At 74.8% G+C, this 48,259-nt stretch carries 43 protein-coding genes and 1 pseudogene; 21 read left to right on the forward strand and 23 right to left on the reverse strand.

Going from position 1 to position 48,259, the window contains the following annotated elements; all coding sequences use genetic code 11:
- Positions 1-1,135, reverse strand: a 1,135-nt coding sequence (locus EDJALFJO_RS02770) for a DUF4349 domain-containing protein (protein WP_088281990.1), incomplete at its 3' end; no start/stop codon positions are given.
- A 291-nt stretch (positions 1,136-1,426) separates the two neighbouring features.
- Between EDJALFJO_RS02770 and hemG the strand changes: the two genes are divergently transcribed.
- Positions 1,427-2,890 carry a protoporphyrinogen oxidase gene (gene hemG, locus EDJALFJO_RS02775; protein ID WP_088282059.1) on the forward strand — a complete coding sequence of 488 codons (1,464 nt, stop codon included), beginning with the start codon at positions 1,427-1,429 and terminating at the stop codon, positions 2,888-2,890.
- Positions 2,891-2,904: 14 nt separating this feature from the next.
- Complete coding sequence (gene hemQ / locus EDJALFJO_RS02780; RefSeq protein ID WP_088281992.1) at positions 2,905-3,609, forward strand: hydrogen peroxide-dependent heme synthase; 705 nt, start codon at positions 2,905-2,907, stop codon at positions 3,607-3,609.
- Positions 3,610-3,640: 31 nt separating this feature from the next.
- Here hemQ and EDJALFJO_RS02785 read toward each other — a convergent pair whose 3' ends face one another.
- Together EDJALFJO_RS02785 and msrB are read right to left on the reverse strand one after the other, a co-directional pair.
- A complete protein-coding gene (locus tag EDJALFJO_RS02785; protein ID WP_088281994.1) occupies positions 3,641-4,240 on the reverse strand; it encodes a GNAT family N-acetyltransferase in 600 nt (199 codons plus the stop codon).
- Complete coding sequence (gene msrB, locus EDJALFJO_RS02790; protein ID WP_233149649.1) at positions 4,237-4,659, reverse strand: peptide-methionine (R)-S-oxide reductase MsrB; 423 nt, start codon at positions 4,657-4,659, stop codon at positions 4,237-4,239. The genes EDJALFJO_RS02785 and msrB overlap by 4 nt, the downstream gene beginning before the upstream one ends.
- Positions 4,660-4,920: 261 nt before the next feature.
- Here msrB and EDJALFJO_RS02795 point away from each other — a divergent pair, with 261 nt between their 5' ends.
- Positions 4,921-5,418, forward strand: a complete 498-nt coding sequence (locus tag EDJALFJO_RS02795) for a hypothetical protein (RefSeq protein ID WP_143448252.1) — start codon at positions 4,921-4,923, stop codon at positions 5,416-5,418.
- A gap of 62 nt (positions 5,419-5,480) precedes the next feature.
- Here EDJALFJO_RS02795 and EDJALFJO_RS02800 read toward each other — a convergent pair whose 3' ends face one another.
- On the reverse strand, positions 5,481-5,972 hold the full coding sequence (locus EDJALFJO_RS02800) for a hypothetical protein (RefSeq protein ID WP_088282063.1): 492 nt from the start codon (positions 5,970-5,972) through the stop codon (positions 5,481-5,483).
- Positions 5,973-6,145: 173 nt separating this feature from the next.
- On the opposite strand from EDJALFJO_RS02800, the gene EDJALFJO_RS02805 reads away from it, so the two are divergent.
- Positions 6,146-7,333: a S9 family peptidase gene (locus tag EDJALFJO_RS02805; protein WP_143448253.1), complete on the forward strand. Its 1,188-nt coding sequence runs from the start codon at positions 6,146-6,148 to the stop codon at positions 7,331-7,333.
- 69 nt (positions 7,334-7,402) lie between these two features.
- On the opposite strand, the gene EDJALFJO_RS02810 is transcribed toward EDJALFJO_RS02805, so the two are convergent.
- Positions 7,403-8,362, reverse strand: coding sequence for an AraC family transcriptional regulator (locus tag EDJALFJO_RS02810; protein ID WP_198949946.1), 960 nt, complete (start codon positions 8,360-8,362; stop codon positions 7,403-7,405).
- Between the two features lie 162 nt (positions 8,363-8,524).
- Between EDJALFJO_RS02810 and EDJALFJO_RS02815 the strand changes: the two genes are divergently transcribed.
- Positions 8,525-8,980 carry a hypothetical protein gene (locus EDJALFJO_RS02815; RefSeq protein ID WP_088282000.1) on the forward strand — a complete coding sequence of 152 codons (456 nt, stop codon included), beginning with the start codon at positions 8,525-8,527 and terminating at the stop codon, positions 8,978-8,980.
- Positions 8,981-9,055: 75 nt separating this feature from the next.
- Positions 9,056-9,652: a dihydrofolate reductase family protein gene (locus EDJALFJO_RS02820; protein ID WP_088282002.1), complete on the forward strand. Its 597-nt coding sequence runs from the start codon at positions 9,056-9,058 to the stop codon at positions 9,650-9,652.
- A gap of 74 nt (positions 9,653-9,726) precedes the next feature.
- Here EDJALFJO_RS02820 and EDJALFJO_RS02825 read toward each other — a convergent pair whose 3' ends face one another.
- The 3 genes from EDJALFJO_RS02825 to EDJALFJO_RS02835 are packed head-to-tail and all read right to left on the reverse strand — an operon-like array spanning position 9,727 to position 11,929.
- Complete coding sequence (locus tag EDJALFJO_RS02825) at positions 9,727-10,530, reverse strand: dihydrofolate reductase family protein (RefSeq protein ID WP_088282004.1); 804 nt, start codon at positions 10,528-10,530, stop codon at positions 9,727-9,729.
- A 14-nt stretch (positions 10,531-10,544) separates the two neighbouring features.
- Positions 10,545-11,036: a SufE family protein gene (locus tag EDJALFJO_RS02830; RefSeq protein WP_233149650.1), complete on the reverse strand. Its 492-nt coding sequence runs from the start codon at positions 11,034-11,036 to the stop codon at positions 10,545-10,547.
- Entirely contained in the window at positions 11,033-11,929 is an 897-nt protein-coding gene (locus EDJALFJO_RS02835; RefSeq protein ID WP_088282006.1) for a sulfurtransferase, read from the reverse strand. Before EDJALFJO_RS02835 ends, EDJALFJO_RS02830 begins: the two co-directional genes overlap by 4 nt.
- 207 nt (positions 11,930-12,136) lie before the next feature.
- On the opposite strand from EDJALFJO_RS02835, the gene EDJALFJO_RS34805 reads away from it, so the two are divergent.
- Entirely contained in the window at positions 12,137-13,042 is a 906-nt protein-coding gene (locus EDJALFJO_RS34805) for a hypothetical protein (RefSeq protein WP_088282008.1), read from the forward strand.
- A gap of 34 nt (positions 13,043-13,076) precedes the next feature.
- Here EDJALFJO_RS34805 and treZ read toward each other — a convergent pair whose 3' ends face one another.
- Complete coding sequence (gene treZ, locus EDJALFJO_RS02845; RefSeq protein WP_088282010.1) at positions 13,077-14,879, reverse strand: malto-oligosyltrehalose trehalohydrolase; 1,803 nt, start codon at positions 14,877-14,879, stop codon at positions 13,077-13,079.
- A gap of 117 nt (positions 14,880-14,996) precedes the next feature.
- Here treZ and EDJALFJO_RS02850 point away from each other — a divergent pair, with 117 nt between their 5' ends.
- The 8 genes from EDJALFJO_RS02850 to EDJALFJO_RS02890 all read left to right on the forward strand — a co-directional run bounded on the left by EDJALFJO_RS02850 (position 14,997) and on the right by EDJALFJO_RS02890 (position 24,637).
- A complete protein-coding gene (locus tag EDJALFJO_RS02850) occupies positions 14,997-15,977 on the forward strand; it encodes a polyphosphate kinase 2 family protein (protein WP_088282012.1) in 981 nt (326 codons plus the stop codon).
- Between the two features lie 63 nt (positions 15,978-16,040).
- Complete coding sequence (locus EDJALFJO_RS02855) at positions 16,041-17,414, forward strand: SWIM zinc finger family protein (RefSeq protein ID WP_088282014.1); 1,374 nt, start codon at positions 16,041-16,043, stop codon at positions 17,412-17,414.
- Complete coding sequence (locus EDJALFJO_RS02860) at positions 17,411-18,988, forward strand: DUF5691 domain-containing protein (protein WP_143448254.1); 1,578 nt, start codon at positions 17,411-17,413, stop codon at positions 18,986-18,988. Before EDJALFJO_RS02855 ends, EDJALFJO_RS02860 begins: the two co-directional genes overlap by 4 nt.
- Positions 18,985-20,115 (forward strand): AAA family ATPase, encoded by a 1,131-nt coding sequence (locus EDJALFJO_RS02865; RefSeq protein ID WP_088282018.1) that lies wholly within the window; start codon positions 18,985-18,987, stop codon positions 20,113-20,115. The genes EDJALFJO_RS02860 and EDJALFJO_RS02865 overlap by 4 nt, the downstream gene beginning before the upstream one ends.
- The coding region (locus EDJALFJO_RS35325; RefSeq protein WP_233149651.1) for a DUF5682 family protein at positions 20,112-21,657 on the forward strand (1,546 nt) is incomplete at its 3' end. The genes EDJALFJO_RS02865 and EDJALFJO_RS35325, both read left to right, overlap by 4 nt.
- A 90-nt stretch (positions 21,658-21,747) precedes the next feature.
- On the forward strand, positions 21,748-22,542 hold the full coding sequence (locus EDJALFJO_RS02880; RefSeq protein WP_255392529.1) for a DUF5682 family protein: 795 nt from the start codon (positions 21,748-21,750) through the stop codon (positions 22,540-22,542).
- Complete coding sequence (locus EDJALFJO_RS02885) at positions 22,539-23,756, forward strand: VWA domain-containing protein (protein WP_088282026.1); 1,218 nt, start codon at positions 22,539-22,541, stop codon at positions 23,754-23,756. The genes EDJALFJO_RS02880 and EDJALFJO_RS02885 overlap by 4 nt, the downstream gene beginning before the upstream one ends.
- Positions 23,757-23,782: 26 nt before the next feature.
- A complete protein-coding gene (locus EDJALFJO_RS02890) occupies positions 23,783-24,637 on the forward strand; it encodes a DUF3105 domain-containing protein (RefSeq protein ID WP_198949947.1) in 855 nt (284 codons plus the stop codon).
- A gap of 439 nt (positions 24,638-25,076) precedes the next feature.
- On the opposite strand, the gene EDJALFJO_RS02895 is transcribed toward EDJALFJO_RS02890, so the two are convergent.
- The 5 genes and pseudogenes from EDJALFJO_RS02895 to EDJALFJO_RS02915 all read right to left on the reverse strand — a co-directional run bounded on the left by EDJALFJO_RS02895 (position 25,077) and on the right by EDJALFJO_RS02915 (position 32,998).
- Positions 25,077-25,382: a hypothetical protein gene (locus EDJALFJO_RS02895; protein ID WP_143448255.1), complete on the reverse strand. Its 306-nt coding sequence runs from the start codon at positions 25,380-25,382 to the stop codon at positions 25,077-25,079.
- 85 nt (positions 25,383-25,467) lie between these two features.
- On the reverse strand, positions 25,468-25,944 hold the full coding sequence (locus tag EDJALFJO_RS02900; RefSeq protein ID WP_088282030.1) for a hypothetical protein: 477 nt from the start codon (positions 25,942-25,944) through the stop codon (positions 25,468-25,470).
- Between the two features lie 300 nt (positions 25,945-26,244).
- Positions 26,245-28,769 (reverse strand): annotated as a pseudogene (gene treY / locus EDJALFJO_RS02905) (malto-oligosyltrehalose synthase).
- Entirely contained in the window at positions 28,766-31,180 is a 2,415-nt protein-coding gene (glgX, locus tag EDJALFJO_RS02910) for a glycogen debranching protein GlgX (protein ID WP_088282032.1), read from the reverse strand. Before glgX ends, treY begins: the two are co-directional and overlap by 4 nt.
- A 156-nt stretch (positions 31,181-31,336) precedes the next feature.
- Positions 31,337-32,998, reverse strand: coding sequence for an acyl-CoA dehydrogenase family protein (locus tag EDJALFJO_RS02915; protein WP_088282034.1), 1,662 nt, complete (start codon positions 32,996-32,998; stop codon positions 31,337-31,339).
- A 169-nt stretch (positions 32,999-33,167) separates the two neighbouring features.
- On the opposite strand from EDJALFJO_RS02915, the gene EDJALFJO_RS02920 reads away from it, so the two are divergent.
- Positions 33,168-34,115, forward strand: a complete 948-nt coding sequence (locus EDJALFJO_RS02920; RefSeq protein WP_233149652.1) for a YihY/virulence factor BrkB family protein — start codon at positions 33,168-33,170, stop codon at positions 34,113-34,115.
- Positions 34,116-34,188: 73 nt separating this feature from the next.
- Positions 34,189-34,410: a hypothetical protein gene (locus tag EDJALFJO_RS02925; RefSeq protein ID WP_088282036.1), complete on the forward strand. Its 222-nt coding sequence runs from the start codon at positions 34,189-34,191 to the stop codon at positions 34,408-34,410.
- A 39-nt stretch (positions 34,411-34,449) separates the two neighbouring features.
- Here EDJALFJO_RS02925 and EDJALFJO_RS02930 read toward each other — a convergent pair whose 3' ends face one another.
- The 7 genes from EDJALFJO_RS02930 to EDJALFJO_RS02960 all read right to left on the reverse strand — a co-directional run bounded on the left by EDJALFJO_RS02930 (position 34,450) and on the right by EDJALFJO_RS02960 (position 43,461).
- The gene (locus EDJALFJO_RS02930) at positions 34,450-38,124 is read right to left on the reverse strand and encodes an Ig-like domain repeat protein (protein ID WP_088282038.1); all 3,675 of its coding nucleotides are present in this window, start codon (positions 38,122-38,124) and stop codon (positions 34,450-34,452) included.
- 315 nt (positions 38,125-38,439) lie between these two features.
- The gene (locus EDJALFJO_RS02935) at positions 38,440-39,285 is read right to left on the reverse strand and encodes an FAD-binding oxidoreductase (RefSeq protein WP_198949950.1); all 846 of its coding nucleotides are present in this window, start codon (positions 39,283-39,285) and stop codon (positions 38,440-38,442) included.
- The gene (locus tag EDJALFJO_RS02940; protein ID WP_088282040.1) at positions 39,278-39,874 is read right to left on the reverse strand and encodes a sulfite oxidase-like oxidoreductase; all 597 of its coding nucleotides are present in this window, start codon (positions 39,872-39,874) and stop codon (positions 39,278-39,280) included. Before EDJALFJO_RS02940 ends, EDJALFJO_RS02935 begins: the two co-directional genes overlap by 8 nt.
- 143 nt (positions 39,875-40,017) lie before the next feature.
- Positions 40,018-40,590, reverse strand: a complete 573-nt coding sequence (locus EDJALFJO_RS02945) for a GNAT family N-acetyltransferase (protein WP_088282075.1) — start codon at positions 40,588-40,590, stop codon at positions 40,018-40,020.
- 10 nt (positions 40,591-40,600) lie between these two features.
- On the reverse strand, positions 40,601-41,635 hold the full coding sequence (locus tag EDJALFJO_RS02950) for a hypothetical protein (protein WP_088282042.1): 1,035 nt from the start codon (positions 41,633-41,635) through the stop codon (positions 40,601-40,603).
- 57 nt (positions 41,636-41,692) lie between these two features.
- Positions 41,693-42,385: a response regulator transcription factor gene (locus tag EDJALFJO_RS02955; RefSeq protein ID WP_088282044.1), complete on the reverse strand. Its 693-nt coding sequence runs from the start codon at positions 42,383-42,385 to the stop codon at positions 41,693-41,695.
- Positions 42,385-43,461, reverse strand: a complete 1,077-nt coding sequence (locus EDJALFJO_RS02960) for a sensor histidine kinase (RefSeq protein ID WP_088282046.1) — start codon at positions 43,459-43,461, stop codon at positions 42,385-42,387. The genes EDJALFJO_RS02955 and EDJALFJO_RS02960 overlap by 1 nt, the downstream gene beginning before the upstream one ends.
- Before the next feature lie 90 nt (positions 43,462-43,551).
- On the opposite strand from EDJALFJO_RS02960, the gene EDJALFJO_RS02965 reads away from it, so the two are divergent.
- Together EDJALFJO_RS02965 and EDJALFJO_RS02970 are read left to right on the forward strand one after the other, a co-directional pair.
- Positions 43,552-44,241 carry a DUF4240 domain-containing protein gene (locus tag EDJALFJO_RS02965; protein ID WP_088282048.1) on the forward strand — a complete coding sequence of 230 codons (690 nt, stop codon included), beginning with the start codon at positions 43,552-43,554 and terminating at the stop codon, positions 44,239-44,241.
- Between the two features lie 44 nt (positions 44,242-44,285).
- The gene (locus EDJALFJO_RS02970; protein ID WP_143448256.1) at positions 44,286-45,110 is read left to right on the forward strand and encodes a hypothetical protein; all 825 of its coding nucleotides are present in this window, start codon (positions 44,286-44,288) and stop codon (positions 45,108-45,110) included.
- 117 nt (positions 45,111-45,227) lie between these two features.
- Here EDJALFJO_RS02970 and EDJALFJO_RS02975 read toward each other — a convergent pair whose 3' ends face one another.
- A complete protein-coding gene (locus EDJALFJO_RS02975; protein ID WP_088282052.1) occupies positions 45,228-46,295 on the reverse strand; it encodes an NAD(P)-dependent alcohol dehydrogenase in 1,068 nt (355 codons plus the stop codon).
- A 207-nt stretch (positions 46,296-46,502) separates the two neighbouring features.
- Between EDJALFJO_RS02975 and EDJALFJO_RS02980 the strand changes: the two genes are divergently transcribed.
- The gene (locus tag EDJALFJO_RS02980; RefSeq protein WP_088282054.1) at positions 46,503-47,219 is read left to right on the forward strand and encodes a response regulator transcription factor; all 717 of its coding nucleotides are present in this window, start codon (positions 46,503-46,505) and stop codon (positions 47,217-47,219) included.
- A gap of 82 nt (positions 47,220-47,301) precedes the next feature.
- Here EDJALFJO_RS02980 and EDJALFJO_RS02985 read toward each other — a convergent pair whose 3' ends face one another.
- The gene (locus EDJALFJO_RS02985; RefSeq protein ID WP_088282056.1) at positions 47,302-47,511 is read right to left on the reverse strand and encodes a hypothetical protein; all 210 of its coding nucleotides are present in this window, start codon (positions 47,509-47,511) and stop codon (positions 47,302-47,304) included.
- Between the two features lie 193 nt (positions 47,512-47,704).
- Here EDJALFJO_RS02985 and EDJALFJO_RS02990 point away from each other — a divergent pair, with 193 nt between their 5' ends.
- Entirely contained in the window at positions 47,705-48,106 is a 402-nt protein-coding gene (locus EDJALFJO_RS02990; RefSeq protein ID WP_088282058.1) for a VOC family protein, read from the forward strand.
- The last annotated feature ends 153 nt before the right edge of the window (positions 48,107-48,259 follow it).

Here is a 48,259-nt window from a genome sequence, read left to right on the forward strand (position 1 = left end):
TGTTCGACGGGGGCTGGGTGGGGGCGCCGGCCATGACCGGGACCTGGACGGTGGCGGGTGTCTGTGCCGCCTGCTGGGCGGCGGCGTGGGCCTCCGCCTGCTGGGTGGCCCAGCGGGCCGCGGCGGCCTCGCGCTCGGCGGCCTGGCGCTGCGAGCGGCGGCGGAGCAGGACGCTCGCCGGGTAGCCGACGACCGCGAGGACGATGCCGACGGGCAGCACCGCGCCGAGCACCGTGAGGATGACGTTGGTGCTCGCGACGAGCGCCTCCCAGCCGGCGTCGAGCCCGGCGAGGAAGCCGTTCTTCGGCTCCTCGGCCTGCGCCGCGGGGGTGCCCGGCACCTGCAGCGTCACCGTGAGGGTCGACAGGTCCGCGCGGCTCGAGAGCGACTTGAGGCGGGCCTGGAGGGCCTCCAGGTCGGCCTGCCGGCGGGTGAGCTCACCCTCGATGAAGACGATGTCCTGCACCGTGTTCGCCTTCGCGAGGAGCTCGCGGGTCCGGGCCACGGACTGCTTCTGCGTCTCGATCCGGCTCGCGACGTCGGCGATCTCGCCCGTGACGTCCTGGTCGGTCGCGCTGCGGCTGACGACGGTGCCGATGGCGCCGACCTTCGTCAGGGCGGTGTCGAGCTGGGGCTCGGGGACGCGCAGGACGACGACACCCTCGCCGGACTCCACCGACCGGGCGGTCGACCCGTCGGGGGCGGTGACGCCCTGCGAGATGCCGGTCGTCTCGGAGGAGACGTACCCGCCGAGCCCGTCGGCGATCGCCCGGACCTTCACCGCGGCGACGTCGAGGTCCTTCACGGTGAGCGTGACGTCCGCGGTCCTGATCCGGCGCTGGCCGGCGGTCTCCGCCGAGACGAGGTTCGCGCCCGAGGGTGCCTTCGCGCCGTCCGAGGACGCGCCGCCGGCCGCCTGGTCCGCGGGCGCGGCCGCGGGGCTCGCGGCCGCGGCACTGCTGTCCGTCAGACCTCCGGCGTCGCCGCCGCCCGCACCCTCCGCGGAGCTGTCGTAGGCGGCGCCCGACGAGGTGCCGCCCTCGCTCGAGCCGCCGCACGCGGCGAGCGTCAGGAGAGCGGCGGCTGCGATGGCCGCGAGGCGTGGTCCGGTGCGGATGCGTCGTGCGGGGGACATGGCGGCCTCCGGTGCTCGGGAGCCGCGTCGCGGCCCGGTTCGGTCGGGGGACGTCACCGGCGGGGCCGCCGTTGCACGGCCGCAGGTCACGAAGTGATCACCGTGAGGCGCTGCCCGCGGTGATCTCTGTGCGCCAGCGTCCCGGCCTTTGGTCACGGTGGTGTCGCACTCCGGGATCGGTAGCGTCCCGAGCAGGTGTCAGGCTGGTCACGTGAGCGGCCACGGTGCGAGGGGCGGGAACGACACGTGACGGGCGAGCAGGGCAGAAGGGCACGGCCGCGGGTCGTCGTCGTGGGTGCAGGGATCAGCGGGCTCACCGCGGCATGGCACCTCACCGACCCGGCGCGCGCCGGCGACGTCGTGCCCGAGGTACTCGTGCTCGAGGGGTCGCCCGGTGTCGGCGGCATCCTGCGCAGCGGCCCGCTCGGCCCCGTGAGCATCGACGTCGGTGCCGAGTCGGTGCTCGCGCGGCGGCCCGAGGCGCTCGAGCTCATCGCCGAGGCCGGCCTGGCCGACGACACGGTGCACCCGGTGACCACCGCAGCGAACGTCCTCGTCGACGGCGTCCTGCGGCCACTGCCCGGCGGCACCCTCATGGGGGTGCCGGGCGACCCGAACACGTTGCGGGGCTTCCTGTCCGACGCCGACGTCGAGCGCGCGGCGGCCGAGCCCGGCCTGCCGCCGACCGAGGTCGGGGACGACGTCGACGTCGCGTCGTACGTCGCGGCCCGGGTCGGCCGGGCCGTCGTCGACCGGCTCGTCGAGCCGTTGCTCGGCGGGGTCTACGCCGGGCACGCCGACCGGCTCAGCCTGCGCGCGACCGTCCCCCAGCTCTACGCCGCGGCGGCCGCCGGCGGCTCACTGCTCGCCGCCGTCCGGCAGATGCGCGCGGCCCCGCTCGCCGGCGGCGGCCACGGCGCGCACGCCCCGGGCGGGGGAGCGCTCGACCCCTCGGACGTCGGGGCACCGCCCGTGCTGCCGGTGTTCGCCGGGATCCGCGGCGGCGTCGGCCGGTTGCCGCAGCGGCTCGCCACCCGGCTGGCGGGCCGCGGCGTCGAGGTGCGCACCGGGGCGACGGTCCGCGGCCTGAGCCGGACGGCGTCCGGCTGGCGGCTCGTCGTCGGCCCGGCCTCCGCACCCGAGCTCGTCGACGCGGACGCCGTCGTGCTCGCCGTCCCGGCCGCGCCTGCCGCCCGGCTCCTCGCCGACGTCGCACCCGCCGCCGCGGCCCGGCTCGGCGCTGTCGAGACGGCGAGCGTCGGTGTCGTCGGGCTGCTGCTGCCCCGCGACCAGGCCGTCGGGCTGCCCGGGTCGGGCGTCCTCGTGCCGCCCGTCGAGGGCCGGCTCGTCAAGGCGATGACCTTCTCCTCGCGCAAGTGGGCCTGGACCGACGCGCTCGACCGCGACCACGTCGTCGTCCGGCTGTCCGTCGGCCGGCACGGCGAGGAGGCCTCGCTCCAGCACGACGACGACGAGCTGACCCGGCTCGCCGTCGCCGACGCCGCGGGCATCCTCGGCCGGCCGCTCGCCCCGGCCGCGACGACCGTCGTCCGCTGGGGCGGTGCGCTGCCGCAGCCCGCCGTCGGCCACGTCGCCCTCGTCGGCGCCGTCCGTGACGACGTCGAGGCCCTGCCCGGGCTCGCGGTCTGCGGGGCGGCCTTCGAGGGCGTCGGCGTGCCGGCGTGCGTCGCGGCGGCCCGGCGGGCGGCGTCCACGGTGGCGGCAGACCTCGCGGCACGACCCGCACCGGCCTGAGGGAGAATGACGACATGAGCGACGAGCACGGCGCGCAGCGCGTCCCCGCCCGCGAGATCAACGACACGATCCGGTACACGATGTGGTCGGTCTTCGCGGCCGACCCGGTGACCGGCGACCGGCAGGCGCTCGTCGCCGAGGTCGAGCAGGCGCTCGAGGGCCTCGCCGGCAAGGGGCTCGTCGTCCGCGGCTGGTACGACGTCGCGGGCCTGCGGGCGGACGCCGACGTCATGGTCTGGTGGCACGCCCCCGAGGTCGAGACGGTCCAGGAGGCGTACCACGCGCTGCGCCGGACGGCGCTCGGCGCGCACCTGCGCCCGGTGTGGTCGAACGTCGGCCTGCACCGCCCGGCCGAGTTCAACAAGGGGCACGTCCCGGCGTTCATGGCGGGGGAGGAGCCGCGCGGCTACCTGTGCCTCTACCCGTTCGTCCGGTCCTACGAGTGGTACCTGCTCCCCGAGGAGGAGCGCCGGGCGATGCTCGTCGAGCACGGCATGGCGGCGCGCAGCTTCGGTGACGTCCGCGCGAACACGGTCGCGTCGTTCGCGCTCGGGGACTACGAGTGGCTCCTCGCGTTCGAGGCCGACGAGCTGCACCGCATCGTCGACCTCATGCGCGAGCTGCGGGCGGTCGACGCGCGCCGGCACGTGCGCGAGGAGGTGCCGTTCTACACCGGCCCGCGGGTGCCGCTCGGGGAGCTCGTCGCGACCCTGCGCTGACGCGGCCCCGGCGGGCGGCCCGGGCGAGGGCTCAGGCCTCGCGCCAGGGCGCCTCGGGCATGCGCCGCATCCGGGTCAGGGCCTCGACCCGACCGCTCGTGTCGAGCACCGTCGCCGTGGCTGCGAACTGCAGCCGGGTGAAGAGGGCCACCGCCTCCGAGGGCACGTCCGCGACGAGCGGGCGGCCCCCGGAGCGGGCCAGCACCTCGGACAGCAGCGCCCCGCCCAGACCCAGGTGGCGGACGTCGGGGCGCACCGTGAGGCCCTCGACGAGCAGCGCCGTCCCGCCCGCCGGGCCGTCGTCCTCGACCTGCCGGGCCCGCAGCACGGCCACCGGCCCGGTGTCGTCGTCGATCCACACGTGCCGGGTGGCGGGGTCGAGGTCGACCGGCTCCGGGCCGGCCGCTCCGCGCAGCCGCAGCAGCGCCGCGGCGCTGCCCGGCAGCAGGGTCGCCCAGGAGTCCCAGCGGATCGCGGGCGCGATCCCGAGGTCGTCCCCGAGGACGAGCGGCAGCCCGCCCGGGGCCGTCGCCCGGACCCACGGCGCGGCCGAGGCCCGCGACGGCTCCCCGGGCCCGGTGAGACCGGGCTCGGGGTGTCCGGGGACGGCGCCGGGCGCTGGCCCGCTCATGAGTCCGTGGCCTCCCGGCGGATGCTGATCGAGTTGATGCAGAACCGCTGGTCGGTCGGGGTGTCGTAGCCCTCGCCCTCGAAGACGTGCCCGAGGTGCGACCCGCACGCGGCGCAGCGCACCTCGACGCGACGCATGCCGAGCGTCGTGTCCTCGATGTACTCGACCCGGTCGCCCGCCATCGGCGCCCAGAACGACGGCCAGCCGCAGTGGCTGTCGAACTTCTCGGCGCTGCGGAACAGGACGGCGTCGCACGCCCGGCAGGCGTACACGCCCTCGGTGTGGTCGTCCCAGTACTCGCCCGTGAACGCCCGCTCGGTGCCGCCCTTGCGGAGCACCTGGTACTCGGCGGCGGTGAGCCGCTCCCGCCACTGATCGTCGGTGAGGGTCACGGGGTACTGGCGTCCGGTGTCGTGCAATCCGCACCTCCTCCTGGGTGGTCGGTGCGATCCTCTCGCACCCGGCCCGGTCGGGCCCCACATCCGCACCAACCGTCGTGACGCCCCGGGCGTTCCCGGCGCGGTCGTCGTCACCTCGTGTCGACCGTGACGCAGTCCCTGCTGCACCGATCGTCGGTTAGCCGTTACCGTGGGCTCAGCACCGGTGCGCCGTCCGGGTGACGCTCGTCGCGCCCGGTGGCGTGCACGCGACCGGACCCGGCGACTCGATGGGTGGACGAGATGGCGAACACCGAATCCCAGCGGGTGTCCTCCACGGGCGACCGGCTCCCGCCCAAGGGCTCCCGCGAGGACGTCACCGAGAAGGCCGTCGCCGTCTTCGTGCTCGTCCTGGGCGTCGTCCTCGGCCTGGTCGACCAGCGCTCCGGCGCGGACACCGGGCTGCGGGTCCCCGCCCTCATCGCGTCGCTGTTCCTCGTCGCGAGCTCGCTCAACGTCCTGCTGCCCATCGGGGCCAAGGGGCACGTCGAGGACGACGTCGAGGTCGAGGGCCCGGCGGGCGACCCCGGCCGCGCGGTCGTCCGGGGCGCGGCCGCACCGCCGCCGCCCCCGCCGGCCAAGCCCTCGCCGTTCATCTCGATCCTGCTCATGGGGATCGCGGTGTGGCTCGGGCTGGCGACGCTCATGTACCAGGAGGCCGAGCCGCAGCTCACCGGGCTGTCGCTGCTCGCCTCGTTCCTCATCTTCAGCCGCGGGCTCGCGGAGCTCCCCGGCCGCTGAGCCACCCGCCGGCCGCCGGGCCGCCCGTCCCGCCCGTCCGGGGCCGCCCGGCGGGGGAGCGGTCAGCCGACCCAGCTGGAGCCGGCGTAGACGTGCAGCACGGGCACGCCGAGGCGCTCGCGGGCGCGGGACGCCCAGTCCGTGTGGAAGGTGTCCTCGACGGCGTGCAGACGGGTCACGACGACGACCTCGGTCGCGCCGGTCGTCGCGATCTGGGCGGCGAGGGTGTCGACGGGGTCGCCCGCGACGACCTCACCGGTCGCCTCGACACCGACGGCCTTCAGCTCGGCGAGGGTCGCGGCGAGCGCCTGGCCGGCGGCCGCGCGGTCGCCGGCGTCGTCGTCGCGGCCGCGGACGGCGTCGAGCGCCTCGCGCAGCTCGAGCAGGCTGAGGTGGTCGAGCACGTCGACGAGGAGGCTGCGCTCGGTGTCGGCGGGGACGACGACCCGGTAGGCCGGCGAGTCGTCGGCGTGGAACGCCGTGATCCGCGCCGCGTCGCCCGGGGTCAGGGCCTGCTCGGTGAGCAGCACGATCGTCGGGGAAGCGTCGGTCACGTTCGGCACTCCTGTCGTTCGTCCGGGTCGTACTGGGGCCTGCTGCACCCGGCGTCCTGCCGGGGCCGCCTCAGCCTACGCAGTCCGGCGCCGTCCGCCGCGGACGGCGGTCCCGGGTGCGCGGTGACCGTCCCGGGTGCGCGGCCGCGACGGCCGGTCGGCAGAATGCAGCCATGACCGGCACCCCGCAACGACCCGCGGCACTGAACCTCCTCCTGCGGGGTGCGGTCGTCGGGGCCGGCACCGTGCTCGCCGCCGGGGCGGCGGTGTCCGCGACGGCGGCCTACTTCGCCCGGCGGGTCGTCTCGCCGGACGGCGAGCGGCCCGACGACGTCGAGATCCTCGGTGTCGGGGCAGGGACGCTCACCCTGCGCGCGACGGCCGAGACGACGGCGCCCGGCCGGTACGGCGTCTGGCTCGACGGCGGCGGGGGCCACGCCCGCGTCGGCGAGGTCATCGACCACGACACGGCGGCCCGCACCGTGACCCGGCGGCTCGTCGCGGTCGACTCGGGGCGGCTGCGCGAGGGCGCCGCCCGCTGGAACCAGTACTACTACGCCGGCACGCCCGGCTCGGCGCTCGACCTGGCCTACGAGGACGTCGAGGTGTCGACGGCGCTCGGCGCGATGCCCGCGTGGTTCGTGCCGCCGTCGGCGTCGGTCCCGCAGCGCCGCACGTGGGTGCTGCTCGTCCACGGCCGGGGCGCGACCCGCGAGGAGTGCCTGCGGGCCCTGCCGGTCCTGCACCGCCTGGGGTTCCCGGCGCTCGTCGTCTCCTACCGCAACGACCGGGACGCCGCGCCGTCCCCGGGCGGGCGGTACCACCTCGGCGAGGCCGAGTGGCTCGACGTCGAGTCGGCCGTCGTCCACGCGTTCGGCGCGGGCGCGCAGGACGTCGTCCTCGCCGGCTGGTCGATGGGCGGCGCCATCGCGCTGCAGACGATGTCGCGCTCGTGGGTCGCCGACCGGATCCGGGCCGTCGTGCTCGACGCCCCGGTCGTCGACTGGCGGGACGTCCTCGACCACCACGCGAAGGTGAACCGGCTGCCGGCCCGGATCGGCCGGCTCTCCCAGGCCGTCCTCGAGCACACCCATGCGCGCCGCCTCGCCGGGGTCGAGACGCCGCTGTCCCTGGACCGGCTCGACTGGGTGACCCGGGCCGCCGAGCTCCGGGTGCCGGTGCTGCTCATCCACAGCGACGACGACGAGTTCGTCCCGTCCGGGCCGTCGCGGCGGCTCGCCCTGGCCCGGCCGGACGTCGTGACGTTCGTGCCGGTCAGCGGGGCCCGGCACACCAAGGAGTGGAACGTCGACCCGGACGGCTGGGACACCGCCGTCGCACGGTTCCTGCTGTCGCTGTAGGGGTCTCGGTGTTGTGGCCCGCGGGGTCCGTCACGGCGTGCGAGCCGGTCCGGTCGGTCGACGTGCCGGTCAGACCCGCTCCGCGATCCACGTCATCGGGTCGCCCGCCCCGAGATCGCTGACGCCGGCGTCCGAGAGGGCACCGAGCGCGAGCGTCCGGCGATGGCCGCCGAACGTCAGCACATGGGCGAACATCCCGCCGTACGTGAACGTCTGCGGCGGGTCGCACACGGCGTCGACGAACGTGTCGGCGAACCGGCCCTCACGCTCCACGGTCTCCAGCAGCCCGACGAACCGGGAGCCGACGTCGGCGTACCGGACCCGAAGCCGCGACAGCGTCTCGCGGGGCGGCCTGCCCTCCACGTAGTCGAGGGCGGTCTCCGGCGGCGGGTCGTTGTCCGGGCGGCCCCGACCCTCGACCGCGGCGAGCCACATCTCCTGCTGGCCGACGAGGCGGTGCAGCAGGCCGCGGAAGGTCGGGTGCTCGTCGATCCCGTCGACGGAGAGCTCGACGGGCCGGTCGAGCACCTCGTCGTCGAGATGCCGCGCCCGGTCGAGGATCTCGCCGACGAGCCACACGTGGTGACGGACCATGCCTGCGAGGACGTCCATCGCAGTCACCTTTCGTTCGGCGGGCAGCACAACGCCGCCCGGCGGGTGGAAGTGGACCCCGCTGGGCGCGGGCAGCCGCAACGACGGCGGCTGCGCAGACCGGGCCACGGACGGGGTGCAGCCGTAGGCGCGGACGAAGGCCCGGGTGAACGCCTCGTGCGAGCCGTAGCCGGCCTGGACGGCGACCTCGAGGATCGTCACCGGCTCGGTGACGATCCGGTGCGCCGCCCGTTCGAGGAGCAGCCGGCGCCGGAAGGACGCCGGCGGCTCGCCGCCGACCGCCGCGACGAGACGGTCGAAGTGGTAGCGGGACATGTGGGCCCGACGGGCGAGCTCACCGGCCGCGAGGTCCGTCTCGTCGAGGCTCTCGGCGACGAGGCGGAGGAAGCGGGCGAAGTGGTCGTCGGTCGTGCTCACGGCACCAGCCTGCCCCCGCCGCGCAGAGAGCGCTTGACCGCAGTTGCGCAGACGCGGGGCCGGGCCGCCCGAGGGACAGCCCGCCCGGACGCGCCCGTCGCCGATGTATCTGCAGCGGCGGCAGCAGGTTCCTCCCGGCACGACCATCACAAGGGAGCGACCATGTCCGAGCACGAGCACATCAGGCACGGCGGCGGCAGCGGTGAGCTGGTCGTCCACATGCAGGTGAACCGCAGCAACGCGACGGCCGGTGACTCCGGCGCGAACGTCGCGGCGTCGGCGATGATCAGCGTCCTCGTGACGCACGACGGCGTCCCGGTCGACGACCTCGGGGCGAGCGCCGGCAACCAGACGAGCGCGATCGCCCTGCCCGCCGGGTGGACGCTGCGCGACGGCTTCAACGTCCGACCGGGCGGCAGCATCGTCACCGTGACCGAGTTCAGCAACCTCGGCGGCGGGCTCTACGACATCAGGATCGTCCCGTTCGTCGACAACCCCGCGAGCACGTGGCTGACCGGCGAGTACGTCTACGGCGTGCAGCTCGAGGTGACGCGGACGATCGGCGGGCGCTCCTTTGTCCTGCGCGGCAGCGCCCTGGCGAAGCTCGCCGTCCTGTAGCCGGCGGCGCCGCGGTCGATGAGTTCTGCCCCGTGGGAGGGTCACAGGGGTGGTGCGCCGCGGAAGGAGCCGGCAATGGCCAGAGTCGTCATGCACGCCGTCGTCTCGATCGACGGTTTCATCGCCTACCCCGACCACTCGGTCGGGCCGCTGTTCGACTGGTACGGCAACGGAGACACCGAGGCCGTCGTCCGCGCCAGCGGGTGGCGGTTCCAGCTCTCCCGGGTCTCGGCGGAGTACGTCCAGCCGTTCTGGGACGGCGTCGAGGTCACCGTCATCGGGCGCCGCCTGTTCGACCTGACGAACGGCTGGGACGGCAAGCCGGGCGCCGGGCGCCGGCTCGTCGTCGTCACCCACCGGCCGCTGCCGCAGGAGTGGCTCGACGCGCACCCCGACGCGCCCTTCGAGACCGCCGCGTCCGTCACCGAGGCCGTCGCCCGCGCGAAGGACCTGGCCGGCGACGGGCTCGTCAGCGTCACCGCGGGCGACGTCGGCGGGCAGGCGTTCTCCGCAGGCCTCGTCGACGAGGTGGCGATGGACGTCGTCCCCGTCGTCCTCGGCGAGGGCGTCCGGTACTTCGGCGGTCACGTCGGCACGGTGCTGCTCGACGACCCCGACCGGGTCGTGCGCGGCGACCGGGTGCTGCACCTGCACCACACGGTCCGGCGCTGACCTCACCCCGCCGCAGGTTGCCCGGCACGGGCGCGGCGTCGCCCCACTCGCCCGACGCCGAAGACCTGCCGGGTTCAGCCCTGCTTCTGCACGTACCAGCGGCCGAGCAGCGTGCCCTCGCACTCGAGCAGGTGCGCGTTGCGCAGCATCAGGCCGGCCGGCGCGCCGTGGGCGATGCGGGGCGCGTCGCCGCCCTCGAGGCGCGGCGTCAGGGTGAAGCACAGCTCGTCGACCCGGCCCGTCGCGGCGGTCCGGGCGAGCAGCGTCGGGCCGCCCTCGAGGAGGACGCGGCGCATGCCGCGGGCGGCGAGCTGGGCGACGGCGACGGCGGGGTCGACGTCCGCCTCGCCGGCGACGAGCACCCGCTCACCGGCCTTCTCGCGCAACGCCTCGACGTCGGCGGCCGCGCACGTGACGACCCACGCGGCGTCCGGCCCGCGGAACAGGTCCGGGTGGTCCGGGAGCTTCCCGGAGCGGGTGACGAACGCGAGCGCCGTGGCCGGCCACTGGCCGGTGTCGAGCCGCCGGGCGGCGAACTCCGGCTTGGGCCGCAGCGGCCCGTAGCCCTCGGCGCGGGCGGTGCCCGCGCCGACGAGGACGACGTCCGCGAGGCCGCGGAGCACCGAGAAGACGACGCGGTCGACGTCCGAGCTGATCGAGCGGGAGCGCCCGTCGGGGCCGGCCGCCGCGCCGTCGAGCGTGCTCGCCATGTTCGCCCGCACCCAGCCGGTCTCCGGGACCGGGTCCGGGTAGGCGTAGAGGTCTGCGAGCGCCTGGATCGCGTCGGCGCGGGTCCGCGCGGCCTCGCTGCCGCCGCCGGGGTCGGCGAGCCGCCCCACGACGACGGGGCCGGGCAGGAGCAGGCGCAGCTCGCTCACGGGTCGAGCTCCCGTCACGAGGCGGTCTTCTCCCGGACCTGGCGCTTGATGCGCATGAGCATCCCGGTCATCCCGCGCAGCCGCAGCGGGCTCACGGCGCGGGTCAGGCCGAGCCGGTCCGGGACGTCGTCCGGCACCGCGAGGAGCTCGGCCGCCGGCAGCCCGTCGAGGCCCTGGCTGAGGATGCCGGCGAACCCGCGGGTCGTCGGCGCCTCGGCGGGGGCGGAGAAGAAGAGCCGGACAACATCGGCCGGGCCGGCCGGGCCGGCCGATGCCGCGCCGTCCCCGACCTCGACGGTGACGAAGATCGGCGACTGGCACTCCGGGACCGGCTCCATGAGCTCGGGGTGGTCCGCGAGCCGCGCGGGCAGGGCGGGCAGCTCCTGGCTGAACTCCAGGAGGAGCTGGAGCCGCTCGTTCTCGCCCATCTCCTGGAAGTCGGCGACGATCTCGGCGAGCGCGGCGGGCAGGTCGTCGGTGCGGTCACCGCCCGGGCCGGACGTCACGCCCGGACCTCGCCCGGGGCCTCGCCCTGGACGATCGGCACCCGGACGGCGTTGCCCCACTCGGTCCACGAGCCGTCGTAGTTGCGCACGGTCGGGAAGCCCAGCAGGTGGTGCAGCACGAACCAGGTGTGGCTCGACCGCTCGCCGATCCGGCAGTAGGCGATGACGTCGTCGGTGACCTTGAGACCCTTCTCGCCCTGGTAGATCGCCTCGAGCGCCGGGCGCGCCTTGAAGGTGCCGTCCTCGTCGGCGGCACGGGCCCACGGCACCGACTGCGCACCGGGGATGTGGCCGCCGCGCAGCGCGCCCTCCTGCGGGTAGTCGGGCATGTGGAGCTTCTCGCCGGTGTACTCCTGCGGGGAGCGGACGTCCACGAGCGGCTTGCCGAGGTGCGCGAGGACGTCCTCCTTGAAGGCGCGCAGCGGGGCGTCGACGCGCTCGACGACCGGGTAGCCGGTCGCGTCGCGGGAGGGCTTCTCGGTCGTCGTCGGGCGGCCCTCGGCGAACCACTTCGCGCGACCGCCGTCGAGCAGGCGGACGTCCTCGTGGCCGAAGAGGGAGAACACCCAGAGCGCGTACGCGGCCCACCAGTTGTTCTTGTCCCCGTAGATGACGACGGTGTCGTCGCGACCGATGCCCTTGGCCGACATGAGCCGGGCGAACGCCTCGCCGTCGAGGTAGTCGCGGGTCACCCGGTCGTTGAGCTCGGTGTGCCAGTCGACCTTCACCGCGCCGGGGACGTGCCCGGTCTCGTAGAGCAGGACGTCCTCGTCGGACTCGACGACGACGAGACCGGGGGTGCCGAGGTGCTCCGCGAGCCACGCCGTGGTGACGAGCCGCTCGGGGTGGGCGTACTCGGCGAGCTTGACGGCGGGGTCGGTCGGGACGGGCACGGTGATGGCCTTCCTTGCGGGCGGACGAGCGGGCGGTGCGTGCGAACGATCCTGCCACGGCCCCGCGGGGGGCGCCGTCCCGCCGTCCTCGCCTGCTCCGGCCGGGTCGTCGCGGGACCGACCGGGTGACGTGCCGGCCGCCGTGTCACGAACGGCGGTCGCGCGCCGACGGGTCCGGTGCCAGGGACGGGACGACGAGGGGGAGCGATGGCCGGACGGCGCAGCGGCGTCCTCACCGGGGCGCTCGTCGCGGTCACGCTCGTGCTCGCGGGCGGCACACTGCTCGCCGACGACCTGGCCGGCGTGCTCGGCGGGGCGACCGGGCCGGTCGCGTGGACGCAGGAGGCCGCGGCGCCGGCGTCCGCGCAGGCGGGGAAGCCTGCGGCGGTGACCAAGGCCGGCCCGAAGGCGGGTGCGAAGAAGAAGGCCGCTTCGAAGAAGAAGGCGGCCGCGAAGAAGGCGGCCGCGAAGAAGGCCGCCGCCGAGAAGGCCGCCGCCGAGAGGGCGGCCGCCGGCACGGTCTCGGCCGCGGGCTACGGCCCGCACGGCCCGCAGGGTCCGGGCACCTGCTCCTGCGCCGGCGGTCCCGGGACGACGCAGGGCGGGCCGGCGCGGGTGCGCGGCCCGCAGGTCGTCAAGGGCAGCAACCCGCCGTCCGTGCGTCTCGTCGTCCCCGGGATCGGCGGCGTGGACCGCGGCATCGCCGACACCGGTGTGCACAGCGACGGCACCTGGCACACGTACACGTGGCCGCAGCGCTACCACCCCGGCAGCCAGGTCACCCTCGACGCGGTGCCCTCACCGGGGCAGGTGACCCTGTCCTGGTACCACAACGGCGACCCGGCTGCGCTGACGTACCGCGTCGGCTACCAGCCCAACACCTGGATCCGGTCGACGACCCGGCCCGACACGTGGACGACGCCGCCCATCGTCTGGGTCGACGTCCCGCCGGCCGCGGCCCAGGGAGTCATGTCGTGGCGCCTGGCGAGGGCCACCCGCGGCGTCGAGTACACGTTCTGGCTCGAGGTCGACCTGACGACCCCGCCGCCGGAGGACGTCCTCGGCAGCACCCGGATGCTCCTCGCGCAGACCTCGCACGTCCTCGTGCCCTGAGCGACCCGCGGGGTCCGCCGACCGTCGAAGCCGGTCAGCCCTCGTCGTCCGCGCCCCGACGCAGCACCGCGACCCCGTCGGCAGGCAGCCGGACGCCGCCGGCCGCGACGCGCGCGTCACCGTCCCAGTCGAGCACGACCTCGGCATCCGGCCCGACGGGCAGCACCGCGGCCTCCGGGGCGAGGTTCACTGCGACGTCGAAGCCGCCGCGGCGCACGACGAACCAGTCGGCCCCGGTGCGCACCAGCACGGCCGCGAGGTCGTCGTCGCGCAGGTCGGGCTCGCTGCGACGCAGCCGGACGAGGTCGTGGTGCCAGCGCAGCATCCGCGCGCCGAGGTCCTTGTCGGCCTCGGCCCAGTCGAGCCGGGACGCCTCGAACGTCGCCGGGTCCTGCGGGTCGGGGACGGCGCCCGCGGCCCAGCCGTGCGCGCCGAACTCCTGGCGCCGGCCCGCGCTGACGAGCGCGCCCAGCTCGGCGTCGTGGTCGGTGAAGAACTGCCAGGGCGTCGAGGCGGCCCACTCCTCGCCCATGAAGAGCATCGGCGTGAACGGCGACGTGAGGACGACGGCCGCGCCGGCGGCGAGCCGGCCCGGGGACAGGCTCGCGGTGACCCGGTCGCCGAGCGCCCGGTTGCCGACCTGGTCGTGGTTCTGCAGGTACGCGAGGAACCGGTGGCCCCGGTGCCGCGCGGGGTCGACGGGGTGCCCCCAGTCGGTGCCGCGGAAGGCGGAGAAGTCGCCCGCGTGCCGGAAGACCCGGGTCAGCGTCCGGGCCAGGACGGCGACGCCGTCCGCGCCGCCGAAGTCGGCGTAGTACCCCTGCTGCTCACCGGTGAGCAGCGCGTGCAGCGCGTGGTGCAGGTCGTCGCTCCACTGCGCGGTCATCCCGAGCCCGCCCGAGGCGACCGGCTCGACCATCCTCGGGTCGTTGAGGTCGGACTCGGCGACGAGCCCGAGCGGGCGCCCGAGCCGGCGGGCCAGGTCCGCGGTCTCGCCGGAGAGCTGGGCGAGCAGGTGCTGCCGGGAGTCGTCGACGAGGGCGTGGACGGCGTCCAGCCGCAGGCAGTCGACGTGGAAGTCCTCGAACCAGCGCAGCGCGTTGTCGCAGACGAAGCGGCGCACGTGCGTGCGGCCCTCGTCGTCGAGGTTCACCGCGTCGCCCCACGGGGTGTCGTGCTGGTCGGTGAAGTACGGCCCGAACTGCGCCAGGTAGTTCCCGGACGGCCCGAGGTGGTTGTAGACGACGTCGAGGCAGACGGCGAGACCGCGCGCATGACAGGCGTCGACGAACCGCTGGAAGGCCGCCGGCCCGCCGTACGGCTCGTGGACGGCGTACAGCGCGACCCCGTCGTACCCCCAGCCGTGCCGGCCGGGGAAGGCCGCGACGGGCATCAGCTCGACGACGTCGACGCCGAGGTCGACGAGGTGGTCGAGGCGCTCGACAGCGGCGTCGAAGGTGCCCTCGGCGGTGAACGTCCCGAGGTGGAGCTCGTAGAAGAGCGCGCCGGGGGCGCTGCGGCCGGGCCACGCGGCGTCCGACCAGGGGTGCCGAGCGGTGTCGAAGACCCGGCTCGGGCCGTGCACGCCGTGCGGCTGCCAGGCGCTGCGCGGGTCGGGCAGCGCGGGCCCGCCGTCGAGGCTGTACGCGTAGTCGGTGCCGTGCCCGGCCTCCTCGACCTCGACGGCCCAGGACCCGTTGTCCCCGGGCACCATCGGCACCCGGCGCAGCCCGGCGGCGTCCGCCGCGGGCATCGCGTCGCCGGCGTGGCTGCCGGGCGGGACGAGCAGGAGGTCGACGGACTCGGCGCGTGGCGCCCACACGTGGAACAGGTGCACCGCAACACCCTGACATGCCCGCGGCGTCCCGCAGGGCGAACCGGCGGGGGCGGCGCCCCGGCCGGCGGGACCTCCCGCGCTGGTGGACGACAGGTTCGGCTGCCATGATCTGCGGCCATGGCGAGCAAGAAGAGCAGGAAGGCCCGCGAGCGCGAGGACGAGCTCGTGGCGAAGGCCGCGACCGACGAGGCGAAGAAGGCCGCGAAGCTCGCGGCCAAGCTCGAGAAGGCCCAGGAGAAGGCGGCCGAGGCCGTCGCGGCCGCGCCGCAGCGGGTCGCCGACGTCCTCGCCGTCGGTGCGGGCTTCCGCCTCGCGGACGTCGACCCGTCCTCGACACCGGGCTTCGACGGCAAGAAGGCGGACGGCGAGGCGGCGCTCGCGGCGGGCGCCCAGCCGCTGTCCGACCTGCAGGAGCGGCTCTGGGCCGCCTCCCGCGGCGGCGACACCCGCAACGTGCTGCTCGTCGTCCAGGCGATGGACACCGCGGGCAAGGGCGGGATCATGCGGCACGTCGTCGGGGCCGTCGACCCGCAGGGCGTGCGGCACACCGCGTTCAAGGCCCCGACGGCCGAGGAGCGGGCGCACGACTTCCTCTGGCGGATCCGCCGGGCGCTGCCGCAGGCCGGCGAGATCGGCGTCTTCGACCGCTCGCACTACGAGGACGTCCTCGTCGTGCGGGTCCACGACCTCGTGCCGCGCGCGACCTGGTCGCGGCGCTACGCGACGATCAACCGCTTCGAGAAGTCGTTGGCCGACAAGGGCACGACGGTCGTCAAGGTGATGCTCCACATCTCCAAGGACGAGCAGAAGGCCCGGCTGGCCGAGCGCCTCGACCGCCCCGACAAGCACTGGAAGTACAACCCCGGGGACGTCGACGAGCGCGGCCACTGGGACGCCTACCAGGAGGCCTACCAGGTCGCGCTGACGCGCTGCTCGACGCAGGCCGCGCCGTGGTACGTCGTCCCGGCGGACAAGAAGTGGTACGCCCGGTGGGCCGTCCAGCAGCTCCTCACCGACGCGCTCGCCGACCTCGACCCGCAGTGGCCCGTGGCGGACTTCGACGTCGAGGCGGAGAAGAAGCGGCTCGCGGAGAGCTGACCCGGACGAGCCTGCCGGGCGGAACGGGCGCGGCTGTCGGGCTGCGCCGCTAGCCTCCCCGCCGTGGGGGAGAGGTGGAGCGCCGAGCAGGTCGCCGCGCTGGCGCCCGACGCGTCGTCGGCCGCGGCCGGGCGCTCGCTCGCCGCGCCGTCGACGTGGTCGGGGCTCGGCGCGTGCGCCGGCGCCGCGGAGCACCCGGCGGCGGTCTGGGGGCTGTGCCGCGGCAGCGGCAAGAACCCGTACCAGACGGTCGTCGACGTCTCCGGGCCTGCGTACCGGTGCTCGTGCCCGAGCCGGAAGTTTCCGTGCAAGCACGCCCTCGGGCTGCTCCTGCTGTGGTCCGCCGGCAGCGTGCCGGACGCCGCCGGCCCGGCCGACTTCGCCGCCGAGTGGCTGCGCGGGCGCGTCGAGCGTGCCGCGAAGGCCCAGGAACCCGCCGCGCGGGCGGCCGGGCCGGTCGACGCGGAGGCCGCGGCGCGCCGTGCGGAGCGCCGCGAGGACCGGGTCCGCGGCGGTCTCGTCGAGCTCGGCCGCTGGCTCGAGGACCAGGTGCGCGGCGGCCTCGCCGGGGCCGAGCGGGCCGGCTACGCGCCGTTCGAGCAGACGGCCGCGCGGCTCGTCGACGCCCAGGCGCCGGGCCTGGCGGCCTGGGTACGGGCCCTGCCCGGCGTCGTCGCGTCGGGGCCGGGCTGGCCGGCCCGGCTCCTCGAGGAGTACGCGCTCATGCACCTGCTCGTGCGCGCCCACGAGAACCTCGACGCCCTCCCCGGCCCGCTCGCGGCGACCGTCCGCCGCCGGGTCGGGTACCCGGTCTCCCGCGAGAGCGTCCTCGCCGGGCCTGCCGTCCGGGACCGGTGGACCGTGCTCGGGCTGCGGGACGACGTCGACGACCGGCTCGTCTCCCGCCGGGTCTGGCTGCGCGGCAGCCGCACCGGGCAGGATGCGCTCGTCCTGTCGTTCGCGGCGCCCGGGGCAGTCCTCGACGCCTCGCTCGTCCCCGGCACGTCGGTCGAGGCCGACGTCCACCTGTACCCGGACGCCGCCCCGCTGCGCGCCCTCGTCGGGCCCGGCGCCGGTGCCCCCGGGCCCGCCGACCCGGTCGCGGCCGGGTCGCTCGCCGAGGGTCTCGCGGCGGTCGGTGCCGCGCTCGCCGCCGACCCGTGGACGACGTCCTGGCCGCTCGTGCTCGCCGGCGTCGTCGTCGACCGCCGGGCGGACGGCACCTGGTGGCTCGTCGACGGCACCGGTGCCCTGCCGCTCGCCCCGGCCGCGGGGCAGCCGTGGGCCCTGCTCGCGCGGTCCGGGGGGTCACCGCTGCCGCTGCTCGCCGAGTGGACGCCGCGGGGGGTCGTCCCGGTGGCGCCGCTGCCGGCCCTGCTGCCGGCCGCGGCGGCCGGCTCAGGGGCGCTCCCGGACCCGGTCGGGGCGGCCCGGTGAGCGGCCCGGACGACCTCGTCGCGACGGCGCTGCTCGGCACCGAGCGCCGCCCGTCCGCGGCCGACGGCTGGCCCGGGGCGCTCGGTGCGGCCGCTGCCGCGGTCGACGGTGACCCGGCCGCGGTGCTGCTCTTCCGGGCGGCCCTCGCGACCCTGTGGCGGCGGGCCGGGGCGCTGCCCGCGCCGGCCGTGGAGCCGGTACCGGCCCCGGCCGAGCGGCTGCCCGCCGTCCCGGCGGCCGCCGCCCGCCGCCTCGCAGGGCTGCTCGAGGACCGCGAGACCGGGCTGCTCGACGAGTGGCTCGCCACCGCGGCGGCCCGTGGGTGCGTCGTCCCGCCGGCCGTGCTGCCCGACCTGCTCGACCGGGGCTCGCGGCTCGTCGCCGTCCGGCCGGCGCTGCGGGTGGTGGCCGGGGAGCGCGGGCTCTGGCTGGCCCGGCAGCGCCCCGAGTGGGCGTGGCTGCCGCGTCTCGCCGAACAGGCGACCGGTGCGGCGCAGGACGGGACCGGGCCGCCGGACCTGTCGGAGGAGGCCTGGCGGCTCGGGGACCAGGCCGCGCGGCAGCGCTGGGTCGTCGCCGTCCGGGCCACCGACCCGGCCCGCGCCCTCGTCGCGGTCGAGGAGACCTGGCGCACCGAGCCCGGCCCGGCGCGCGCCGGGCTGCTGGCGGCGCTCGCCGAGGGGCTCGGCCCCGCCGACGAGCCCCTGCTCGAACGCGCCCTCGACGACCGCCGCAAGGACGTCCGCGAGACCGCGGCCCGGCTGCTCGCCGCGCTCCCGGGATCGGCGCTCGGGGCGCGGATGGCGCAGCGGGCGCGGGCCGCCGTCCGGCTCGAGCGCGGGCTGCTGCGTACCCGGCTCGTCGTCGAGGTCCCGGACGACCTCGACGCGGCCGCCGTCCGGGACGGCGTCGTCGACCCGCCCGCGAGCAGCCCGACGACGGCCGGGACCGGCCGCCGGGCCGGCTGGCTGCGCCAGATCGTCGCTGCGGCACCGCTGTCGGCGTGGGACGACCTCGGGCCGCCCGACCGGGCCGTGGCGACGACCGTGGCCGACGGGTGGGCTCCGGTGCTGCACGCCGGCTGGGCCGCCGCCGCGGGCCGCGAGGGCTCGCTCGCGTGGGCCGAGGCGCTGCTCGGTGCGGGCGTCGACCTCGGCGACGGCCTCGGCGCCGACCGGGTCGTGGCGCTGCTCACCGGGCTGCCCGAGGGCGACCGCGCCCGGGTCGCCGCGCTCGTCGTCCGGCACGCGCTCGGCCGCCTCGCGGCCCGGGACGTGCCGGCCGACACCCCGGCGGTGCTCGCCGCGGCGCTCGCCGGCTGCCCCCGGCCCTGGCCGCCCGTCCTCGTGGACGCCGTCCTCGAGTGGCTCGGCGCCGCGGCCGCCCGGCTGCCGCTGTGGCCGTACCAGGGCCTCGTCGACCTGCTCGTCCACGCGCTGCCGCCCGGGGCCGCGCCCCGGGTCGGCGGCCTCGCCCGGCCCACGACCGAGGACGGCGCCCGCTGGGCGAACCGCCTGCACCGGGCGGCGACCACCCTGACCACCCGCGCCGAGATGCTCGAGGAGCTCCGATGACGACGACCGACCTCCCCGCCGGGACCACCCGGGAGCAGGCGACCCTGCTGCGCCCGCACGCCGAGCAGCAGTTCGCCGCCGAGCTCGCGGCGCTGGCGGCGCAGGACGTCGCACAGGGCAGCGCGCGACCGCCGTCGTGGGTGCTCTCCCCGGGGGCCGTCGTCACGTACCTGCTCGGCGGCGCGACCGCCGACGGCACCGTCGTCACGCCGAAGTACGTCGGCCCGCGCCGGCTCGTCGAGGTGGCCGTCGCGACGCTCGCCACGGACCGGGCGCTGCTCCTGCTCGGGGTCCCGGGGACGGCGAAGACGTGGGTCTCCGAGCACCTCGCCGCGGCCGTGTCGGGCGACTCGACGCTGCTCGTGCAGGGCACGTCCGGCACCGCGGAGGAGTCGATCCGCTACGGCTGGAACTACGCCCGGCTGCTCGCCGAGGGGCCCTCGCCGGCGGCGATCGTCGCGTCGCCGGTGATGACGGCGATGGCCGAGGGCCGGATCGCGCGCGTCGAGGAGCTGACCCGGATCCCCTCGGACGTGCAGGACGCGCTCATCACGATCCTGTCGGAGAAGACCCTTCCGGTGCCCGAGCTCGGCACCGAGGTGCAGGCCGCGAAGGGCTTCAACGTCATCGCGACCGCGAACAACCGCGACCGCGGCGTCAACGAGCTGTCGTCGGCGCTGCGCCGCCGGTTCAACACCGTCGTCCTGCCGCTGCCGGCGGGGGAGGACGAGGAGGTCGAGATCGTCTCCCGCCGGGTCGAGCAGCTCGGCCGCGCCCTCGAGCTGCCCGAGGTGCCCGCCGCGATGGAGGAGATCCGCCGCGTCGTCACGGTGTTCCGCGAGCTGCGCTCCGGGGTGACCGCCGACGGCCGCACCACGCTCAAGTCCCCGTCGGGCACGCTCTCGACCGCCGAGGCGATCTCCGTCGTCACCCACGGCCTCGCGCTGTCGGCGCACTTCGGGGACGGCGTCCTGCGGGCGCACGACGTCGCCGCGGGGATCCTCGGTGCCGTCGTCCAGGACCCGGTCGCCGACCGCACCGTGTGGACCGAGTACCTCGAGGCGGTCGTGCGGGAACGGGCCGGCTGGGGCGACTTCTACCGGGCCTGCCGCGAGGTGTCCGGATGACGGTGGCCGAGCCGTGGGTCGAGGTGCTCGGCGTGCGGCACCACGGGCCGGGCTCGGCCCGGTCGGTGGCCGCCGCGCTCGAGGCGCTGGCGCCCGACTGCGTGCTCGTCGAGGGTCCCGCGGACGCCGACCCGGTGCTCGCGCTCGCGGCGTCGGCGGACATGACCCCGCCGGTCGCCCTGCTCGGCTACGCCGCCGACGCTCCCGGCACCGCGGCGTTCTGGCCGTTCGCGGTGTTCTCCCCGGAGTGGCAGGCGGTCTCGTACGCCCTGCGCCACGGCGTCCGGGTCCAGCTGTGCGACCTGCCCGCCGCGGTGTCGCTCGCGCAGCGGGAGGCGGACGGCGGCCCCGGGGCGGAGGGCGACGCGGACGGTGACCCGGGCGGTGAGCCGGCCGCGGACCGCGGCGGCGAGGCGCTGCGCGCGCAGGCCCGGACGGACCCGATCGCCCTCCTCGCGCACGCCGCCGGGCACGACGACCCCGAGCGGTGGTGGGACGACGTCGTCGAGTCCCGGGGCGCCCTTGCCGCGCAGGCGCCGGCGGCGGACGCCGAGGGCGACCAGGCGCACCCGGCGCTCGGCGCGTTCGCGGCCGTCGCCGAGGCCATGACCGTGCTGCGGGAGGCGGTCCCGACCCCGGAGGGTCCCGAGCGCGACCGGGAGGAGCAGCGCGAGGCGCACATGCGGCAGGTGCTGCGCGCCGTCCTCAAGGACGGCGCCCGCCGGGTCGTCGTCGTGTGCGGCGCGTGGCACGTGCCGGCGCTCACCGGTGCCCTGCCGACGGCGACCGCCGACGCCCGCCGGCTGCGCGGGCTGCCGAGGCGCAAGGTCGTGCTCACCTGGGTGCCCTGGACCCACTCGCGGCTCGCCTACGCCTCCGGGTACGGCGCGGGCGTCGAGTCGCCGGGCTGGTACCACCACCTCTTCACCGCCCCCGACCGGACGGTGACGCGCTGGATGACCCGGGTCGCCGGCGTCCTGCGCGCGCAGGACCTGCCGGTGTCGAGCGCGCACGTCATCGAGTCGGTCCGGCTCGCCGAGGCGCTCGCGACGCTGCGCGGCCGGCCGCTCGCCGGGCTCGCCGAGGTCACCGAGGCGACCCGGGCCGTGCTCTGCGAGGGGGACGACGTCGCGCTCGCGAGCGTCACGAGCGCCCTCGTCGTCGGGGAGCGGCTCGGCGGCGTCCCGGACGACGCCCCCGTCGTCCCGCTCATGGCCGACCTGCGGGCGCAGGCCCGCCGGCTGCGGCTCAAGCCCGACGCCGCCGAGCGGGTGCTCGACCTGGACCTGCGGACGCAGACCGACCGCGGCCGCTCGGTGCTCCTGCACCGGCTCACGCTCCTCGACCTGCCGTGGGGGGTCGCCGCGGACGGCGGCGTCCGCTCGACCGGCACCTTCCGCGAGACCTGGGCGCTGCGCTGGACGCCGTCGCTCGAGATCGCCGCCGTCGAGGCGTCGATGTGGGGCGCGACGGTCGCGGCCGCCGCGGGCGAGCGCGTCGTCGCCGCTGCCGAGGGCCGCGCCGGCGGTGCCGCCGGCGCACNCGGTCGCGGCCGCCGGCGCACCGGGGGCCGGCCGCCCGCCCGCACTGCCCGCGCTCGCCGGCCTCGTCCGGTCCTGCCTGCTCGCCGACCTGCCCGACGCGACCGACCGGCTGCTCGCCGCGCTCGCCGACCGGGCGGCGCGGGACACCGACGTCGCCCACCTCATGGCGGCGCTGCCCGGCCTCGTCGAGGCGCAGCGGTACGGCGACGTCCGGCAGACCGACACGCAGGCCCTGGGCCGGGTCACCGACACCCTCCTCGTACGGATCTGCGCGGGGCTCCCCGCGGCCGTCTCCGCGCTCGACGACGACGGTGCGGCGGCGCTGCGGACGCACCTGGAGGCGGTGCACGGGGCTGTCGCGCTGCGCGCCGTCCCCGACGACCGGGACCGTTGGCTCGACACCCTGCACGGCCTCGTCGACCGGGCCGACGTCCACGGCCTGCTCGTCGGGCGTACGGTCCGGCTGCTGCGCGACGCGGGCCGGGTCGACCCCGCGGACGCCGCGGCCCGGCTCGGGCGGGCGCTCTCCGTCGGTGCCGACGCCCCGGCGAAGGCGGCGTGGGTCGAGGGGTTCCTCGCGGGCGGCGGCCTCCTGCTCGTCCACGACGCCGACCTGCTCGCGCTGCTGGACCGCTGGGTCCGTGGCCTGGGGGAGCAGGAGTTCGTCGACGTCCTGCCGCTCGTGCGCCGCACCTTCGGGGCGTTCGAGGCGGGGGAGCGGCGGGCCGTGGCGGACCGGGTCCGGGAGCTGCCGACGGGCACTGCGGGCGGAGCCCCGCGCGGCGCCGCGGGGGCCGGCTGGCCGGACGTCGACCCCGACCGGGCGGCGGCCGCCCTCGCGACCGTCGCCGCGATCCTCGGCGTCCGGGAGGCGGTGCGATGACCGCCGACGGTGCGGCCGGGGAGACGCCCGTGCGCGATGTCGACGAGCCCGAGCGGCTGCGGCGCTGGCGGCTGCTGCTCGGCGCCGGCGGTGACGGGCTCGGCGGGCTCTCCGGCCCGGACGCAGGGATGGACGCCGCGCTCGCCGCCCTCTACGACAGCGTGCCCGGCGCCGGCCGGGGTGGCACGGCGAGCGCCGGCGGCCCGCGGTCGGCCGGGCTCGGCGGCTCCGCACCGCGGGTGGCGCGCTGGCTCGGCGACATCCGCTCGTACTTCCCGACGACCGTCGTCCAGGTCATGCAGCGCGACGCCGTCGACCGGCTCGGCCTGACCCGGCTGCTCCTCGAGCCCGAGCTGCTCGCGGCCGTCGAGCCGGACGTCCACCTCGTCGGCACGCTGCTGTCGCTCAACGGGGTCATGCCGGAGACGACGAAGGAAACCGCCCGCCAGGTCGTCCGCACCGTCGTCGAGCAGATCGAGCGCCGGCTCGCGGACCGCACGCGGGCCGCGGTCACGGGTGCGCTCGACCGGTCCTCCCGGACGGCGCGGCCGCGGCACCGCGACATCGACTGGAACCGCACGATCCGCGCCAACCTCGCGCACTACCTGCCCGAGCACCGCACGGTCGTCCCGCAGCGGCTCGTCGGGTACGGGCGGCGGCAGCAGGTCGTGCAGCGCGACGTCGTCCTCGCGATCGACCAGTCCGGCTCGATGGCCGCCAGCGTCGTCTACGCGTCGGTCTTCGGGTGCGTGCTCGCGTCGATGCGGTCGCTGCGGACCTCGCTCGTCGTCTTCGACACCGAGGTCGTCGACCTCACCGAGCATCTGGCCGACCCCGTCGACGTGCTCTTCGGCACCCAGCTCGGCGGCGGCACCGACATCAACCGCGCGATCGCGTACAGCCAGTCGCTCGTGACCCGGCCCGCGGAGACGCTCTTCGTGCTCGTCAGCGACCTGTACGAAGGCGGGGTCCGCGACGAGATGCTCAAACGGGTCGCGGCGATGCAGGCCGACGGCGTCCAGGTCGTCGTGCTCCTGGCCCTGTCCGACGAGGGCGCACCGTCGTACGACGCCGAGAACGCCGCGGCACTCGCCGCGCTCGGCGTTCCGGCGTTCGCCTGCACGCCCGACGCCTTCCCCGACCTGCTCGCCGTGGCTCTCGGCAAGGGGGACGTCGGCCGGTGGGCGGCACGGGAGCAGATCGCCGCCCGGTGAGGCCGTGCCGTCTAGAGTCTGCGCTCGTGACGACTGATCGACGGGCCCGGGGCACCGGGCGACGGTGGGCGCTGCCCGTGGCCGGGCTGCTCGCCCTGACGGTGCTCGCGGGCTGCAGCGGGGCCTCGTCCGGGGCGGCGGGCGGCGGCACCAGCGGGTCGTCGGAGGAGTCCGAGGGCCCGATGACGGCGCCGCCGGCCGGGTCGTCGACCGCGGCCGCGGCGCCCGCGGGCGAGGTCGCGCCGCAGGCCGTCACCGGCGGCCCGCTGCTGCAGCAGGAGCCGAAGAGCGTCAAGGCGCCCGAGCCGATCAAGGGCCTGCTCGCCTGGGACACCTCGGGCTACGACGAGGCGACCACCCCGCCGGGCGCGCTCGAGCACAACCATGTCGCCGAGTCTGTGGACTACGCGGTGGTCCCGCCGGTCGGCGGCCCGCACAACGGGATCTGGCTCAACGCGGGTGTCTACACCGCGCCGGTGCCGAGCGAGCGCGCCGTCCACGACCTCGAGCACGGCGCCGTCTGGATCACCTACCGCCCCGGGCTCGCCGCCGCCGACGTCGCAGCCCTCACCGCGTTCGTCGAGAAGCAGACGCCGATCGAGGAGCAGAGCGCCCCCGGCCAGGCGAACCGGTACGTCGTCGTGAGCCCGTGGGCCGACGAGAAGCTGCCCTCACCGGTCGTCATCAGCGCGTGGGGCTACCAGCTGCGCCTCGACTCCCCGTCGGACCCGCGCCTGCAGACCTTCGTCGACACGTTCCGGCACAGCGAGAAGTACAGCCCCGAGTTCGGCTCGCCGGTCGACGGCGTCCCGATCCTCACCGGCGGCCGCCCGGCGACTGCCGGGTCGGTGCTGCCGAACCCCGAGGGTGCCGTCGGCTGAGGCCGTGGCGGCGGTGCCACCTGGCGCGCGGCGACGTACTCCCCGAGCGCCACGCCCTCGCCCGTCCTCACCCAGAGGATGACCAGGGTGCCGGGACGCTGCCTCCGACGCCGCCCCGGTCCTGGCGTGCCCCTGCGGAGCCGTTGCTCTGCCCTCACCAGTGAGGGTGGTTCGGGAAGGGGCCGCCAGAACGCAACCACAAGTGCCTTCTGGACGCCGCGACAGGCCCAGGAGGGGAGTTGTGGTTGCGTTGTGGCGCTCGACGGACGGGCGGCGCGCCACAGGTTCGTCGTTGCTCGGCGACACCTCGGTCACATGCCGGTGTGTCGAGCAGTAACGGCGAAACTGTGGCGCGTGTCGCTCCCACCCTCATCGGTGAGGGCAGAGCAAGAGGCGGGACGCCGCCCTCAGCTGTGCGGGCAGCGCACACCGTCGCCGCTCATGCCCGGAAGTACTCCAGCGGAACTTTTCGAAGGAAGGTGCCGTCCTTCAGCCTCAGGTCGAAAGACGTGGTCAACCAGCCCTTTCGGATGCGGGTGATCTGACCCCCGGAGCCGGGCGGATAGACCTTTCCGAAGAATGAGGTTCGGTACGCTTTCGTGAAGATCAGGAATATGCCCAGCTTGTACGCCTCGGCCATCTCGAACCCCGTAGTGCTGAAGTGCACGAACAGGGCGCGTCCCCACGAGAAGCGGAGCCCCGTCGCCCGCATCATTCGCCCGTGATCGTCACCATAAACGATCACCAGGCGGCGGGGTATGACAATAACTTGTCATTCTCAGGAGCATCGGAAGAGATTCTTCAAAGGATTCGCCCCTTGCCGGGAGCCATCAGGGGAGTGCCTCGCCCTGGCCCAGGATCAGAGCATTCAGGTACGTGACGGAAAGGTGTGCGGCGGAATACGGGTTCGCGGTGTCGGCCTCGGCGACGAGGGCGACGGTGATGTCACATCGTGTCGTCAGTCTGCCGCTGAATCGAAGCGCGAGCGAGAACTGGTCATCCGCGTCTTCGCCGAACCGTCGGACCGCTGTCTGGCCGTTCACTCCCAGAATGGTGTAGCCGCGGCCGTTGTCGTTGGTCTGCGCGTACCCGTCGATCGTGAACCGGATCGTGACGCCGTCGGATGCGCCGGCGATCGAGAGGGGCAGGGTGTGCGTCGCTGCTACGGGAGTGTCCGTGCGGCCCGTCTCGGACTGCGCCCGCAGGCCGGGCAGCGAGAGCGTGACGGACTGTCCGGCCGGGTCGATGGAGATGCCGGTGCGGTCGGCGACGTCGGGGGGAACGGCTGTGAACGCGGGTGGGTTCAACGGGTCACACCCCTTCTTCGAGTGATCAACAGGGGCGAGGGTAGACGACCCCGAGCGAAGGAGGTCGTGAACGAGTGGATGGTTGTGTCCTCCTGCACGTCAGGGCGTGCAGGAGGACACAACCATCGACCCGACTATCGCCTCCGCCTCGGGAGCGGCGTCGCTCCTCGCCGCGCGCCTCTTCTCTGGTGCCTTTCCCACGTGTCACAGACCTCTTGGGGTGCCCAAGCCTCCAGAGGACGCCGGGCCGGGAGGCTTCGCGTGCTTTTCACACCAGAGGACGAGTGCGCGCGAGAGCCGTCAGCCCTCGCGCACCAGCAACGCGACGGGCAGCGCCTCGAGCAGGTCGGCGAGCCGGACCGCGCCGCCGTCCACCGCGACGCCCGTGAGCACGTCGCGCCACCGGCCTTCGGGGACGAAGATCGTGTGGTCGCCCCAGCCGCCGTGGCGTTCGAGCGCGACGGGCAGGCGGGTCACGACGGTCACCGCGGACGGCGTCGGGGCGGCGCCGTCGCCGTTCCCGTTGCCGACCCGGGGGCCGCGGGCGAAGGCGAGGGCGTGCCGGTCGTCGTCCCGACCGGGGCGTAGCCGGAGGCCGGGCCGGCGAACCAGTCCGGGTGGTCGCGGCGCAGGCGCAGCGCGCGCGAGGTGACGAGGAGCTTCTCGTCACCGACGTCCTGCGGCTTCTCGCCGGCGTCGAGCCGGGCGAGCCGGTCGCGGCGGTCGTCGAAGTCGACGTCGCGGCGGTTGTCCGGGTCGACGAGCGAGAGGTCGACGGTCTCGCAGCCCTGGTACACGTCGGGGACGCCGGGCATCGTCAGCTGGGCCAGCTTCTGCCCCAACGTGTTGACCCGGGCGACGGGGTCGAGCAGCGCGCCGAAGCGTGCGACGTCCCCGAGCAGCGCCTCGTCGCCGAGCACGGCCGCGGCGTAGCCCTGGACCGCCTCGTCGTAGGCGGGGTCCGGGCGGGTCCACCAGGTGTACCGCTTCGCCTCGCGGGTCGCCTTCTCCAGGTAGGGGCCGAGCCGGTCGAGCGGGATCGGGCCGTCGTCCCACGTGCCGACGAGGGTCTGCCAGAGCAGGTACTGGGTGGCCGGGTCCGGGTGGCCCTCGGACGACCGGAAGCGCAGCGCCTGCTCGGTCCAGCCGCGGACCGCCTCGGCCCACTCCTCGGTGAGCTCCGACAGCCCGGCCAGCCGGGCCCGGACGTCCTCGGAGCGCTTCGTGTCGTGGGTCGACAGCGTCGTCATCGTCGCCGGCCAGTCCCGGGCGAGCCGGGCCGCGTAGGCGTGGAACTCCTCGGGCGGGACGCCGAAGTGGGTCGGGTCGCCGCCGACCTCGTTGAGCGCGACGAGCCGGTGCCAGCGGTAGAACGCGGTGTCCTCCACGCCCTTGGCCATGACCGGACCGCAGGTCTGCTGGAACCGGACGGCGAGCTCGCGGCGGCGTGCGACCTCCCGGCCGTCGAACGCGAGGGTGCCGGTCGGCCGGGCGAGCACGAGGTCCACGACGACGTCGAGCGCCTCGCGGGCCTCCTCCGGCAGCTTCTCCCGGGCCCGCGCGGCGGCCGCCTCGACGACGGCCACCTGCTCGGCGGGAGCCGGCTCGTCCGGGACGACGTACGCCCGGTACCGGTCGAACGCGACGAGCAGCTCGACGAGGGCGGCCTTCAGGTGCCGGCGCGGGTGGTCGCGCAGGGCGACGTCCGCGTGGCACGTCTCGAAGACGAGGTCGGTGAGCCGGTGCACCTCGGCGTAGAGGCTCTGCTCGACGACCTCGCGCTTGGCCTGGTCGACGACGGCCTCGAACGACTCCGTCTCACCGGTGAGCTCGACGAGCAGCCGGTCGAGCGGGGCGGCGCCCGCCGGGTCGACGAAGACCCCGCCGACCCGCATGAGCGCGTCGTAGCCGGTCGTCCCGGCGCACGACCAGTCGGCGGGCAGCGACTCGTCGCCCTCGACGATCTTCTCCACGACGACCCAGGTGCCCCCGGTCGCCTCGGCGAGCCGGTCGAGGTAGCCGCGCGGGTCGGCGAGGCCGTCCGGGTGGTCGATCCGCAGCCCGGTCAGGGCGCCCGAGGCGACGAGGTCGACGAGCACCCGGTGCGTGAGGTCGAAGACCTCGGGGTGCTCGACCCGGACGGCGGCCAGCGTGTCCACGTCGAAGAACCGGCGGTAGTTCAGCTCCTCGTCGGCGACCCGCCACCACGCGAGCCGGTACCACTGCCGGTCGACGAGCTCCTCGAGCGGGAGCGTGTCGGTGCCGGGCCGGACCGGGAACTCCTTGTCGAAGTAGCGCAGCACGGGTTCGCCGCCGCTGCGGTCGAGGGTGATCTCGCCGCGGACGAGCGCGGTGCCGATCCGGTCCCCGAGCACCGGCATGAGGACGGCCCGGTCCGGCACCGACCAGTCGACGTCGAACCAGTCCGCGAAGGGCGACGCCGGGCCGTCCCGCAGCACCGACCAGAGCGCGTGGTTGAGCCGCACCGGCGTCGGCACGGCCATGTGGTTCGGGACGACGTCCGCGACCGCCGACAGCCCCCGCGCCGACAGCGCGGCCGTCATCCGGTCGAGGGCCTCGTGACCACCGGCCTGCGTCGAGAGCAGGTCGTGGTCGACGACGTCGTAGCCGTGCGTCGAACCGGGTGTCGCCTCGAGCACGGGGGACAGGTACACGTGCGTGATCCCGAGCGCGGTGAGGTGGTCCGCGACCGCTGCGACGTCGTCGAAGCCGAACCCCGGGCGCAGCTGGACCCGGTAGGTGCTCGTCGGGCACGTCGCCGGGGCCGTGGTCGCAGCCGTCGGGTCGGCGTCCGAGGCCGTCATGCGTGCTGCCCGGGGACGGGGTCGGCGCTCCCGTCCGACCACGGTTCCCCGGCGAGCTCCGCCGCGAGCTCGTCGGGGAGGGTGTACCGCGGCTGCGCCGGGACGGCGGGCCGCGGCGCGTAGCTGCGGGCCCGGGAGCCGAGCGCGGGCCGCGGCGGCGGCAGGTTCTTGCCCGAGCGGTCGCCGCGGGGCAGCGTCTTCGGGTCCGTGCCCTGCGGGACGGCCCGGGCGCTGCTCGGCGTCTGCGCCGTGGCGGTCGCGGCGGCCGACATCGTCGCGTCGCCCGCGAGGTCCAGCGGGCGCCGCAGGACGACGAGCGAGCGCGACGCGACGACGAGCACGTCGCCGGGCGCGAACGTGTCGCCGCCCTCGATGCCGCTCGTCTCGTCGTCCGCGGTGTCGACGACGACCGACCAGAAGGTGCCGTACTCCTTCGGCGGCATGGTGAACTCGAGGTCCTCGTAGTGCGCGTTGAAGACGATGAGGAACGAGTCGTCGAGGACCTTCTGGCCGCGCTTGTCGGGCTCGACGATGCGCTCGCCGTTGAGGAACACCTGGACGGCGCGGGCGTACCCGTTCTGCCAGTCCTGGGACTGCATCGGCGTGCCGGCCGGGGTCAGCCAGTCGATGTCGCCGACGTCGCTGCGGCCGCCCTGGTCGGGCGCGCCGGCGAAGAACCGTCGGCGGCGGAACACCGGGTGCTGCTTGCGCAGCGCGATGAGGTGCTGGGTGAACGCGAGGAGCTCGTTCTGCCACTCCTCGAGCTTCCAGTCGACCCAGGAGATCTCGTTGTCCTGGCAGTAGCCGTTGTTGTTGCCGCCCTGGCTGCGGCCCAGCTCGTCACCGTGCAGGAGCATCGGGACGCCCTGGCTCAGCATGAGGCTGGCGATGAAGTTGCGCTGCTGCCGGGCGCGCAGCGCGACGACCGTCTCGTCGTCGGTGTCGCCCTCGGCGCCGCAGTTCCACGACCGGTTGTGGCTCTCGCCGTCGTTGTTGCCCTCGCCGTTCGCCTCGTTGTGCTTGTCGTTGTAGGACACGAGGTCGCGCATGGTGAAGCCGTCGTGCGCGGTGACGAAGTTGATGCTCGCGATGGGGTGCCGGCCGTCGTCCTGGTAGAGGTCGCTCGAGCCGGTGATCCGGGACGCGAACTCGCCGAGCGTCGCCGGCTCGCCACGCCAGAAGTCGCGGACGGTGTCGCGGTACTTGCCGTTCCACTCGGTCCACAGCGGCGGGAAGTTGCCCACCTGGTAGCCGCCCTCGCCGATGTCCCAGGGCTCGGCGATGAGCTTGACCTGGGAGATCACCGGGTCCTGCTGGACGATGTCGAAGAACGCGCTGAGCCGGTCGACCTCGTGGAACTGCCGGGCCAGGGTGGCGGCGAGGTCGAAGCGGAAGCCGTCGACGTGCATCTCCTGCACCCAGTAGCGCAGCGAGTCCATGATGAGCTGCAGGACGTGCGGGTGCCGCATGAGCAGGCTGTTCCCGGTGCCCGTCGTGTCGTAGTAGTGCGAGCGGTCCTCGTCGACGAGGCGGTAGTAGGCGCCGTTGTCGATGCCGCGGAAGCACAGCGTCGGGCCCATGTGGTTGCCCTCGGCCGTGTGGTTGTAGACGACGTCGAGGATGACCTCGATGTGCGCCTCGTGCAGGGCCCGGACCATCGCCTTGAACTCCTGCACCTGCTGGCCGCGCTGGCCGGCGGAGGAGTAGGAGTTGTGCGGGGCGAAGAAGCCGATCGTGTTGTAGCCCCAGTAGTTCGCCAGGCCCTTGTCGACGAGCGTCGTGTCCTGCACGAACTGGTGCACGGGCATGAGCTCGACCGCCGTGACGCCGAGGTCGGTGAGGTGCTGGATGACGCTCGGGTGCGCCATCGCCGCGTAGCTGCCGCGGATGTCGTCCGGGATGCCGGGATGGGTCATCGTCAGGCCCTTGACGTGCGCCTCGTAGATGACGCTCTCGTGGTACTCGTGGCGCGGCGGCCGGTCGTTGCCCCAGTCGAAGTAGGGGTTGACGACGACGGACATCATCGTGTGCCCGAGGCTGTCGAGGTCGTTGAACTTCTTCTGGTCGTCGAAGCGGTAGGAGAAGAGCGACTCGTGGCCGTCGATCTGGCCCTCGATCGCCTTCGCGTACGGGTCGAGGAGGATCTTCGAGGGATTGCAGCGGCAGCCGGTCGACGGGTCGTACGGGCCGTGCACCCGGAACCCGTAGCGCTGGCCGGGACCGATCCGGGGGATGTAGCAGTGCCACACGAAGCCGTCGACCTCGGACAGCTCGATGCGCTCCTCGGTGCCGTCGCTGCTCACGAGGCAGAGCTCGACCCTGTCGGCCATCTCCGAGAACATGGCGAAGTTCGTCCCCGCCCCGTCGAAGGTCGCCCCGAGCGGGTACGGAACACCGGGCCAGATCTCCACTGAACTCCCCATCACGAACGCGGGCCGCCCATCACCGGGCGCCTGCCGAATTGTGTCGATGCCGCTGCGGCACTGCCCGTCGAACGGGCCCCCACGCCTGGTCCGGTCCACCCCTCCCCGTGACCAACGCCACGTCGTCCGTCGTGCGCGGTCACCTCACGCGGGCAGCGCCCGGTCGACGATCGTCTGCGTCGAGCGGCGGCCGACCGGCAGCGTGCCGAAGAGCGTCCCGCCGCCGCCCGCGACCCTGGTCGCGAGGAAGGCCGACGAGACCGGCCCCGGTGCGTACCGCACGAGCAGCGCGGCCTGCAGCACCACGGCGAGCCGCTCGACCATCCATCGTGCACCGCCCTCGACCGCCCCGGGGTCGCGACGCGCCTCACGGGCGGCGGCCTGGAGGAACCCGGCCACCTCGTCCATCGCCGCGTCGAGGCGCTGGTCCGCGCCCCGGGCCCGGTCGACCTCCCCGAGCAGGACCTCCATCGACCGCGGCTGGACCGACATCGCCCGCAGCACGTCGAGGGCGTTGATGTTCCCGGTACCTTCCCACATCGAGGACGCCGGCGAGTCCCGGAAGAGCCGGGCGACCCCGTGCTCCTCGACGTAGCCGTTGCCGCCGAGGCACTCCATCGCCTCGGCGAGGAGCACGACGGAGCGCTTGGAGACCCAGTACTTGGCGACCGGGACGGCGACCCGCAGGAAGTCGGTCTCGCCCGCGTCGACTGCGGCGGCCAGGCGCATCGCGAGCAGCGTCGCGGCCTCGCTCTCCAGGGCGAGGTCCGCCAGGACGTTCTGCATGAGCGGCTTGTCGGCGAGCGGCGAGCCGAACGCGTGCCGGTGCCGGGCGTGGTGGACGGCGCGGACGACGCCGGCCCGCATGAGGCCCGCCGAGGAGACGACGCCGTCCAGGCGCGTCGAGGCCGCGATGTCGGTGAGCACCCGCAGCCCGCGACCCTCGTCGCCGAGCCGGACCCCCCACGTGTCGGCGAGCTCGACCTCCGCGGCCGCGGCCGAGCGCTGCCCGACGGTCTCCTTGAGCCGCATGAGCCGCCACGTGTTCCGGGACCCGTCCGCGAGCACCCGCGGCACGAGGAACGTCGTGAGCCCGCCGGGGGCGTGCGCGAGCACGACGCTCACGTCGCTCATCGGCGAGGAGCAGAACCACTTCTGCCCGGTGAGCTGGTACGTCTCGCCGGACTCCAGCGGACCGCCGGGCTCCGGGGCGGCGACCGTCCGCGTCGTCCGCAGGTCGCTGCCGGCCTGCCGCTCGGTGACCGCGAGGCCGGCGAGGCTGCCGAGCTTCTCCGCGGGCGGGCGCAGGCTGGACTCGTAGGCCCGGGACGCGAGCCGGGGGAGCCAGACCTTCTCCAGGTCCGGGTCGGCGCGCAGCCCCGGGACGACCGCGTAGCTCGTCGTCAGGGCGCCGGTGTGGCCGGTCTCGAGCTGGGACCACACGAGGAGCGCCGCCGACCGCGCGGCGTGCGCCGCGGCGTCCGACCCGGCCTCCCACGGCCACGCGGTGAGCCCGGCCCGGACCCCGGCCTGGAGCAGCCGGTGCCACGCGGGGTGGTACTCGACCTCGTCGACCCGGCGCCCGAACGGGTCGTGGGTGCGCAGGTGGGGCGGGTTGGCGTCGACGAACTCGGCCCACCGCAGGGCACGGGGCGAGCCGGCCTGGCGGCCGAGGTCACGCAGCCGGCCGAGGTGCTGCTCGGCCCCGTACCGGCGGACGGCCTCGACGAGCACGGTGTCCTCACCGAACAGATCGCGGTCGACCGGTTGCGGAACGAGGTTGAGGTCGTCGTCCGACTCGGCCACGGAAGCCACCGTACCCACCCAGATGGCCCAGGACGACCATCCTCACGGTGCGTGATTGGCGCGGCGGGCCGCGGGGCGTGTCGCGGGTGGTTACCGTGGTGCCGTGAGCGCGGAGACGCAGGTACGGCGCCGGGGTTCCGTACCCGTCCCGAGCACGGAGAGGATTCAGGTGCGGCAGGCCCTGGCGGTCCTCGGCCGGCTGACCGCCGGGACGTTCCGGATCTGCATGCGCTACCGGGTGACCGGGCTGGCCGCGGAGGCCGGCTTCTTCACCCTGCTGTCGATGCCGCCGCTCGTGCTCGGTCTCGTCGCGAGCATCGGCTTCGTCGGCCAGCGGCTCGGCCAGGACGTGCTCACCGACCTCCAGGACCGGATCCGGCAGCTCGCCGAGACCTTCCTCACGGCCGACGCCGTCTCCACGGTCATCCTGCCGACCTTCGAGGACGTCCTCGACGGCGGCCGCGGGGAGATCGTCTCCATCGGCTTCCTGCTGTCGCTGTGGTCGGGCTCGCGGGCGCTCAACGTCTACATCGACACCTGCTCGATCATGTACGGGCTGGGCGGCCACCGCGGGATCGTCCGCACCCGGGCGCTGTCCTTCTCGATGTACGTCGCCGCGCTGCTCGTCGGGATCGTCATCCTGCCGCTCATCCTGCTCGGCCCGAACCTGCTCCAGACGTTCCTCTCGCAGCGCATCGACGGGCTGCCGTCGCTGGCCTGGATGTCCTCGCTGTACTGGCCGGTCGTCACCGTGCTCACCGTCGTGGCGCTCGCGACGCTCTACCACGTCGCGACCCCGATCCGGACGCCGTGGCGCCGCGACGTCCCAGGGGCGGTCCTCGCCCTCGTCATCTGGGTGCTCGCGAGCTTCGTGCTCCGCGTCGTCATCTCCGCGTCCGTCGGCGGCGCCTCGATCTACGGCCCGCTCGCGACCCCGATCGTCGTCCTCATCTGGATGTACTTCCTCGCGATCGCCGTGCTCATCGGTGCGGCCCTCAACGCGGCGGTCGACGGCCTCTGGCCGCACCCGGCGCGGGTCGCCGCCCGCGAGGAGATCGGGGCCCACGCGGGGGAGACGCCCGTCACACCGTCACCCGAGAAGACGGATTCGCCGTAGCGCACGGCCCCGGGTGGGACGTACCGTCACTGCCATGGGGACACCCTCGCCGCGCGTGGCCGCACGGTTACGCATGATCACCGGTCGCGTCGTCTCCGCCGACGAGGCGGGGGCGGTCGTGCTGGCTGACGGTGGCCGCCTCAGAGCGACCTGGGGCTCCGCGCTGCTCGTCGCCTCCGCATCGTGCCCGGGCGCGCTCGCCCGTCGCGGGGACGCCGTCCGGCTCACGGTCTGGCCGGACGGCCGCACGACCCTGGACGCCGTCCTCATGCGGCCCGTGGACCGCAGCGCCTGACCCTGCGCGTCCCGACGGCCCCGTCGGCGCCACCACCCGTCAGCGCGTGACCGCGGCCGCCGACCCGCGCGCGGACACGTTGCCCGCGGCGTCGACCGCCGCGACCGACCAGACGTGCGTCCCGCCCGGGGTCGTCACCGGGTGGGTCGTCCCGCCGGCCGCTGCCACCCGCTCGCTCTCCACGCTGTCGAGGTACAGGACGTAGCCGACGACCCCGGTGCCCGCCGTCCCGCCGTCGAGGGCCGTGCCCCACGTGATGTCGTCCGCGGACGACACCGAGACGCCGGCCGGCGCCTTGGGCCGCGTCGTGTCGACGACCAGGGCCAGCCGGCCCGCCTCGCTGAGCACCCCGGCCTGGTTGACCGCGGTGACGGTCACCGTCACCGCGCCCTCGGGCACGGACACCTGCGCGCTCGTCGCGTTGCCGGACGTCGTCGCGGCCGGTCGGCCGTTGACGCTGACCCGGTAGGCGACGACGCCCGTCTCGTCGTCGACCGCGGGGTCCCAGGTGACGACCGGCGACCGGGTCGCCACGATCCCGCCGGCGGACGGCGCGACCGGCGCCGGCGCCGACGGCGCGCTCGCGTCGAGCCACGCGGTGAGCGTCGCGGGCGCCGAGGTGTTCCCGGCCGCGTCGACGGCGGTCACGGTGAAGGTGTGCTGGCCCGCCTCCGCCGTCGTGAAGGTCGGCACGGTGACCGTGGCCGGCGTCCCGCCGTCGACGGCGACCCGGTACGACACGGCGCTGCCCCGGTCGGTCGCGGCCTTCCACGTGAGGACACCCGCCGCGGAGGCGGCGAGCCGGGACGGCGTGCCCGGCGCAGCCGTGTCGACGAGGACCGTGCGGGACGACGACGGGCCGGTGAGGCCGGCGGCGTTCACCGCGGCGACCGCGACCACGAGCCGGCCGTCCGCGGTGGCCGTCACCGAGGTACCGGTGGCGTCGGCGCCGAGGGGGCTCAGCTTGCGACCGTTCACGGTGACGACGTACCCGTCGATGCCGCTCTCGGCGTCGGTCGCCGACGACCAGGTGAGGGCGACGGTCCGGGAGCCGGACGGCGAGCCCTCGGTCGGCGAGGTGAGCGTCGGCGCCGTGGGCGCCGTGGTGTCGACCCAGCGGCTGAGCGTGCCGGCCGCCGAGGTGTTGCCGGCGGCATCGACCGCACGGACGGCGAAGGTGTGCAGGCCCGGCGCGAGCGCGAGGGTCAGGCTCGTGCCCGTGGCGGTCACCACGGCGCCGTCGTCGACGACGACCCGGAACGAGACGGGGGTCCCGCCGTCCTTGGTCGAGCCCTTCCAGGTGAGCCGCGTGCCGTCCCGGGGCACCGTGAGGGCGCTCGGCACGGCCGGGGCCACGGTGTCGACGGTGACCTTGACGGACTGCTCAGCAGCCCCGCCGGCCGCGTTGAGGGCGGCGACCTTGAGGGTCGAGAGGCCCTCGGGCAGGGTCAGCGGGTAGCCGAGGGTGTCTGCGTCGACGACGACCGGCTGGGCCGCGCCGGGCACGGTGACGCGGTAGCCGGTGACGCCGCTCTGGGCGTCGGCCGCGGCGCTCCAGGTCAGGGTCGTCGACCGCGAGGTGAGCAGGGCGTTCGCCGCCGGGGCGGTGATCGCCAGGCCGGTCGGGGCGCTCGCGTCGCGGACGAAGGAGGCCGTCGCCGCACCGGAGGTGTTGCCCGCGCGGTCGAGCGCCTTCACCGCGACCGAGTGGGTGCCGTCGGGGACGGTGAACGAGACCGCGGTCGTCGTCACCGTGCTCCAGGAGCCGCCGTCGAGGGCGACCCGGTAGCCGGCGAGGCCGGACGTCGCGTCGGTGGACGCCGTCCACGTCGCCTTCGTCCCGGCGACCACGAGCCCGGACGGAGTCGTCGGCGCCGTGGTGTCGGTCGTGACCGTGACCGCCGCGGAGGTCGCGGTCGTCGCACCCGCGCTGCTCCGGGAGGCGACGGTGAGCGTGTGGCCGCCGTCGGCGAGACCGGTGACGGTGGCGGTCGTCGTGCCGGACGCCACGGTCGCGGCGACGGAGCCGTCGACGAGGACAGCGGCGGCGGTCGCCTTGTCGACGGTCCAGGTCACGGTCGCGGTGCTGCCGGTGAAGGCACCTGTGGCCGGCGTGAGGATCCGGGCCGGGCCGGCCGCGGTCGTGCTCGAGACGGTGAACGTGACGAGGGTGCCGGCCGTCGTGTTGCCGGCGTTGTCGGTCGCGTCGACCCGCACGGTGTGGGAGCCGTCGGCGAGGGACGGGAGCGTCCACGAGGTCGTCGTCGCGCCGACCCGGGTCCGGAGCACACCGTCGACGGACAGGGCGTAGGCCGCGGTGCCGGAGCCGCCGGCGTCCGTGGCGGCGGTCCAGGCGATCGTCGAGCCGACGGGCACGGTCTGCCCGGCGGCCGGTGACGTCGGGGTGACCTTCGCCGGGGCCGTCGCATCGTTCGCCGTCGGGACGACGCTCACCGTCGCGCCGGTCGAGGTGAGGTCGGTGACCTTGACCGACAGCCCGGTGCCCGGGACCGGCCAGACCGCCCAGGTGGGCAGGGAGACGTTCGAGAACGAGGTCGCGGGCTGCATGTCGAGGAGCTGGGAGGCCGGGTAGCCGTACGGCGTGACCCGTTGGCGCACCTGCACCCCGGCCCACGCGGACGCCCGGAAGTCGCGGCCGGCGTTGGGCCGGTACTCGACGTACACGGGGACGCCGGACGGCAGGTCGACCCGGACGGCCCGGTTCGCGGTGAGCTGGGCGGTCGGGGCGACCGTGACCGACGCCGACGAGCCGGCGGCCACCGTGGTGACCGTCGCCAGGCCGAGGTAGTCGGCGAGCGCGACGTTGAGGTTGCCCGGCGTGTTGTTCCAGTACCCGGAGCCCATGACGTCGACGGAGTCGCCGTACTCGGTGTTCGTGCACGTCGCCGACAGCGCGACCCGCACGCCGCCGTCGGTGCACACGGCCGTGTTCGCGTGCCCGATCCCGAAGTTGTGGCCGAGCTCGTGGGCGACGACCTCGACGTACGGGTAGCCGTTGATCCAGGTCCGGGTCCCGAGCACCGAGCCGAGACCGGCCCAGCCGCAGTCGCTGCGCTGCGGGAAGTAGACGACGACGTGCTGGTACAGGTTCGTCGGGGCGGCGACGCCGTGGGCGGCGAGCGCGGCGCTGTAGATCGCCGAGTAGTCGCAGGAGGCCGGGTTCGCGACCTGCTTCCAGTCCTTGGCGGTCGCGGTCATCGAGATCCGCGAGCCCGACTGCTGGGTCCAGAAGTTCGCCGTGAGGTCGGCGAGGTTCTGCAGGGTCGCCTGGGTCTGGGAGTCCTTCGCCGTGAAGTAGACCGGCAGCAGCGTCAGCGTGTGGGTACCGAGAACACTCGTCGCCGCGGCGCGGCGCCGTCCGGTCGGGGCGGCGGCGACGACCGACGCGCGGCCGCGGCGGGGCGTGGACACGGTGACCCGGACGGTGTCGCCGGGGCGGGCGCTCGCGAGCCGGGTGCGGGCGAGGTCGGCGGGGACCTCGAGGAGTCGGCCGCCGACCTCGACGACCGTCTTCGTCTGGGCGCTCGTGTGGGTCGCCGTCGTGGCGGGGGCCCGGCCCGCGGCCGCGGGGACCCGGCTGTCGACCGGGTCGACGACGACGGTCTCGACCCGTCCGGTCGCCTCGGTGACCTCCGGGGCGCCGGCGCTCGTGGCCGCCTCGGCGACCCCGGGAACGGCGAGAAGGGCTGCCACGCAGGCAGAGGTGAGGATGGCGGTCCGTCGCCGACGCAGCACGGGCTCTCCCTGAACGCGACCGCCCCCGCAGCCGTCCGACACTGTCCCGACCAGCGTGCCGGGAGGGGCGCGGGGCCTCGCCCGACCGGTGGTCGCCCGGACGGCGGCCGGCCCCGTGACGGTGCGTGCGCCGGGCGGCCCCGGACGGCCCCGCGCGCGCCGAACGGGTGCGTCCGCCCCGGGGCCGTCAGGCCCCGCCGACCGGCAGCCGGTGAGCGGCGCGGCGTCCCGTCGTCCGACCGGGTGAAACCGTGGCGACGGGGGTCAGGTTCGTCAGGACGGACCGAAGGCCTCCACCCGGACGGCGGACGCCGGGACACCCGCGCCGACGACGAGGCCGGTGGCCCCCTCGGCGAACGCGGCCGAGCCGCAGACGTAGACCGTGAGGGCGTCCGGCGCGGCCGGGACGTACGGGCGCAGGTCGTCGACGGTGAGCCGGCCGGGCGGCCGGGCGGCGCCGTCCGGTGCCGTCCGGGTGTGCACGACGGTGACGTCCGGGGAGCCGGTGAGCTCCGCGGCGTAGAACAGGTCCGCGGGGGAGCGGACCGACACGACGAGGTGCATCGCACCGTCGCCGCCCGGGCGGCCGCGCTGCTGCCAGGCCCGCAGCACCGACGCGAGCGGGACGACCCCGCTGCCGCCGCCGACGAGCAGCACGGGGCGCTCGCCGCGCCAGACGAACCAGCCGCCGAACGGTCCGCGGAGCTCGACCCGGTCGCCGACGTGCAGCGAGTGCAGGTAGGGCGACAGCTCGCCGTCGTCGAGCCGCTCGACCGTGAGGTCGACGGTCGGCGGGGCGGGCGGTAGCGCCGGGGCCGAGGCGACGCTGTACGAACGCTGGGCCCATGACCCGTCGTCGCGCCGGACCCGGACGACGTAGTGCTGCCCAGGGGTGTGCGCCGGGGTGCCGTCGGGCAGACGCAGCCGCAGCGTCCGGGCGTGCGCGGTCTCCTCGGTGCACGCCTCGACGGTCGCGGTGACCCACTCCCGGCGGGCCCCGCCGGGCGGCGGACGGCGCCCCACCGGGCCGAGCGTCGGCAGCGGCGGCAGCCCGCCGAGGGTCGGCAGCGGCGGGAGGTCGGCCTGCCCGGTCTGCCCGGTCGCCGTCGGCTCAGTCACCGTCGTACCGCTGCTCGGTCCACGGGTCGCCGAGCTCGTGGTAGCCGCGGGTCTCCCAGAACCCGGGCTCGTCGTGGTCGAGCAGCCGCAGCCCGCCGACCCACTTGACGCTCTTCCAGAAGTACAGGTGCGGTACGAGGAGGCGGACCGGACCGCCGTGCGGGGTCGTCAGCGGCTTGCCCTCGTGCTCCCAGACGACCCACGCCTTGCCGCCGGTGACGTGCTCGAGCGGCAGGTTCGTCGTGTAGCCGGTGGAGCTCCACGCGACGACGTGCGTGGCGGTCGGCAGCGGACCGGCCTCGGCGAGCAGGGTGTCGAGGCTGACCCCGCCGAACGACGTCCCGAGCTTGGACCACGTCGTCACGCAGTGGATGTCGCCCTCGTAGACCGAGGCGGGGAGCCGGTGGACGTCGTCCCAGGTCCAGGTCCGGGTCGTGGCGACGAGCCCGTCGATCCGGAACGACCACTGCGACGGGTCGATCCGCGGGACGACCTCGGCCGTGAGCACCGGGAAGGTGTCACCGGCGTCGTACTGGCCCGGGGGGAGGCGGGGGTCGCGCTCGCGGGCGGTGCGGGAGAACAGGGACATCGACGGCTCCGGCGGTCTGGTGGCGGACGGTCTCAGGCGTCGGTGCACAGAGGCGGGCCCAGCGTTACACGGGGCGGGGATCCGCGCGCGGTCGACGTGCGCCGTCGTGGCGGCATCGGCCGGGGCCGCCCGGGCCCGCGCGGTCAGCGCAGGTCGAGGCGCATGACGACGCGCGGGAAGCCGCCGGAGACGGCGCTGGTGTCGGCGGCCTTCGTGAACCCGGCGGCCTCGAAGAGCGACCGGGTGCCGACGTACGCCATCGTCAGGTCGACCTTCGCGCCGCGGTTGTCGACGGGGTAGCCCTCGACGGCCGGGGCGCCGTGGTGGCGGGCGAACCCGACCGCACCACGGAGCAGGTCGTGCGCGAGCCCCTGGCCGCGGTGCCCGGGGCGCACCCGGAAGCACCACACCGACCACACCGGCAGGTCGTCGACGTGCGGGATCTTCCTCGAGCGCGCGAAGGGCAGCCCGGCCCGCGGTGCCACCGCGGCCCAGCCGACGACCTCGCCGTCGGCGTACGCGAGGACGCCGGGGGCGACGTCCCGTTCGCACAGGTCCCGGACGTAGGCCGCGCGGGCCGGCCCGACGAGGGAGTTGTTGGTCTTCGCGTCGAGCCGGTGGCTCAGGCAGAAGCACACCGACGACGTCGGGTTCTTCGGTCCGAGGATCGTCGCGACGTCGTCGAACCTGTTGGCGGGGAGCACTTCCACGGGCATGGCCCCGAGCCTAGGGCGGGCGGCCGGCGACGCGGGGGAGCCAGACCAGGTGCGCGCCACCGAGGCGGTCGACGGGTACCGGGCGCAGCTGCCGGTGGGTGCGAGCGGCGATCCAGGCCAGCCCGGCGATGCTGATCGCGGCCGTGAGCAGCAGGTCGATGCGCCCGCCGAGGCCGAGCAGCACGTCGAGCAGCACGAGCGGTGCGAGCAGTCCGACGATGACGGCCAGGGCCCGGTGCTCGGGGGGCTGGAGGCGCAGACGACGGCAGTACAGCAGCGCCGCGGTCGGCGGGAGCACCGCGAGCGACAACCCGAGCGGCCAGGGCACGGCGGAGTGCGGCAGGCTCCAGATCAGGACGAAGTGGCCGGCCGTGGCCACGGCGACGGCGAGCACTGCGGCCGCTGTTCGGTACGACGTCCGGGCCGGCAGCGGCGCGGGCGTGGATGCTGCCGGCGTGGGGACCCGGCCCCGCCTGCGCAGGGCGAGCGCGACAAGGAGCCCCGTCAGCGCGCAGGCGGCGAGGAACTGCGGCAGCGGGACGGGGAAGAAGGCATCGGTCGCCAGCGACAGCGCGAGGACCGCGACGAGTCCCGCGGCGGCCGCGGCGAGACCACGACGGCGGGCCCACGGCGTCGTCCGCCGGTCGGGGAACAGCAGCTCGACGAGGGTGATCGACGCCCAGATGCTCACCACGGAGTGGAACAGGGTCAGGTGGACGGCGTTGTTGACGTTGGTCCCCCAGACCCGGCTGTAGGCGGCCTCCGCGGCCGTCCCGGAGAACTCCGGGGCGAACCAGCTGCGCACGACGAGGGCCTCCTCGAACACGCCGTAGGCGGCGCCGAGCAGCAGCAGACCGGTGACCCCCAGCCCCAGCCGGCGCACCACCTCCCGGACCAGCAGTGCGCCCCCGCCGTACAGCACCACGGCGAAGCCGCCGATCTGCGGCAGCGGGAGGGCGAACAGGGAGGTGGACGTCGAGATCACCTCGCCGACGAACGGTGCCAGCAGGAGCAGGGTCAGGGCGGGGGTGAGGCGCAGTCGCATGCCGTCGACGCTAGGGAGCCGGTGGCGTCCCGTCGTCGTCCCCGGGGATGGTCCGGCTCATCCTGCGGGGTGATCCGGTGCTCGATCCGGTGCCCGATCCGGTGCACGGACGACGCCGTGCTCGTAGGCCAGGACGACTGCCTGGGCGCGGTCGCGCAGGCCGAGCTTGGCGAAGATGTGGCCGACGTGCGTCTTCACCGTGGGCTCCGAGACCACCAGGGCGGCGGCGATCTCGGTGTTCGACAGCCCCCGGGCGACCAGGCGCAGCACCTCGGTCTCGCGCTCGGTGAGGCCGGCCAGGCCGGGCGGTCGTCGTACCGGGGCCAACCGGTCGGCGAACCGCTCCAGCAGGCGGCGGGTGACGGTCGGCGCGAGCAGGGCCTCGCCGGCCGCGACGACCCGGATCCCCTCGGCGATCTGGTGCCGGCCGGCGTCCTTGAGGAGGAACCCGCTCGCACCCGCGCCGAGCGCCGCAGCGACGTGCTCGTCCAGGTCGAACGTGGTGAGCACGAGCACCTTCGGCGGGTGCGGGAGCGCCTGCAGCCGGCGGGTCGCCTCGATCCCGTCGAGCACCGGCATCCGGACGTCCATGACGACGACGTCGGGGCGCAGCTCGCGGGCCTGCTCGACCGCCGCCGCACCGTCCGCGGCATCCCCGACGACGTCGATGCCGGGCTCCGGGTCCAGCATCGTGCGCAGCCCGGTGCGGATCAGCTCCTGGTCGTCGGCCAGCAGCACCCGGATCGTCATCACGGCCTCCCGACAGGCAGGCTCGCGACCACGTGCCAGCCGCCATCGGGGCGGTTCCCCGCGTGCAGCGTGCCGCCGCACAGCCCGGCGCGCTCCTGCATGCCGACGAGCCCCTGCCCGCGCGCGGCCGCCGCGGCGCCGCGGCCGTCGTCCGCGACCTCGACGTGCAGCCGGCCGTCGACCAAGCGCAGCTCGACGCGGGCGCGGGAGGCCCGCGCGTGCCGGCGGACGTTCGTCAGCGACTCCTGGACGATGCGGTAGACCGTGAGGTCCACGGACGGCGCGATCGTCGGCAGCGGGCCCGCGACGACCAGCTCGACGTCCAGGTCGCGTGCACGCTCGGCGGCCACGAGGGCCGGGAGGTCGGACAGGCCGGGCAGCGGGGCCAGGCCCTCCTCGGAGCGGATGTCCACGACGAGGCGGCGCATGTCGGCGAGCGAGGTGCGGCCGGTCTCCCGGATCGCCGCCAGTGCCGTCCGGGCCCGGTCGGGGTCGGTCGAGAGGATCGCGTCCGCGGCGTCGGCCTGGACCACGATGACGCTCAGCGCGTGGGCGACGGAGTCGTGCAGCTCGCGGGCGATCGTCTCCCGCTCGTCCCGTGCCGCGGCCTGCGCCGCGGCCCGGGCCGCGAACACCCTGTCACCGAGCAGGGTGGGCAGGGCGAGCAGCAGCGCCCCGCCGAGGAAGTCCTCGACACCGACCGTCTCACCGGCCACGGTCGGGGCCGCGAGGGCGGCCGTGACGCCGGTCGCGACAGCCGCCAGGGCGACCCGCGGCTCGTGCGAGGCGGTCACGGTGTAGGCGGCGAGGGCCAGCCCGAACCAGGCGGGCCCGCTGCCGAAGCCGAGCGCGCCGTTGGCGGTGATCGCGGTGGCGACGGTCGCCAGGACCGGGAGCGGGAAGCGGGCGCGCAGCGCCAGCGGCAGCGTCGCGAGGGCCAGCAGCAGGTAGCGCACCCCGCCCGGCGCCCGACCGGTGTCCGTCGTGTCGGGCGGGATCAGCGCGAGCAGCGCGAGGCCGACGGCCAGCGCAGGGTCACGGCTGCGCCGCAGCCGTTCGACCATGCGGGCGTCCACGGCGGTGACGGTACTGCGTCGTCGTGGCGACCGGGCGGCGTTCGCGGGCGCTAGCGTCCTGCACCGGTCGTCGTCCGGGCGGGAGGTCTCATGCGGGCCGTGGTGGTGTGCGTCGTCGTCGCGCTCGCGGGGCTGAGCGGCTGCGGCCGCCCGGGAGGTGGTCCGCCCGAGGGGGTGCGGCCGCCGGTCGTCAGCGTGCCCGCACCGGTACCGATCGAGGGTCAGATGGACGAGGACCGGTTCTGGTCGCTCGTCGAGGGGACGACCTGGGACGGGCCGGAGCAGCAGGCGGCCCTGGTGCGGCTGCGGTTGTCCGAGCTGCCGGCCGAGGACCTGCTCGCGTACGAGAAGCGCCGCGTCGACCTGAGCAACGGCATCCTCACGTGGCGCCACCTCGCGGCGGCCGAGGTCGTCATGGGGTTCACGAGCGAGGACGCCTTCACCGACCTCCGGACGTGGGTCATGTTCCAGGGACGCGACGTCTACACGGACTTCCGCTCCGACCCCGACTCGCTCGCGGGGCGCGGCCCGACGGACGACGAGCAGCTCGGGGCGGCCGAGGACCTGGAGTTCCTCGCGCTCGACGTGTACCGGGCCAGGACCGGGACCGACATGCTCGACCTGCCGGACTACCCGCTGTACCTGCACGTGCCGTCGGGGGAGCCGATCGACGAGTCGAACGCCGCCCTTGCCCGGCGCTACCCGAAGCTCGCCGCGCGGTACATGCGCGGCGTCGACCCGGACGGCTCGCCGGCGGACGGACCGCGCGCAGTCTCCTGAGCTGCCGTGGGTTGAGCGGCCCGTGCTCGCGGCGTCATCAACTGGTGCTGCATCGCTCGATGCAGCCGTCAGCACGCTGTGGCGTGCATGCCCCTGCAACCAGGGTTGCGGCGTCCGGCCGAGCTCGGGTCGCCGCCAGCCGTCGGCCGCGCGACGGCGTGCTGCACAATGCCGCAATGATCCACCGGACGGCGTCGGCCGCCGCAGCCTGCCTGCTCGTCGCGCTCAGCGCCTGCAGCGGTGGGGCGGCCCAGGGGCGCACGGGCTTCGACACGGACTTCACGCGGATCGCTCCGACGGGGTACGTCGACATGAGCCTTGACTTCTCGAACCCGACGAAGAGGCCGGTCACCCTCCAGGGACGGCTGGTCGCCCGTGACGCGAGCGACGTGGAGATGCCCGACGTGACCGTCACGACCGCGTTCGGGACCGAGGCCGGGCGGGCCATCGTCATGCCCGGCGGATCCGTCGACTTCGTCCAGCTCCAGGGGGCTCGCGCGGGTGAGGTCCGCGACGTCACGTTCGAGATCACGATGTCCGCGGCCATCGACGTGCCGGTCGCGACCGAACCGGTCGGCGTCACGTCGATCGACGCGCAGGGCCGGGAGCTGGACTACGACATGCTCGCCGAACAGGTCCGGCTGGAGAACCCCAACGTTGCCCCGGTTCACATCCGCGTCGTGCTCATGGTCCTGCGGGCGGCAGAGGCCGGTGTGCCCCAGCAGGCCACCCTGGTGAGGGACGTGACGGCGGTGGAGGTGCCCCCGAACGGTGAGACCACCATCGAACTCGACCCCACGACCAAGAGCGTGCTGCGGGAGCAGGGCGGTACAGGGTTCGTCACCCTGCGCGCGGTCCCTGCGCCCTAGCGGCGCCGTCCACGTGGTCGCCGATCGCGGCCCCTCGTCGGGCCACACGGTGGCAGGGCACCGCCGGCAACCACCGGCGGTGCCCCCACACACCCTTTGACAAGCCAGCCTTACAGATCAGCCGAAGGTGATCAGCGGCTTGATGATCCCGTCCTCCTTGGTCGTCATCATCTCGAACGCGCGGCCGATGTCGTCGAAGGCGAACGTGTGGGTGGTCATCGGCGTCGGGTCGATCCGGCCGCTCTCGAGGAGTCGCAGCAGCCGGGTCATCCGCTCGCTGCCGCCCGGGCACAAGCCGGTGTGGATCGCCTTGTCGTTCATCCCGAGCCCGAACGCGTCGAGGGGGAGCTGCAGCGGGTTCGGGTTCTCGCCGTGGTAGCCGATGTTCGAGACCCGCCCGCCCGCCTTGGTCACCCGCAGGCAGCCCTCGAAGGTGGCCGGGAAGCCGAACGCCTCGATCGCCGCGTCGACCCCCTGGCCGCCGGTCAGCTCCATGATCTGGTCGACCGGGTCGCCGTTGGTGAAGTCCACGATGTCGTCGGCGCCGAAGCGCTTGGCCATCTCCTGGCGCTCGGGCCGGGACTCGACGGCGATGATCCGGCCGGCGCCCATCAGGTTCGCGCCGATCGTCGCGCTCAGCCCCACCGGGCCCTGGGCGAAGATCGCGACCGTCTCGCCGAACTGGAGGTAGGCGTGCTCGACCCCCATGAAGCCGGTGGTCAGCATGTCGCAGCAGTAGGCGGCCTGCTCGTCCGTGATGCCGTCCGGGAGCGGGGTCAGGTTCGCCGCGGCCGCGGGCACGACGAAGTACTCCGCCATGTTGCCGTCCATCTGGGTCGTGTACTTGTACCCGCCGAGCGCCCCACCGCACTGGCTGGTGAAGCCGCGCTGGCAGTAGCTGCAGCGGTAGCACGGTGTGACCGCGCAGACCACGACACGCTGCCCCTCGGTGAAGCCGGTGACCGCCGAGCCGAGCTTGTGGATCACCCCGACCGACTCGTGCCCGAGGGTGCGACCGTCGGGCACCGGCAGGGCCCCCTTGACCGTGTGCACGTCCGAGGTGCAGATCAGTGCGGCGGTGGTGCGCACGATGGCCTCTTCGGGGCCGGGCTCAGGGATCGGCTTGTCGACAACACCGGTCTCGCCGACCTTCTTGATCACGAAAGCGCGCATCGTCTCGGTCATGAGGGTCCTCCCGGGTGCGGCTGTTGTCGGACCCAGCCTGCGCGGTGCCTGTCACAGAGCGGACAACACCTTCTCAACGGACGCTCAACGCGGTCATATCCCTCGCTGCTGCGCAAACCCCGTCGAGACGCCTCATCAGGTAGGTTTTGGCAGCACAGGTCACACCTCTGGCGACGACGCGGTCGCCCTTGGGTGAGGAGGCCGTCGATGGATGCAGTCGCGGGCCGTCGTGTGCTCGTGGTGGACGACGACCATCGGGTGCGGGCGGTGGTGACCTGGCAGCTCGAGGCGGACGGGTTCGTCGTGTTCGTGGCCGGTGACGGGATCACCGCTCTGTCCCGGATCGAGCACGACCGGCCGGACCTGGTCGTGCTGGACCTGTCCCTTCCGGGGATGAGCGGGCTCGACGTCCTGTGCCGGGTGCGCAGCGGGGACCGGACGTCGGCGGGGCTACCCATCATCGTGCTCTCGGGGCGCAGCGGAGAGACCGACCGGATCGTCGGGCTCGACCTGGGCGCCGACGACTACCTGGTGAAGCCGTTCTCGCCGGGGGAGCTCGCAGCGAGGGTCCGCTCCGTCCTGCGGCGCTCGGGCAACGGCGGCGCCCCGGTCAGCCCGACGGCCGGCCTCCGGATCGACGAGACCAGCCGCGAGGCCACGATCGACGGCCACGCGCTCGAGCTCACGGCCAAGGAGTTCGACCTGCTGGCCTTCCTCGCCCGGCACCCGCGGCAGGTCTTCACCCGCACCCAGCTGCTGCGACACGTCTGGGGCAGCAGCAAGGGCTGGCAGGGTGAGGCCACGGTGACCGAGCACGTGCACCGGCTGCGGCAGAAGCTCGGAACCTGCGGCGACGGGCGCTCGATCGTGCAGACGGTCCGCGGCGTCGGGTACCGGATCGGGCCGGCCGACGAACCCAGGTGAGGTCGCCGTCCAGTCAGCCCGGACGACGACATCGCAGCGCAGGCCCGTGCCACGACCCGGAGTCGAGTGGACTCGACGGACCTCAGGGCACCTGGCGAGGTGCCGCTTCGCCCGCCTGCTTCCGCCGGCGAAGAAGAAACATCTCCGACGCGATCGACAGCGCGATCAGCGCGACCGTCGGTCCGACGAACCTCGGTTCGTCGACCCCGTGGACCACCTGCCAACCGACGTACAGGACCGCCGCGATCGAGGCCGCGTCGATGGCCCTGTTGATCACGCGAAGCGCCGGCACCCACAACCTCCTCGACTCGGAACGGCCATCGCCATGTCCGTCCGGCTCGACCCGACGATGCTGGTCCTCGCCACACTCCCCGCCATCATCGCCCTCAGCCAGCAGGAGCCGGAAAGCGGCAGAGCACGGTCCAAGGTCGTGGAACTTCGATGGCTCCCCTTCGGCTCTCGCTCTGACCTGGGAGGGTCGTGCCGTGGCCGGACTCCATGATGTCGTCTTCGACAGTCGTCATCCTGCGTCGTTGGCGCGCTTCTGGGCTGCCGCGCTCGACGGCTTCGAGGTTGCTCCCTACGACGAGGCCGAACTGGCCCGTCTGCGTGCCAAGGGGATCTTCGACCCTGAGGACGATCCCACGGTGCTTGTCGAGGCGCCCTGCGTGAGACCCCGCTTCTTCTTTCAGCTCGTCGCGGCATCCAAGACGGTCAAGAACCGCGTTCACGTGGATCTGCGGTGCGAGTCCTTGAGTACGGAGGCCGACCGCTTGCAGACGCTGGGCGCCACGATCGCCGCTGAGTACGAGGGGCACATCGTTCTGCTCGACCCCGAGGGGAACGAGTTCTGCCTGACCGCCCGCACCGAGGGCATGACCTCGTAGCTGCCGTCGTCGGGACAGGTGGCGCCGGGTCGAAGGTGGAGCGTGCTTCATGGGGCAGCGACGCCGCAGGCGCTCGACGGCCACAGTGACTAGGGCGTGTCTTGTAGATCTTGGCGAGCGGGTCGGTCAGGGTGTTGGTCGTGAGCAATCGGG

This window comes from Kineosporia sp. A_224 (genome assembly GCF_002198655.1).
In the GTDB taxonomy this organism is placed as follows: Bacteria; Actinomycetota; Actinomycetes; order Actinomycetales; family Kineosporiaceae; genus R-H-3.

Excerpts from the sequence above, each read along its gene's own strand:
- hemQ (WP_088281992.1), top strand. The coding sequence starts at position 2,905 with ATGAGCGACGAGCACGGCGCGCAGCGCGTCCCCGCCCGCGAGATCAAC.
- EDJALFJO_RS02785 (WP_088281994.1), bottom strand. The coding sequence starts at position 4,240 with ATGAGCGGGCCAGCGCCCGGCGCCGTCCCCGGACACCCCGAGCCCGGT.
- EDJALFJO_RS02795 (WP_143448252.1), top strand. The coding sequence starts at position 4,921 with ATGGCGAACACCGAATCCCAGCGGGTGTCCTCCACGGGCGACCGGCTC.
- EDJALFJO_RS02805 (WP_143448253.1), top strand. The coding sequence starts at position 6,146 with ATGACCGGCACCCCGCAACGACCCGCGGCACTGAACCTCCTCCTGCGG.
- EDJALFJO_RS02815 (WP_088282000.1), top strand. The coding sequence starts at position 8,525 with ATGTCCGAGCACGAGCACATCAGGCACGGCGGCGGCAGCGGTGAGCTG.
- EDJALFJO_RS02820 (WP_088282002.1), top strand. The coding sequence starts at position 9,056 with ATGGCCAGAGTCGTCATGCACGCCGTCGTCTCGATCGACGGTTTCATC.
- EDJALFJO_RS34805 (WP_088282008.1), top strand. The coding sequence starts at position 12,137 with ATGGCCGGACGGCGCAGCGGCGTCCTCACCGGGGCGCTCGTCGCGGTC.
- EDJALFJO_RS02850 (WP_088282012.1), top strand. The coding sequence starts at position 14,997 with ATGGCGAGCAAGAAGAGCAGGAAGGCCCGCGAGCGCGAGGACGAGCTC.
- EDJALFJO_RS02865 (WP_088282018.1), top strand. The coding sequence starts at position 18,985 with ATGACGACGACCGACCTCCCCGCCGGGACCACCCGGGAGCAGGCGACC.
- EDJALFJO_RS02885 (WP_088282026.1), top strand. The coding sequence starts at position 22,539 with ATGACCGCCGACGGTGCGGCCGGGGAGACGCCCGTGCGCGATGTCGAC.
- EDJALFJO_RS02925 (WP_088282036.1), top strand. The coding sequence starts at position 34,189 with ATGATCACCGGTCGCGTCGTCTCCGCCGACGAGGCGGGGGCGGTCGTG.
- EDJALFJO_RS02940 (WP_088282040.1), bottom strand. The coding sequence starts at position 39,874 with ATGTCCCTGTTCTCCCGCACCGCCCGCGAGCGCGACCCCCGCCTCCCC.
- EDJALFJO_RS02945 (WP_088282075.1), bottom strand. The coding sequence starts at position 40,590 with ATGCCCGTGGAAGTGCTCCCCGCCAACAGGTTCGACGACGTCGCGACG.
- EDJALFJO_RS02950 (WP_088282042.1), bottom strand. The coding sequence starts at position 41,635 with ATGCGACTGCGCCTCACCCCCGCCCTGACCCTGCTCCTGCTGGCACCG.
- EDJALFJO_RS02955 (WP_088282044.1), bottom strand. The coding sequence starts at position 42,385 with ATGACGATCCGGGTGCTGCTGGCCGACGACCAGGAGCTGATCCGCACC.
- EDJALFJO_RS02965 (WP_088282048.1), top strand. The coding sequence starts at position 43,552 with ATGCGGGCCGTGGTGGTGTGCGTCGTCGTCGCGCTCGCGGGGCTGAGC.
- EDJALFJO_RS02975 (WP_088282052.1), bottom strand. The coding sequence starts at position 46,295 with ATGACCGAGACGATGCGCGCTTTCGTGATCAAGAAGGTCGGCGAGACC.
- EDJALFJO_RS02980 (WP_088282054.1), top strand. The coding sequence starts at position 46,503 with ATGGATGCAGTCGCGGGCCGTCGTGTGCTCGTGGTGGACGACGACCAT.